The sequence below is a fragment of the Paraburkholderia sp. J7 genome (assembly GCF_905220155.1).
Taxonomy (GTDB): Bacteria; Pseudomonadota; Gammaproteobacteria; order Burkholderiales; family Burkholderiaceae; genus Paraburkholderia.
Map to the genome: position 1 here is coordinate 229,848 of NZ_CAJMYZ010000009.1, position 57,302 is coordinate 287,149.

General features: G+C 64.0%; 49 protein-coding genes (2 of these 49 cut by a window edge). 31 read left to right on the top strand and 18 right to left on the bottom strand.

Going from position 1 to position 57,302, the window contains the following annotated elements; translation table 11 throughout:
- Positions 1 to 623 carry the 5' end (the start) of a TonB-dependent receptor gene (locus tag U5A58_RS17045; RefSeq protein ID WP_321962314.1) on the bottom strand. It extends 1,705 nt beyond the left edge of the window, so the window shows 623 of its 2,328 coding nt (coding positions 1-623); the start codon lies at positions 621 to 623; the stop codon falls past the left edge of the window.
- Positions 624 to 1,061: 438 nt separating this feature from the next.
- Between U5A58_RS17045 and U5A58_RS17050 the strand changes: the two genes are divergently transcribed.
- From U5A58_RS17050 to U5A58_RS17060, 3 genes are all read left to right on the top strand, one after another.
- Positions 1,062 to 2,789, top strand: a complete 1,728-nt coding sequence (locus tag U5A58_RS17050; protein ID WP_321962315.1) for a methanol/ethanol family PQQ-dependent dehydrogenase — start codon at positions 1,062 to 1,064, stop codon at positions 2,787 to 2,789.
- An 89-nt stretch (positions 2,790 to 2,878) separates the two neighbouring features.
- Entirely contained in the window at positions 2,879 to 4,099 is a 1,221-nt protein-coding gene (locus tag U5A58_RS17055; RefSeq protein WP_321962316.1) for a c-type cytochrome, read from the top strand.
- Between the two features lie 19 nt (positions 4,100 to 4,118).
- Positions 4,119 to 4,433 (top strand): high-potential iron-sulfur protein, encoded by a 315-nt coding sequence (locus U5A58_RS17060; RefSeq protein ID WP_321962317.1) that lies wholly within the window; start codon positions 4,119 to 4,121, stop codon positions 4,431 to 4,433.
- A 29-nt stretch (positions 4,434 to 4,462) separates the two neighbouring features.
- Here U5A58_RS17060 and U5A58_RS40860 read toward each other — a convergent pair whose 3' ends face one another.
- Entirely contained in the window at positions 4,463 to 4,552 is a 90-nt protein-coding gene (locus U5A58_RS40860; RefSeq protein WP_415774241.1) for a hypothetical protein, read from the bottom strand.
- 178 nt (positions 4,553 to 4,730) lie between these two features.
- On the opposite strand from U5A58_RS40860, the gene U5A58_RS17065 reads away from it, so the two are divergent.
- Positions 4,731 to 5,465, top strand: a complete 735-nt coding sequence (locus U5A58_RS17065) for a metallophosphoesterase family protein (RefSeq protein WP_321962318.1) — start codon at positions 4,731 to 4,733, stop codon at positions 5,463 to 5,465.
- A 33-nt stretch (positions 5,466 to 5,498) separates the two neighbouring features.
- On the opposite strand, the gene U5A58_RS17070 is transcribed toward U5A58_RS17065, so the two are convergent.
- Complete coding sequence (locus U5A58_RS17070) at positions 5,499 to 6,488, bottom strand: zinc-dependent alcohol dehydrogenase family protein (RefSeq protein ID WP_321962319.1); 990 nt, start codon at positions 6,486 to 6,488, stop codon at positions 5,499 to 5,501.
- A 220-nt stretch (positions 6,489 to 6,708) separates the two neighbouring features.
- Positions 6,709 to 7,590, bottom strand: coding sequence for a LysR family transcriptional regulator (locus tag U5A58_RS17075; RefSeq protein ID WP_321962320.1), 882 nt, complete (start codon positions 7,588 to 7,590; stop codon positions 6,709 to 6,711).
- Between the two features lie 205 nt (positions 7,591 to 7,795).
- Here U5A58_RS17075 and U5A58_RS17080 point away from each other — a divergent pair, with 205 nt between their 5' ends.
- The 4 genes from U5A58_RS17080 (at position 7,796) to U5A58_RS17095 (ending at position 11,083) form a co-directional block, all read left to right on the top strand.
- Entirely contained in the window at positions 7,796 to 8,542 is a 747-nt protein-coding gene (locus U5A58_RS17080) for an SDR family NAD(P)-dependent oxidoreductase (protein WP_321962321.1), read from the top strand.
- Positions 8,543 to 8,596: 54 nt separating this feature from the next.
- Positions 8,597 to 9,715, top strand: a complete 1,119-nt coding sequence (locus tag U5A58_RS17085) for an alkene reductase (RefSeq protein WP_321962322.1) — start codon at positions 8,597 to 8,599, stop codon at positions 9,713 to 9,715.
- A gap of 59 nt (positions 9,716 to 9,774) precedes the next feature.
- Entirely contained in the window at positions 9,775 to 10,524 is a 750-nt protein-coding gene (locus tag U5A58_RS17090) for a glucose 1-dehydrogenase (protein WP_321962323.1), read from the top strand.
- Between the two features lie 64 nt (positions 10,525 to 10,588).
- Positions 10,589 to 11,083 carry a DUF3237 domain-containing protein gene (locus U5A58_RS17095; protein WP_321962324.1) on the top strand — a complete coding sequence of 165 codons (495 nt, stop codon included), beginning with the start codon at positions 10,589 to 10,591 and terminating at the stop codon, positions 11,081 to 11,083.
- Between the two features lie 26 nt (positions 11,084 to 11,109).
- Here U5A58_RS17095 and U5A58_RS17100 read toward each other — a convergent pair whose 3' ends face one another.
- Positions 11,110 to 12,834 carry a dihydroxyacetone kinase family protein gene (locus U5A58_RS17100; protein ID WP_321962325.1) on the bottom strand — a complete coding sequence of 575 codons (1,725 nt, stop codon included), beginning with the start codon at positions 12,832 to 12,834 and terminating at the stop codon, positions 11,110 to 11,112.
- A 366-nt stretch (positions 12,835 to 13,200) separates the two neighbouring features.
- On the opposite strand from U5A58_RS17100, the gene U5A58_RS17105 reads away from it, so the two are divergent.
- Together U5A58_RS17105 and U5A58_RS17110 are read left to right on the top strand one after the other, a co-directional pair.
- Positions 13,201 to 15,951 (top strand): putative bifunctional diguanylate cyclase/phosphodiesterase, encoded by a 2,751-nt coding sequence (locus U5A58_RS17105; RefSeq protein ID WP_321962327.1) that lies wholly within the window; start codon positions 13,201 to 13,203, stop codon positions 15,949 to 15,951.
- Complete coding sequence (locus U5A58_RS17110; RefSeq protein ID WP_321962328.1) at positions 15,926 to 17,425, top strand: diguanylate cyclase; 1,500 nt, start codon at positions 15,926 to 15,928, stop codon at positions 17,423 to 17,425. Before U5A58_RS17105 ends, U5A58_RS17110 begins: the two co-directional genes overlap by 26 nt.
- 31 nt (positions 17,426 to 17,456) lie before the next feature.
- Here U5A58_RS17110 and U5A58_RS17115 read toward each other — a convergent pair whose 3' ends face one another.
- The 3 genes from U5A58_RS17115 to U5A58_RS17125 are packed head-to-tail and all read right to left on the bottom strand — an operon-like array spanning position 17,457 to position 23,283.
- Positions 17,457 to 18,929 carry an efflux transporter outer membrane subunit gene (locus U5A58_RS17115; protein WP_321962329.1) on the bottom strand — a complete coding sequence of 491 codons (1,473 nt, stop codon included), beginning with the start codon at positions 18,927 to 18,929 and terminating at the stop codon, positions 17,457 to 17,459.
- Positions 18,922 to 22,110 (bottom strand): multidrug efflux RND transporter permease subunit, encoded by a 3,189-nt coding sequence (locus tag U5A58_RS17120; RefSeq protein ID WP_321962330.1) that lies wholly within the window; start codon positions 22,108 to 22,110, stop codon positions 18,922 to 18,924. The genes U5A58_RS17115 and U5A58_RS17120 overlap by 8 nt, the downstream gene beginning before the upstream one ends.
- Before the next feature lie 12 nt (positions 22,111 to 22,122).
- Positions 22,123 to 23,283 carry an efflux RND transporter periplasmic adaptor subunit gene (locus tag U5A58_RS17125; RefSeq protein ID WP_321962331.1) on the bottom strand — a complete coding sequence of 387 codons (1,161 nt, stop codon included), beginning with the start codon at positions 23,281 to 23,283 and terminating at the stop codon, positions 22,123 to 22,125.
- Positions 23,284 to 23,735: 452 nt separating this feature from the next.
- On the opposite strand from U5A58_RS17125, the gene U5A58_RS17130 reads away from it, so the two are divergent.
- The gene (locus U5A58_RS17130; protein ID WP_321911974.1) at positions 23,736 to 24,059 is read left to right on the top strand and encodes an RcnB family protein; all 324 of its coding nucleotides are present in this window, start codon (positions 23,736 to 23,738) and stop codon (positions 24,057 to 24,059) included.
- An 88-nt stretch (positions 24,060 to 24,147) separates the two neighbouring features.
- Here U5A58_RS17130 and U5A58_RS17135 read toward each other — a convergent pair whose 3' ends face one another.
- Positions 24,148 to 24,528, bottom strand: coding sequence for a PLDc N-terminal domain-containing protein (locus U5A58_RS17135; RefSeq protein WP_158762316.1), 381 nt, complete (start codon positions 24,526 to 24,528; stop codon positions 24,148 to 24,150).
- A 129-nt stretch (positions 24,529 to 24,657) separates the two neighbouring features.
- Positions 24,658 to 25,218 carry a DUF308 domain-containing protein gene (locus U5A58_RS17140; RefSeq protein ID WP_321945605.1) on the bottom strand — a complete coding sequence of 187 codons (561 nt, stop codon included), beginning with the start codon at positions 25,216 to 25,218 and terminating at the stop codon, positions 24,658 to 24,660.
- A 113-nt stretch (positions 25,219 to 25,331) separates the two neighbouring features.
- Between U5A58_RS17140 and U5A58_RS17145 the strand changes: the two genes are divergently transcribed.
- The gene (locus tag U5A58_RS17145) at positions 25,332 to 27,161 is read left to right on the top strand and encodes a beta-galactosidase (protein ID WP_321962332.1); all 1,830 of its coding nucleotides are present in this window, start codon (positions 25,332 to 25,334) and stop codon (positions 27,159 to 27,161) included.
- Here U5A58_RS17145 and U5A58_RS17150 read toward each other — a convergent pair.
- A complete protein-coding gene (locus U5A58_RS17150; RefSeq protein WP_321962333.1) occupies positions 27,158 to 29,080 on the bottom strand; it encodes an enterotoxin in 1,923 nt (640 codons plus the stop codon). The two genes, U5A58_RS17145 and U5A58_RS17150, sit on opposite strands and share 4 nt — an antisense overlap.
- 322 nt (positions 29,081 to 29,402) lie before the next feature.
- Between U5A58_RS17150 and U5A58_RS17155 the strand changes: the two genes are divergently transcribed.
- From U5A58_RS17155 to U5A58_RS17170, 4 genes are all read left to right on the top strand, one after another.
- Complete coding sequence (locus U5A58_RS17155; RefSeq protein ID WP_321911983.1) at positions 29,403 to 29,702, top strand: hypothetical protein; 300 nt, start codon at positions 29,403 to 29,405, stop codon at positions 29,700 to 29,702.
- 342 nt (positions 29,703 to 30,044) lie between these two features.
- Positions 30,045 to 30,821, top strand: a complete 777-nt coding sequence (locus U5A58_RS17160; protein ID WP_321911985.1) for an ABC transporter substrate-binding protein — start codon at positions 30,045 to 30,047, stop codon at positions 30,819 to 30,821.
- A 94-nt stretch (positions 30,822 to 30,915) separates the two neighbouring features.
- On the top strand, positions 30,916 to 32,031 hold the full coding sequence (locus U5A58_RS17165; protein ID WP_321962334.1) for a succinylglutamate desuccinylase/aspartoacylase family protein: 1,116 nt from the start codon (positions 30,916 to 30,918) through the stop codon (positions 32,029 to 32,031).
- Between the two features lie 286 nt (positions 32,032 to 32,317).
- Entirely contained in the window at positions 32,318 to 33,013 is a 696-nt protein-coding gene (locus U5A58_RS17170) for a phosphatase PAP2 family protein (protein WP_321911990.1), read from the top strand.
- A gap of 43 nt (positions 33,014 to 33,056) precedes the next feature.
- Here U5A58_RS17170 and U5A58_RS17175 read toward each other — a convergent pair whose 3' ends face one another.
- The 3 genes from U5A58_RS17175 to U5A58_RS17185 are packed head-to-tail and all read right to left on the bottom strand — an operon-like array spanning position 33,057 to position 37,512.
- Complete coding sequence (locus tag U5A58_RS17175; protein WP_321945600.1) at positions 33,057 to 34,499, bottom strand: aldehyde dehydrogenase family protein; 1,443 nt, start codon at positions 34,497 to 34,499, stop codon at positions 33,057 to 33,059.
- Positions 34,500 to 34,522: 23 nt separating this feature from the next.
- On the bottom strand, positions 34,523 to 35,701 hold the full coding sequence (locus tag U5A58_RS17180; protein ID WP_321962335.1) for a fumarylacetoacetate hydrolase family protein: 1,179 nt from the start codon (positions 35,699 to 35,701) through the stop codon (positions 34,523 to 34,525).
- A 26-nt stretch (positions 35,702 to 35,727) separates the two neighbouring features.
- Complete coding sequence (locus U5A58_RS17185; RefSeq protein WP_321962336.1) at positions 35,728 to 37,512, bottom strand: IlvD/Edd family dehydratase; 1,785 nt, start codon at positions 37,510 to 37,512, stop codon at positions 35,728 to 35,730.
- Positions 37,513 to 37,866: 354 nt separating this feature from the next.
- Here U5A58_RS17185 and U5A58_RS17190 point away from each other — a divergent pair, with 354 nt between their 5' ends.
- The 3 genes from U5A58_RS17190 (at position 37,867) to U5A58_RS17200 (ending at position 43,058) form a co-directional block, all read left to right on the top strand.
- The gene (locus tag U5A58_RS17190; protein WP_321911999.1) at positions 37,867 to 39,219 is read left to right on the top strand and encodes an MFS transporter; all 1,353 of its coding nucleotides are present in this window, start codon (positions 37,867 to 37,869) and stop codon (positions 39,217 to 39,219) included.
- Between the two features lie 297 nt (positions 39,220 to 39,516).
- Positions 39,517 to 40,299 (top strand): substrate-binding periplasmic protein, encoded by a 783-nt coding sequence (locus U5A58_RS17195; RefSeq protein ID WP_321912001.1) that lies wholly within the window; start codon positions 39,517 to 39,519, stop codon positions 40,297 to 40,299.
- Between the two features lie 8 nt (positions 40,300 to 40,307).
- Entirely contained in the window at positions 40,308 to 43,058 is a 2,751-nt protein-coding gene (locus U5A58_RS17200) for an EAL domain-containing protein (RefSeq protein ID WP_321962337.1), read from the top strand.
- A gap of 22 nt (positions 43,059 to 43,080) precedes the next feature.
- Here the strand turns inward: U5A58_RS17200 and U5A58_RS17205 are convergent, their stop codons facing one another.
- Positions 43,081 to 43,986, bottom strand: a complete 906-nt coding sequence (locus U5A58_RS17205) for an SDR family oxidoreductase (protein WP_321912005.1) — start codon at positions 43,984 to 43,986, stop codon at positions 43,081 to 43,083.
- Positions 43,987 to 44,026: 40 nt separating this feature from the next.
- A complete protein-coding gene (locus U5A58_RS17210; RefSeq protein ID WP_321912007.1) occupies positions 44,027 to 44,779 on the bottom strand; it encodes an SDR family oxidoreductase in 753 nt (250 codons plus the stop codon).
- 126 nt (positions 44,780 to 44,905) lie between these two features.
- On the opposite strand from U5A58_RS17210, the gene U5A58_RS17215 reads away from it, so the two are divergent.
- Positions 44,906 to 45,820, top strand: a complete 915-nt coding sequence (locus tag U5A58_RS17215) for a LysR family transcriptional regulator (RefSeq protein WP_321912009.1) — start codon at positions 44,906 to 44,908, stop codon at positions 45,818 to 45,820.
- A gap of 13 nt (positions 45,821 to 45,833) precedes the next feature.
- Here U5A58_RS17215 and U5A58_RS17220 read toward each other — a convergent pair whose 3' ends face one another.
- The gene (locus U5A58_RS17220; protein WP_321962338.1) at positions 45,834 to 46,757 is read right to left on the bottom strand and encodes a LysR substrate-binding domain-containing protein; all 924 of its coding nucleotides are present in this window, start codon (positions 46,755 to 46,757) and stop codon (positions 45,834 to 45,836) included.
- Positions 46,758 to 46,867: 110 nt separating this feature from the next.
- On the opposite strand from U5A58_RS17220, the gene U5A58_RS17225 reads away from it, so the two are divergent.
- From U5A58_RS17225 to U5A58_RS17240, 4 genes are read left to right on the top strand one after another with little or no spacing between them, the layout of a single operon-like run.
- On the top strand, positions 46,868 to 48,091 hold the full coding sequence (locus tag U5A58_RS17225; protein ID WP_321962339.1) for an MFS transporter: 1,224 nt from the start codon (positions 46,868 to 46,870) through the stop codon (positions 48,089 to 48,091).
- A 52-nt stretch (positions 48,092 to 48,143) separates the two neighbouring features.
- Complete coding sequence (gene dkgB, locus U5A58_RS17230) at positions 48,144 to 48,950, top strand: 2,5-didehydrogluconate reductase DkgB (protein ID WP_321962340.1); 807 nt, start codon at positions 48,144 to 48,146, stop codon at positions 48,948 to 48,950.
- Between the two features lie 43 nt (positions 48,951 to 48,993).
- Complete coding sequence (locus tag U5A58_RS17235; protein ID WP_321962341.1) at positions 48,994 to 49,992, top strand: aldo/keto reductase; 999 nt, start codon at positions 48,994 to 48,996, stop codon at positions 49,990 to 49,992.
- An 18-nt stretch (positions 49,993 to 50,010) separates the two neighbouring features.
- Positions 50,011 to 50,433, top strand: a complete 423-nt coding sequence (locus tag U5A58_RS17240) for an SRPBCC family protein (protein WP_321962342.1) — start codon at positions 50,011 to 50,013, stop codon at positions 50,431 to 50,433.
- A 22-nt stretch (positions 50,434 to 50,455) separates the two neighbouring features.
- Here U5A58_RS17240 and U5A58_RS17245 read toward each other — a convergent pair whose 3' ends face one another.
- Positions 50,456 to 51,595, bottom strand: a complete 1,140-nt coding sequence (locus U5A58_RS17245; RefSeq protein WP_321962343.1) for an iron-containing alcohol dehydrogenase — start codon at positions 51,593 to 51,595, stop codon at positions 50,456 to 50,458.
- A 174-nt stretch (positions 51,596 to 51,769) separates the two neighbouring features.
- Here U5A58_RS17245 and U5A58_RS17250 point away from each other — a divergent pair, with 174 nt between their 5' ends.
- The 7 genes from U5A58_RS17250 to gspG form a co-directional block, all read left to right on the top strand.
- Complete coding sequence (locus tag U5A58_RS17250) at positions 51,770 to 52,705, top strand: LysR family transcriptional regulator (protein WP_321962344.1); 936 nt, start codon at positions 51,770 to 51,772, stop codon at positions 52,703 to 52,705.
- Between the two features lie 127 nt (positions 52,706 to 52,832).
- Positions 52,833 to 53,354 (top strand): 2,4'-dihydroxyacetophenone dioxygenase family protein, encoded by a 522-nt coding sequence (locus U5A58_RS17255; protein ID WP_133181145.1) that lies wholly within the window; start codon positions 52,833 to 52,835, stop codon positions 53,352 to 53,354.
- Positions 53,351 to 54,088 (top strand): SDR family NAD(P)-dependent oxidoreductase, encoded by a 738-nt coding sequence (locus tag U5A58_RS17260; protein ID WP_321962345.1) that lies wholly within the window; start codon positions 53,351 to 53,353, stop codon positions 54,086 to 54,088. Before U5A58_RS17255 ends, U5A58_RS17260 begins: the two co-directional genes overlap by 4 nt.
- A 53-nt stretch (positions 54,089 to 54,141) precedes the next feature.
- The gene (locus U5A58_RS17265; protein ID WP_321912025.1) at positions 54,142 to 55,443 is read left to right on the top strand and encodes an MFS transporter; all 1,302 of its coding nucleotides are present in this window, start codon (positions 54,142 to 54,144) and stop codon (positions 55,441 to 55,443) included.
- A 27-nt stretch (positions 55,444 to 55,470) separates the two neighbouring features.
- Positions 55,471 to 56,199 carry an SDR family NAD(P)-dependent oxidoreductase gene (locus U5A58_RS17270; protein WP_321962346.1) on the top strand — a complete coding sequence of 243 codons (729 nt, stop codon included), beginning with the start codon at positions 55,471 to 55,473 and terminating at the stop codon, positions 56,197 to 56,199.
- A 54-nt stretch (positions 56,200 to 56,253) separates the two neighbouring features.
- A complete protein-coding gene (locus U5A58_RS17275) occupies positions 56,254 to 57,069 on the top strand; it encodes an IclR family transcriptional regulator (protein WP_321962347.1) in 816 nt (271 codons plus the stop codon).
- Between the two features lie 209 nt (positions 57,070 to 57,278).
- On the top strand, positions 57,279 to 57,302 hold the beginning of the coding sequence (gene gspG, locus U5A58_RS17280; RefSeq protein WP_321962348.1) for a type II secretion system major pseudopilin GspG. Its footprint extends 441 nt past the window's final position; 24 of the gene's 465 nt are visible here — the first part of the coding sequence; its start codon is at positions 57,279 to 57,281; its stop codon lies beyond the right edge, outside the window.

Consider the following 57,302-nt stretch of genomic DNA (forward strand, 5'->3'; position numbering starts at 1 on the left):
AAGTCGATGTCGCCGCCGGGACTCGTGCGCCCGTTCTTCGTCGTAATCGCTATCGCTCCACCCAGCGTGTTGAGACCGTAGACAGGATTCGAGCCTGGAATGAGCTGGATCTTGTCGATCGCGCCGGTCGGTATCAGGTCCCAGTTCACGACGTCGCCAAACGGCTCGTTCACCCGCACGCCGTCGACGAACACCGACAATCCCTGAGGGGTGCCGAGCACCGGCGAAGCCGTGAAGCCGCGATAGGTCAGGTTCATCTGGAAGGGATTGCCCTGGGCATCGGTCACGCTCACACCCGGCAGATTCGCGGCAAGAAAGTCGGTCAGCGTTTCGCGGTGCTGTACCGCGATGTCCTGCGCGCTCACGGTCTGCACATTGGCCGGCACCTTTGCGAGCGGCGTGCCGATGCCGAGCAGCGGCGTTGTGCCGACCACCACGACAGCGGGCAGCAGGGTCGGGCTCGACGTTACGCTCGCCGCGTTTTCACCCGTGCTTATATTCCCTGCGTTCTGCGCTTGCGCGCCGGCAAGCCCAGGCGTACCGAGTGCGACGCTCAACCCAAGCGCCGCATACGTGCGCCTCGCGCTGCCTCGGCTCACGCCCGCCACCTTCTCTGGGATCAACTTTCGTCTCCATCTGTTTTCTGCGCTCAGACCCGCTCAACGCCGAAGCGCCGGGTACAGACCGATGCGCACACAACCGTATCCTCTTTGCCGGGATCTAGCCAGGAACGTGCCAGCCGGGTTGCAGGCAGCCTTCTCCGTGCTGCGCTTGTGCCTCGGCACGCGCGATACCGTGCAGCGCCCGCTGCCGCGAATGCCCCACTGTCACGTTCGCCAACACTTTTCGCCTCGGCCTGTACCGGAATGCAACACATCGGCCCCATGCGGGGCACCTCGCCGGCGCGCCGGTCAACGGGCTGGAGCGCCTTGTGCGCAACGCTTCGCGGCGAATGGCATACGACTTGCAAGAACGGCTGCGCACCCGGACCGGCCTCATCCCTCGCTCATCCAGCCTGACCGCTTCCCGGCCGTGCATCGACAAATATTCAGGAGACGAAGATGAAGAGACGCTCGGCTGCGGCAAGCCGGCTTGCGACCTGCGCAATGGCCATCGCGGCGGCGATGTCCCTGAACGCGGGCCCAGTGGACGCCGCCTCGGACTATCCGCCCGTGACCTATGACCGCCTGACCCGCGCGCAAAGCGATCCAGGCTGGCTCACGTATTACCGCAGCTACAACGGCCAGTCGCATTCGCCGCTCAAGCAAATCGACGCGTCGAACGTCGGCGAGTTGAAACAGGCGTGGAGCTACCAGTTTCCCGCCGAGTTGAAGCAGGGCTTCGAGGCGACGCCGATCATCAATGGCGACTATCTCTTCGTCAGCACGCCGAAAGATAACGTCTACGCATTCGACGCGAAGACGGGCACACAGCTCTGGAAATACGAGCCGAAGCTGGGCGCCGAATCGTTCAAGACGGCGTGCTGCGACGTGGTGAACCGCGGCGTAGCGCTCTACGGGAAGAATGTCTATATCGCCATGCTAAGCGGCGAAATCGCCGCCCTCGACGCGAAGACCGGCAATGTGGTCTGGAAAAAGCAGATGTTCGAGCCGGGCCTTGGCTACGCGTTCTCGCTCGCGCCGCTCGCACTCGACGGCTCGATTGTCGTAGGCACCTCGGGCGGCGAGTACGGCATACGCGGCTACATCGCCGCGTTGAACCCCGACGACGGCGCGATCGTGTGGAAGCGCTACACCATTCCGGACTCCGGCGAAAAAGGCTCGGAGACCTGGCCCGACGGCATGCAGGCGCACGGCGGCGGCGCCGCGTGGCTCACCGGCACCTACGACGCCGCGAGCCGCACGCTCTACTGGGGCGTGGGCAACCCGGGCCCGTGGCTCGCCGCGCTGCGCCCCGGCGATAATCTGTACTCCGATTCGCTTCTCGCGCTCGACCCGAAGAACGGCAAGCTCAAATGGCATTACCAGTACACGAGCAACGACACGTGGGACTATGACGGCGTCAATACGCCGATCCTCGCGAACATCCAGTACAAGGGCAAGGATTACGACGCCATCATTCACGCGGACCGCAACGGCTTCTTCCACGCGATCGACCGGCAAACGGGCAAGCTGATCTACGCGGAGCCGTTCGTCAAGGCGACCTCGGTAACAGGCTACACGGACGAAGGCAGGCCGGTACAGGACCCGTCGAAGTATCCGAAAGCCGGCACGACCATCGACACTTGCCCGAGCTTTCTGGGCGGCAAGAACTGGTGGTCGGTGTCCTACGATCCGGATCGGCACATTGCCGTGGTGCCCGCGCTGCACGCGTGCATGAGCCTCTCGGGCAAATCCGTGAGCTACATGGAAGGCTTGCCCTATCTCGGCGAAGGCTTCGAAATCAAGCCCGAACCGGGCAGTGAGGGTTATGGCGAGTTGCAGGCCATCGACGTGAACACCGGCAAGAAGCTCTGGGGCCACTGGAGCAAGATGCCCTGGAACGGCGGCGTGGCGACGACGGCGAGCGGTCTCGCGTTCAGCGGCTCGCTCGACGGCCATCTCTACGCGTTCGACGTCGCCACCGGCAAGGTGCTCTGGGAAAGCCCGCAACTTGCGAGCGGCATCATTGCGCAGCCTTCCGTGTTCGAAGTCGACGGCAAGGAATACGTTGCCGTGCTGGCCGGCTACGGCGGCGCCAATCCGATCTGGGGCGGCCCGATGGCCGATGTGGCGAAAGATGTCCCGCGCGGCGGCACGCTCTACGTGTTCGCACTCGAGCGCGGCTGACCCGACGCGGAACTACGCTCCCGCTTTTCGCCGCACGCGCAAGCCACCCGCGCGTGCGTGCGGCCCCGACTTCACTGGAACGCACGATCATGAACATCCGGATCACCTATCTCGCCGTGGCCGCCGCGCTCGCGGCAGGCGGCGCGCACACCGGCGCGCATGCGGCGGCGAACGCTGTACGTGTTTGCACGCTGCCGGGCAGCCCCACCGCTGCGCTCGACCAGGCCGTCGCGCGCGCCGTGCTGAAAACCGCTGGCGTGACCGCAACGTTCGTCACGCGCGGCATCGACGACGACGGTGGCGACGACGGCATCTCGGCACATGAGCTAGCCAGCGCGCTGGGCCGCGACTGCGACCTTGTTGCCGGTTTCCCGCGCTCGAGCGTCGCCGACGCATCGGGCTCGCAGATGATCTTTTCGCAAGGCTATCTGCGCTCGGGCTATGTGAGCGTCACGTTACGCCACCCGCCCGCCGCAGCGGCGGCTGCCGACAGCAAGGAGACGGTCGCCGCGACCTGGTCCAGCCCGTCGCAGCTCATCGCCGTGCAGCAGAAGAACGCGCGCTTCGACCTGGAAAATACCTCCGAACTGACGGTCGATGCGGTCGCAAAAGGACGCGCACAGCGCGCAATCGTCTGGTATCCGGCAGTCGTGGCTTACGAGCGTGCGCATCCGCAGCAGCAATTCGCGGTTGCGGCGACGGCCTCGCCGTACGCCGACTGGCATCTCGTGTTCGCGTCGGGCTCCGGCATGCGAGCGCTGCAAACACGCATAGACGATGCGCTCGCGCGCATGAACGGCGACGGCCGCCTCGCCGCACTCACGCGCGGCTGGACACTGCCGGAAGGCGCTGCTAGCGAGGCGCATTCGAATGCGGCCTCGCTCGACGGCACGAAGGCGTCGTATCGGCGTGCCGCCATGCACACGGCTGGCGCTTTCATCAAGGTCTCGGCAACCACTGGCAGCAACGCGCCCGAATTCGACCACGAGCAGGTCGAGCACGGCCAACATATTTATTCGGAATCCTGTGCAAAGTGTCACGGCGCGCAACTCGAAGGCATTACCGCGCCCGCGCTGAGCGGCCCGGCCTTCGCCCCGACGGCGAATTCGCATCTGACGATAGGCGGCATTTACCAATACATGTCGACCAACATGCCAGCCGACCGCCCGGGCAAGATGACCGATCAGGAATACGCAGATTTGATGGCCTACCTGCTCTACACGAACGGCTACGACGCAGGCAACACGAAGCTCACCTCCGAAACCGCGCAATCGTCGACCACCCCGCTCAACGCCGGCCCGCGCCACTAACCCCACTCAGGAAACTAGCATGATTACCCGTAATCGCAGACTCTTCATCCTTCACGCCGCCGGTCTTTTCGCAGCGCTCGCGACGGCCGGGCGCGCACTCGCCGCACCGGTACTCGTCGACGAGAACGACACCACCGCGAAGTCGCTAGGCTATCGCGCGAAGGCCAGCAGCGTCGACGCCGGCAAGTTCCCGAAGTACGCTGCGGGCCAGCGCTGCGCGAGTTGCCGCTTCTACTCGGGCGCGGCGGGCGATGCCGCAGGCGCGTGCCCGATGTTCCCCGGCAAGGCGGTGGCCGCCGATGGCTGGTGCAACGTCTACGCCCAGCGCGCCTGAGTGCGCTTGAGTGTGCCCACTACGCGCCCTCACAGCGCCATGCCGCCATCGATCGTGAAGGTCGATCCCGTCATGTAGCCGGGCTCCTTGCGCGCAAGCCACGCAACGAGTCCGGCGATCTCGTCCGGGTCCGCCGCGCGCTTGAGCGCAAGGCTTGATTGCCTCGATGTGCCCGGCGGTCATGTCCGTGACCGTGGGGCCCGGCTGAATGTAAAGACAATCGGCCGTGGACACCGGCCAACGAATCGTCCAGAATCGCCCAATTCACGACTTTCGCGGCCAGCCTCCGTTCGCACCATGAAAATCGCGGCGCTTTCCGACATTCACGGCAATCTGCCCGCTCTCGAAGCGGTGCTCGACGATATCGAGCGGCAAGGGGCAGATGTCATCGTCAATCTTGGCGATATTCTTTCTGGCCCGCTTTATCCATCGCAAACGGCGGACCGGTTGATGCAGCTTGGCTTGCCCACGATTCGCGGCAACCATGAAAGACAGCTGCTCGACCCGGATTGCACGCGCATGGGACCTTCGGACCGCTTCGCGCGCGAGGCGCTCAGTGAAGCACATCTGGTGTGGGTCGGCGCATTGCCTGCCACGCTATGGCTCGATAGCGACGTGCTGCTCGTGCACGGCACACCGCAGGACGACCTCTCCTATTTCCTCGAAACCGTCACGGCAGACGGATGCCGAACCGCAACGCATGGCGAAGTCAGACGCCGCGCAGCCGAAGTCGAGGCAACGTTGATTCTGTGCGGCCATACGCACCTCGCCCGCTCGATGCAACTCGCGGACGGCCGCTTCATCGTGAACCCGGGCAGCGTGGGCCTACCCGCGTACGAGGACAGACACCCCTTCCCGCATCGCATGGAAACCGGTACGCCACATGCCCGCTACGCGAGCATCACGAGAAGCCCGCGCGGCTGGGAGGTGGAGTTTCGCGCCGTGGAATACGACTGGCACGCGGCCGCCGAACTCGCTGCCGCCAATGGACGACCCGACTGGGAAACGGCGCTGCGCACCGGCTATTGCTGATAGCGCCCGTGCGCAGCGCCGCGTATCGGCGTGCTACACCGTCACCACGATCTTGCCGAACTGCCCGTTGGTTTCGAGGTAGCGGTGCGCATCCACCATGTCTTCGAACGTAAAGGTACGGTCAATCACGGGCTTGAGCGCGCCGCTCTCGAGCCCCTTGAGCACGTATTCCACCGCGGCTTTCCGGCGCGCGGCGTCGCCGCTCGTGAGCCAGATGTTGTGGGCCTTCACGCTAATGACCTTCGCGATCATCTCCAGCACGGGTAACGTCGTGGCGCGTTCATCGAGCGCGCCGTAGAGATACGCGATCCCCTGAAATGACAGCACCGAGATCAGCTTTGCGAAGTTCGGGCCACCAACAGGATCGAACGCGACGCGCGCCCCTTTTCCGCCGGTGATGCGCATGATCTCGTCAACGAGGTCCGTTTCGTCGGTCACGACCACGTGCGCCGCGCCCGCATCGAGCAATTGCTGTTTCTTGCCAGCGCTGCGTGTGAGCGCAATCGAAGTCGCGCCCGCGTAGTTGGCCATCTGGATCGCCGCGAGTCCGACACTGCTCGACGCGGCTGGCACGACAACATAGTCGCCCGCGCCCACCTTCGCGTCTTCGATCAGCGCGCCGTAGGCGGTGACGTACATCATCCATACCGACGCGGCCTGCGCGAACGAAAGTGATTCAGGATGCCTGACGACCGCATAGTCCGGCACGACGATGCTTTCTCCGTACGTGTGGTACTGATTCATCGAGAACGACGGGATCACATTGACCTTGTCTCCCGATGCGAAGCCTGCTACGCCTTCGCCCACGGCGTCGACAATGCCGGCCGCTTCGTACCCGAGCCCTGCCGGAAAGCGCACCGGTTCGATGTACTGATCGTTTCGCCACATCGATTCCGCGCGATTCAGACCAATCGCTTTCACCGTGATGCGAACCTCGCCGGGGCCGGGGGCGCGCACCGATTCGTCCACGAATTGCAGCACTTCCGGGCCGCCTGCTTCTGCAAACCTGATAGTCCGTGACATGATCAACTCCTGCTTCGATAGATGATGGAGCAATGAACGTCTCACAAGGCCGCTGCGGCCTGCGAGTTCGACTGATGAACGGGGCTCTTTTCGTCGCCGTGTGATCGACAATTTAGCGAGCCGCGACGCAAAGTAAAAAGACCTTCTGGGAAGGGGGGCATGCCTTGCGGGCATGGCAGGGAAGCTCGCGCGTGCCGTGGCGCCTTGCGCGGCCTGTGGATCAAGGAAGGATGAGTTCGTCGAGCCGTGAAAGAAATAGCCGCAACGTGGGCGTTGCGTTGGCGCGACTGTACCCCACCACGAGGTCGATCGTCGGCGCTTCGCCCTCCAGCGGACGGCTCACAACAGACCATGGCAGCAGGTTGTTTGCATACTCCGGCATGAGCGCCAGGCCGCGCGTGGAAGCCACGAGCGACATGGCCATGGCGAGGTTGTCCACGCGGTGCTCGGTGGCCACCTCCACGCCCTGCGCCTGCAGATAGCCCACGATCACCTCGTGCAGCACACGCGCCTTGTTGGACGCCATGACGAACGGCTCACCGGCAATGTCCTGTGCACAGATGGCGGATTTCGCCGTGAGCGGGTGATCGCTCGGCATCAGCACGACGAGCCGCTCGCGGTTCACCACGCGGTATTCGAGGTCGTAGCCGGGCTCCGCGCGCAGAAAGCCAAGATCGAGCTTGCCGCGCGCGAGCGCGTCGGCGACGTCCGGCGAGTAGTAACTCGAGACGGTCACGTCGATATTGGGCAGCTCGTCGCGCAGCACGCTCATCGCGCGCGGCAGCCAGGTCATTTCCTGGCCTGTGAGGAAGCCCAGCGCGAACACCTTGCGTTCGGGCAGCGCCGCGCGGCGCGCAGCCTCGGCAGCAGCGTCCACCTGCGCCAGCGCGAGCCGTGCATGGTCGAGAAAGGCCTTGCCAGCGGCGGTCAGCTCCACGCCCCGCGCGCTGCGGATGAACAGCGCCACGCCGACCTGCTCCTCCAGATCGCGGATCTGCCGGCTCAGCGACGGCTGCGACGTGAATAACCGCTGCTCCGCGGCCACGGTCAGGCTGCCGGTTTCGGCCACGGCCACGAAGTACCGCAGATGCCGCAGTTCCATCGCTCTCTCCAGTCTGGCCCATGCCTCGCAGGTATGCCGGCAAGCCTACAAAGTCTTTTTCCGCCGCGCAAGCACCTCCTAGAGTTGCGCACATGGCAGCACGCACGGCGGGCATCGAGCAACACCCGCCGCGCGCTCACAGTCTCGCCCGCCCGAAAGCCATCGCTCGCGGGTATGGCTCTAACCGTCGATCAGGAGATTCGCCATGTCCCAGCTTACCGGCAAGACCGCGCTCGTTACGGGCGCCTCGCGCGGCATCGGCCGTGCCATCGCACTCTCGCTCGCCAGCGCCGGCGCGCAGGTGCTCGTGCACTACGGCCACGCCGAAGATGCCGCCGACGCAGTCGTCGCCGAAATTCGCGCAGCGGGCGGCAAGGCCCAGAAGGTGGGCGCGAACCTGCGCGACGCCGACGGTCCGCATCAACTGGCCAAGCGCGTGCGGGCAATCGTCGGCGACCGGCTCGATATTCTCGTCGCCAACGCTGGCATCTCGAAGTCGGCGCCGCTCGAAGGCACGACTGTCGAAGACTTCGACGACCTGTTCGCCGTGAACGTGCGCGCGCCGTACTTTCTGGTTCAGCAACTCCTGCCCACCATGTGCAAGGGCAGCAGCATCGTGCTGCTTTCCTCGCTCGCCGCGCGCGCGGCCGTTGGCGCGATTTCCGCCTATGCGGCGAGCAAGGGCGCGGTGGATACGCTCGTCGCCCACTTCGCCTCGGCGCTCGGGCCGCGCGGCATCCGCGTGAACGCCGTCGCGCCGGGCGTGGTGGCCACCGACATGTCGACCTTCACGAAAACCGAAACGGGCCGCGCAACGGCGCTGGGTATGCAGGCGTTCAAGCGCATCGCGCAGCCGGAGGACATTGCCGAAGCCGTCACGTTCCTCACCTCCGACGCGGCCCGCTGGATCACCGGCGACACGCTGCGCGTGGACGGCGGATCGAAGCTTTGAGACGTCGCTCGAACTTGAGCGCACCCAACAACACGAAACAATAAGGCATCCAAAATGAATGCGAACAACCTCAAACTGTTCTCACCCGCGAAAGTGGGCCCGGTGGAACTCGATCACCGCGTCGTACTGGCGCCGATGACGCGCCTACGCGCCGACCCCGACCACAGCCCGAGCGCGATGATGGTGGACTACTACCGCCAGCGCGCCTCGGCGGGCGGCTTGCTGATCACGGAAAGCGCGCATCCGTCCTACGACAGCCGCGGCTATATCGGCGCGCCTGGCATCTATACCGATACGCACGTCGAAGCCTGGCGGAAGATCACGCGAGCCGTGCATGCCGAAGGCGGCAGCATCTTCATGCAGATCGCCCACGACGGCCGCCAGTCGCACGTGGACCTCAGTTGGGGCAACGCGCCGGTCGCGCCTTCCGTGGTCCCGTACGAAACCACGGTGCTCACCCAAAACGGCTGGGTGCCGAACTCGCCGCACCGCGCGCTTGCACTCGCCGAAATTCCCGCGCTGGTGGAGTCGTTCCGCCGCGCCGCCGTGCGCGCGAAAGAAGCCGGGTTCGACGGCGTCGAACTGCACAACGCGAACGGCTATCTCGCCGACACCTTCCTCCAGGACGGCACCAACAAGCGCAGCGACGCCTACGGCGGCACCGTCGAAAAGCGCGCCCGCTTCTCGCTGGAGGTGGTCGATGCGCTCGCCTCCGTGTGGGGCGCTGACCGCGTAGGCGTGCGTGTGTCGCCGAGCGGCCGCTGGGGCGCGATAACGGACAGCGATCCGCAAGCCACGTTCGGCTACTTTGCCGACCGTCTCGACGCTTATGGGCTAGCCTATCTGCACGTGATCGAGCCGCGCGTCATGGGTACCGAAACGCTGGTGGAAGGAGAAGCGCCCGTGGCTTCGGCGTTCCTGCGCCAGCACTTTTCCGGCCCGATCATCGCCGCGGGCGGCTTCGACCGGGCAGGCGCCGAACAGATCCTGCAACGCGGCGACGCCGACCTCGTGGCTTTCGGCCGCTGGTTTTCCTCGAATCCCGACCTGCCTGAACGCCTTCGCCACGGCCACCCGCTCACGCCGTACCGCCGTGATGCGTTCTGGGGCGGCACCGAACGCGACTACAGCGACTTCGGGACGTACGAAGAAGCGCAGACCGCCGCTGACTGAATTCGCAGAGCACTCGCAGAACCCCCGCCTTGCCCGCATACATTCACTGGAGCCCTACCATGAGCACCCAACCTGTCGTTTTGATTACCGGCGCATTGAGCGGTATCGGCCGCGCCACCGCTCTCGCTTACGCGCGCGACAAGGCGAGCGTGGTCGTTGCAGGCCGCCGCGACGAGCCTGGCCGCGCACTGGCGGAGGAACTTCGCGAACTCGGTGCGCAAGCCGAATACGTCCACGCCGACGTCAGCAAGGAAGATGACGTGCGCGCGCTGGTCGAGCGCACGATCGAACGTTTCGGGCGCATCGATATTGCGGTCAACTCAGCGGGCGTGGAAGGCGAGGCGGGTCCCGTCACCGAGCAAACGCCCGAGCGCTACGCGGCCGTGTTCGATGCGAACGTCCTCGGCACGCTGCTCGCAATGAAACACGAACTGCGCGCCATGACGGCGCAGGGCGGCGGCAGCATCGTCAACGTTTCGTCGACCATGGGCTCGCGTGGCGCGCCCAATGCGGCGCTGTACGTGGCGAGCAAACATGCGGTGGAGGGTCTCACGAAGTCGGCTGCACTCGAAGCGGCGCCGTTCGGCGTGCGCGTGAACGCCGTGGCGCCCGGCCCCGTGCAGACCGCCATGCTCGACCGCTTCATGCCCGACCCGGCGCGCAAAGCGGCCGCGCTCGCGGGCGTGCCGCTCAAGCGCGCGGGCAACCCCGAGGAGATTGCCAACGCGATCCGCTTTGTCGGCTCCGACGAGGCCAGCTTCATGACGGGCGAAATCCTGCGCGTGAACGGCGGCCGGACGGCTGCGTGATTTTCATTGCGCCGCCGCGCTCAACCTCCCCGCTATCAACGTGAACGCCCCTAAGGTGACCGCCATGTCCACGCCTCGTTTCGATGAACTTCCGCCCGCACTCAGAACCGTGCAAACCCGCCCGCTCTTCGTGATGCGGCTCGACGTCAAGCCGATAGAGATCATCGGCCAGACCGGGGGCGCGCTGCGCCGTGTCGGCATCGTGCCGTCCGGTACGTTTGCGGGCGAACGCCTTTCGGGCGTCGTGCTAGATGGCGGCAGCGACTGGCAGACCGTGCGCGGTGACGGCAGCACGACGCTCGATGTGCGGCTGCTACTGCGCACCGACGACGGTACGAAGCTGCTGATGTCGTATCGCGGCGTGCGTCATGGCGAGCCGGAAGTCTTGCAGCGGTTGGATCGGGGGGAAGCCGTCGACCCGGCCAGCTATTACTTTCGGACCAATCCTGTTTTCGAAGCGCCCGCAGGTAAGTACGAGTGGCTCAATCGCGTCATTGCTGTTGGCACGGGGCACCGTTTTCCAGGGGGGCCGGTTTATAGCGTTTTCGAGGTGCTTTGAGTTTTGTGCTTCGCCGGGACCCCGCCTTACGGAACCGCGCCGATATGCGGCTGCAGCGCCTTGAGCCAGCACGCCACCACCACCGCCCCGCCATCGGGTGTGCCGATCGCGCGCGCGCCCAGATAGCTCGCCCGGCCCGCGCGCGGTGTCATTCGCTCGGTGCCTTTCGCCCCCGTCTCCGCGGCGCTCACCGCCTGCGCCCACGCTTCGCCCACCGGGCACGCCGAATTCAGGGCGTTTTCCAGCGCATCGGCAGCGGGCACGAGTGCATCGAGCATCGTGCGGTCGCCCGGCTTCGCGCCGCCCAGTTCGCTGATCGCCTCGGCCGCGCCGCGCATGGCGGCGGCCCAATCCAGCGCACCGGGCTGTACTGTCTCGCCAAGCGTGCGCGAAGCGCGCAGTAGCGCTGTTGCATAGAACGGCCCGGAACTGCCCGCTATTGCGCGGCGCAATGCCGTGCTGAGCGCGGCGAGCGCGCTGCCCGGCGAACCAAGCGCGCCTTGCGGCACAGCGAGCACGGCCTGCGCGGCACGATGCATGCTCGCGCCCAGATCGCCGTCGCCGGCGCGGGAATCGAGGTCCGTGAACAGCGCTTCGTTCTCGATCAATGCGTGCGCAACGGCATCGAGCGCCGGTTTGAGACGCTGCGCCCATGCTTCGCTGGCGGCATCGGCGGGCGTTGCGCCCGACTCTGCGCGCGCTTGCGCTGCTGAAAACGCAGGCTCGATACGGATCAGCCGATTCACTGCGCCGACGCCGGGCCACGCGTGTGCTTCGGTGTCGGCGTCGAGCAATGCGAGTCTGGCGTCGTCGAGTCGCAGCACGGATATCGAACAGCCCGGCATATTGAGCGCCGAGAGAAACGTGCCGGTCCATGCGCGTTCGACCACCACATCACGTCGATTCAGGCTATCGAATGCATCGCGCATGATGATCGCCAGTTCCATCTCCGGGGTCGCGCCCAGCCCGTTCACGAGCAGCGCCACGCGCTCGCCGCTTTTCAACGCCAGGTCTTCGACGATGTTGGCGAGCAGCGTCTCCGTCAATTCGCCCGCTGTCATCGGCGTCGTGCGTTCCACGCCCTTCTCGCCGTGAATGCCCATGCCGAGTTCGATCTCGTCGTCGCCCAGCAGAAAGCCAGCTTTCTCGGCGCCAGGCAGCGTGCAGCCATCGAGCGCCACGCCCATCGTGCCGAGATTGGCGGCCGCGCTGCGGGCGATCGCGGCCACGAGTTCCAGCGCGTCGCCGCGCGCGGCCGCTGCGCCCGCGATCTTGTGCACTAGCACAGTCCCCGCAATGCCGCGCCGCTGATTGCGCTCCGTATGCCCGCGCAACGACACGTCGTCCGCCACGATGACGATTTCGACCGGAATGCCCTCGGCGCGCGCCAGTTCCGCCGCCAGACCGAAATTGAGCCGGTCGCCCGTGTAGTTCTTCACGATGAGCAGCGCGCCGTTCGGGCCAGCGCTCGCGCGGATCGCGGCGAGCACGGCGTCGGTCGAGGGCGATGTGAAGACTTCGCCGCAGACCGCGGCGCTCAGCATGCCTTGCCCCACGTAGCCGCCATGCGCGGGCTCGTGGCCGCTACCGCCGCCCGAGATCACCGCAACCTGGCGCGCAAGCGGGCCCGGCAGCGGATTGCGAACGAGGACGTTTTCGTCGCCAAGCACGGCGACATGCGGCGCAGTGCGCGCAATGCCTTCGAGCATCTCGCGCACCACAAACGACGGGTCGTTGACGAGCTTCTTCATGTGAGTCCCTCGAAAGAGTAACAGGGCAGAAACAGCGCACCGCGCGATCCCTTCATGCCATGGGCGTATTGAAGCACGGGCGTCAAAACGCGCTCCGGATGCGTGCCCCGCCCGTCGTAAAAAATCCCGGCATGGCCCGGGCCACCTAGGTAAAAACACCAATCAAAGCGGCACGTCGAACACCCGTTATTCAGGCAGTAGCGTCCGATCACGGACTTGCCCGTGCCGTCGCCGTCTGCATGCCTGGAACGCCATGGCCCCTCTGCCCGCCTCCCGCGCTGACGCCGGTGCCTTCACCCGTAACCTGCCCTTTCCCGCCGAGCAACGCGGCGCAAGGGGCGATGTGCCGAATCGCGTTGCATAGCGATGAACGTAGCTGAACTATCCGCATCCGTACCACAGGCCCCCTCCCGTGCGCCCCGCAAAGGCGTCGCCGCTGCGCTGGCCGTTGCGCTGATCGTATGCGTGGCAATTGGCGCGACGCTGAGCGCGAACCTTTCGCGCGGAACGGCCGACTCGCGGCTGCGTCAGGAACTGAACATCACGTCGGAACTCGAAGCCCTCCTCACGCTGCATATCGCGGCGAATACCGACTTCCTCAAAGGCGTGGGCACGGCGGGCTACACGTCGCGCGCATGGCCGATCAGGCGGGCCGCCGTGGTGGCCGGCATTTACGACCGGCTCGAGCACGACTTTGCCGGCGCGCCGCGCAATGCGCGTACGATCCGCCAGTTGCGCCAGTTGAGCGCCGTCTGGCCCGAGCAGCTCGACGCGGCCGCGCGCAATATCGCGCTCGCCGACGCGGGCGCAAAGCTCGAGCCCGCCCTGATGCAGCGCGCGAACGAAACGCTCAGCTCGATCATGTCGCTCCTCACCGAGCTGCGCTCCGAGCAACGCGAGCAAATCAGGGTGGTGCAGTTCGGCGCGCAGGCGCAGCTCGCGCGGCAAAAAATCTCGCTGATCGGCACCGCGACAGCCGGCGCGCTGCTGCTGCTCTTCACGCTATTCACGAGCCACCGCGCTGCGCTTTCCCGCAGCGCAGCGAAAATCGTGGCGTTCGAATCCGAGCGGCGGTTTCGTGAGTACTTCGAACAGCATCCGGTCGCGATGCTCATTTTCGACGTCCGCTCCTATACGATCCTCACCGCGAACGCCGCGGCCCAGCGTCAATACGGCGCGAGCCTGCAGCAGCTCAAGGGCATGTCGATCGAGCAGCTTCGTCCGCCGGCCGAAACCGAAGCGTTCCGCCGCGACCTGCACGGCTATGTCAATTCCGGCGCCCAAGGCGGCGCAGGCGGCGTGCGCCGGCACGTGCGCGTTGGCGGAGAAGTGATCCACGTCGATATCGCATGGCACATGCTGGACTATGCGGGCCACGACGCGTGTTTCATCACGGCGCACGACGTCACGGCGCACGAGCAGGCGCGAGAGCATTTGCGCATTCGCAGCCGGGCGCTGGAGGCTTCGAGAAACGCCGTCATCATTTCGCAGAAGGTCGACGGCGAGAGTATCGTCACCTACGCCAATGCTGCATTCGAGCGCATTACCGGCCGCGCAGTGGAGGAGGCGAAACGCGCCGAGCATTGGAGCATGCTCGATTGCGACGTATCGTCCCCCGATGCCGATACCATTCGGAGTGCCATGCAATCCGAGCGTGAAGCCGAAGGCCTGCTCAAGTGCTACAGGCCCGATGGTTCACCCTACTGGATCGAGCTGCATGTCGCGCCCGTGCTCGACGAGCGCAACCGCCCCACCCATTGCGTGAGCGTGTTCAACGACGTTTCCGAGCGCATCCGCTATCAGGAGCAGTTGCGCCTGCAAGCCAACGAAGACTCGCTCACGCATCTGCCGAACCGGCTCGGCCTCAAGGCGCGTTTGCATGAGCTGGTCAGGACAGCGCTGCACGAGCAGCAGAAGTTTGCGCTGGTGTTCATCGACCTCGACAATTTCAAGGAGGTCAACGACTCCCTCGGCCATACCGCGGGCGACGAAGTGCTGTGCGAAGTGGCGCGCCGCCTGTCCGCCAATATTACGCACGGCGAGATCGTCTCGCGATACGCAGGCGACGAGTTCGTCGCCGTGCTGTATGGGCGAGGCAACGCCGAGAACTTCGTCGCCGCCGCGTCGAGCATGCAGGAATCCTTGACACATGGCCTGCTCATCGGCAACAAGGTCATCGTGCCGCTGGCCTGTGTCGGCCTCGCCGTGTTCCCCGATCATTCAAGCGACCCGGACTCCCTGCTCAAGTACGCCGACTCCGCCATGTATCGCGCCAAGTCGATGGGTCCCGGCAGCATGCAGGTGTTCGACATGGCCATCGCCAGGCAGAACCTGGAGCGCGCAAGCCTCGCGCAGGCGTTGCGCCTCGCCGTGGCGTCGCGCGCGTTTGCCGTTGCATGGCAGGCGAGAGTCAACCCGACGTCGGGCGAAACGATGGGCTTCGAGGCGCTCGTTCGCTGGCACGATCCGGAGCGTGGCCAGGTCAGCCCCGCGTTGTTCATCCCGCTTGCCGAAGAGAATGGCCTGATCGTGCAGATCGGCGAGTTCGTTTTCGAGGAGGCATGCCGGCAGGCCCGCGAGTGGGCGCGCCAATACCCCGACATCGTTGTTTCGGTGAACGTATCGCCGGTCCAGTTCATACGAGCGGACTTGCCCGCCGTGATGGCGGAAACGCTCACGCGCACGGGCGTGAGCCCGCGCAATATCGAACTGGAAATTACGGAGGGCGTGCTCATGGCGCCCCGCTCGCTCGCCACGCTGCGCGCGCTTCGCGAGATGGGGCTCTCGGTCGCAATCGACGACTTCGGCTCGGGCTATTCGAGTCTTGGGTACATTCGCAGCTTCATGCCCGATCGCCTCAAGCTCGACATGTCGTTCGTGAGAGGCATTGGCCACTCGCGCGCGGACGAGGTCATTGTGAAAGCGGTGCTCACCCTCGGCCATACGCTCGGCATGCGCGTAGTAGCCGAAGGCGTGGAGACGCCGCGGCAACTAGAATTCCTGATCGAAAACGGCTGCAACGAGGCGCAGGGCTACTTGTTTTCACGCCCGGTCGATGCCGCGAGCGCGCAGGCCTACCTGGAAGCGAGCCATGCGGCCAGCGTTCACACGCGCTAACCTGCTCAGGTGGCTCACGGGGCCGCGCGCCATTTTCCATGGCAGCCTCGCGGTCGCCTTCATCATGGCGTCGCTGTGCGCGACGGTACTCTACGAGAGCCGCCACGATGCCCTCGAGCGCGCCCGGGAGAACTCGCGCAACGTCGCGCTCGTCGCCGAACGCGATATCGAGCGCAATTTCGAGCTTTACGCGCTTTCGCTGCAGGCCGTGGTCGACGGCATCGGCCGGCCCGACGTCATGGCGTTGCCCGTGCACCTGCGCAGCCAGCTGCTGTTCGATCACGCCATTACCGCGGAATATCTGGGCTCGATACTGGTGCTCGACGAAGCGGGCAACGTCGTCATGAATTCGGCCACCGACTCGCCGCCGAAGGCCAATTTCGCCGACCGCGACTACTTCACGGTTCAGCGCGAGAATCCCTATGCTGGCCTGTACGTGAGCGCGCCATACCGTTCGCGCCTGCGCAACGGCGCGCCGAGCATTGCGTTGAGCCGAAGACTGTCGCATCCCGACGGATCGTTCGCCGGCATCGTCATGATCGCAATAAACCTCGAGTATTTTCACCAGCTGTTCGCCGGGCTCTCGCTCGGCCCGCACGGGGCGATTTCGCTGATCGCGCAAGACGGCACCATGATCATGCGGCAGCCCTACGACCCGGCCGTGGTGGGGCGCAACATCCGCAACGCCAGTACGTTTCGCCACTTTGTGAGCGCGAAAGAAGGGAGTTTCTCGGACACGTCGTCGATCGACGGCACACGCCGCCTGTATTTTTTCCGCAATTTCCCGCGCCAGCCGCTCATCATCATGGTGGCGGAAGCCGAGCCCGATATCTACGCCGCGTGGCGGCGGCGTGCGCTGACCATCGGCACGCTCATGGGCACTTTCGCCATTGGCTTCGTCGCGCTTTCATTCGTGCTCGCCACGCAATTGCGGCGCAGAATGCTCGCCGAGTCCGAACTGCAGTTGCTCGCGCGCACGGACAGCCTCACGGGCCTGAACAATCGCCGCACGCTCGGTGAAATCCTCGAACAGGAGTGGCGGCGCGCAAAACGCGCGCGCAGCGTGTTCTCGCTGCTCTTCGTCGATATCGACCGGTTCAAGGACTATAACGACCAGTACGGTCACCAGGCCGGCGACGACGCACTCGCCGCCGTGGCACGCTGCATTGGCGAAAACATCCGCCGGCCCGCGGACACCGCCGCCCGTTACGGCGGCGAAGAGTTCATCGTCGTGTTGCCCGATACGCTGCTGGAAGGCGCCTGTGCGATCGCCGAGAAAATCCGCCATGCGATCAGCGAACTGGCCATCGAGCATGCGGGCAGCGAGTACGGTCGCGTCACGGCCAGCATTGGCTCGGCAAGCTGGTCGCCCGACCACGATGTCGATGTCACGCAGATCATCAAGGCGGCCGATCAGGCGTTGTACGACGCCAAGGCGCGCGGCCGCAATCGCGTTGCCATGTGTGGTGCATGAGTGCCGCGTGCGCCGTGCTCAAGCCGCGCGGCTAGGGGCTGGCAACCCCGCTGGCCGCGTCCGCATGCGCCGGGCGCGGCGCATCTTGCCCTCCCCCAAGCGCGACATAAAGCGAAGCGCCGTTTTGCAGCGCCGCCGCGCGTAGCTGGATCAATTGCTGTTGGGCTGCGAACAGGCTGCGCTTCGCATCGACCACTTCCAGGTAGATGGAAATGCCGTTCTGGTAGCGCAGTTCGGCGGCTTCTGCCAGGCGCGCCTCCGAGTCCACCGCGCGCGCTTGTGCCGCGATCTGCTCCTGCAAGCGCTGGCGCGCGATCAGCGCGTCGGAGACTTCCCGGAACGCTACCTGAACGGCCTTCTGGTAGTTCGCCACGAGTTCCGTTTGACGCGCTTCGGACAGCCGCACCTGGGCGCTGCGGCGGCCCGCGTCGAAGATCGGCAGCGAGACGAATCCGGATATGAGCCACGCCTGCTTGCCGGGCACGAACAAATCGCTCAACTCCGGAGACACATAGCCGAAATTGCCCGTGAGCGAAATACGCGGAAAGTAGTCGGCGCGAGCGGCGCCGATGTCGGCATCGGCGGCCCGCAACGACTGCTCGGCGGCGCGGATGTCGGGGCGCAACGCGAGCAGCGCGGAAGGCAGGCCCGCATCGAGCGTGCCGAACTGGTCGGCGTCGGCCAGCGCATGGCGCTGCATCATGTCCACGGTGTCGGGCAGCGGGCCACCGATCAGGACCGCCAACTGATCGCGCTGCTGGCCCGTCGTTCTTTGCAGCTCGGCAAGCTGCGTCTGCGCCTGCGTGACGAGAATGCGCGCCTGCTGGTAATCCACGAGCGATGTCGCGCCCGCTTCGAGGCGCAGCCGCGCGACTTCGAGCGCATATTGACGCGTTTCGAGCGTGTGCTGCGCCAGGTCGATGCCCTCGTTGCCCGAGAGGATGGCGTAGTACGTCGCCGCCACGTTGCTGATGAGCGAAAGACGAAACGCTTCGTTGGCCTCCACCGTCGCCAGATAATTGCGGCGTGCAGACTCGCTCAGGTTCGCCACGCGCCCCCAGAAGTCGAGTTCGAACGACGTGACGGCCACCTGCACGCTGTACTGATTGAAGTGAATGGAGGTGTTGTTGTTGGGAAGCTCGGGCTCGATGGAGTTGAGCGGCGTTTTGGTGCGCGTGGCGTCGGCGCCCACGGCCACTTGCGGAAACTGCGCGGAGCGCTGCACGCGGTAGAGCGCCTGCGCCTGCTCGATGCGCGCCACCGACGCCGCCAGATCGCGGTTATGCGCAAGCGCCGTGGCAATGAGCTGTTTGAGCGCCGGGTCGCGGAAAAACGTCTCCCAGTTCAATTCCGAAGCGAGACGCTCGCCGCCGGGCGCAGCGATATCCGCACTCTCGTAGGTGCTGGCCACCGGCGATTCAGGCTGCTGGTAGTGCGGGGCGAAATTGCACGAAGCGAGCACGAGGCACGCGGCGATCGCCATCCACCTGGCAGTCTTAAACATCGCTCGCTCCTGCGGGCCGCGCGTCTTCTTCGTCATCGTCTGGCGCGCGCTTGCGGCTCAGCCATCTGCGCGCCACCACATAGAACACGGGCGTAAAGAAGATGCCGAACAGCGTGGCCGTAAGCATGCTGCCCATGATGCCGGTGCCCACCGCCTGCCGGCCCGCTGCGCCCGCGCCCGTGGCGACCACGAGCGGCAGCATGCCGAGCACGAAGGTCACGCTCGTCATCAGAATCGGGCGCAGGCGCTGGCGCGCGCCGTTCACGGCGGCGCTCACGGTATCGCTGCCCGCGGCCTCTTCCTTGATGGCGAATTCCACGATCAGAATGGCGTTCTTGGCCGCGAGACCGATGATCGTCACGAGGCCGATGTTGAAGTAGACATCGGCGGAGAAACCGCGCGCCATGGTAAGGAGAACCGCGCCCAGCACGCCCAGCGGAATGATGAGCAGCACGGCAACCGGAATCGCCCAGCTCTCGTAGAGCGCGGCGAGCAGCAAGAACACCACGACGAGGGAAAGCAACAGCAGCGCGCCGATCTGCCCGGCCGCCTGCTGTTCCTCGAAGGCCGTGCCGGTCCATTCGTAGCTCAGGCTGCCGGAAAGCACGTGGTCCGCAATACGCTCCATCTCCGCGAGCGCCGCGCCGCTGGAGCGGCCAGGCGCCGCCTGCCCCGAGATCGTGGCCGAGGGAAAGCCGTTATAGCGTTCGACCTGCTGTGGCCCAGCGGTCCAGTGCACGCTCGTGAACGCCGAAAACGGCACCATCTCCCCCACGTTGTTGCGCAGGCGCAGCGCGCCGATGTCCTCGGGCCGCATGCGCTGGTCCGCATCAGCCTGCATGAGCACGCGCAGCACGTTCCCCTCATAGACAAAATCGTTCACGTAGTTCGCGCCGAATGCGAGCGCGAGCGCGCTGTTCACCTGCCCGATCTGCAGCCCCAGCGCGCGCGCCTTCACGCGGTCGATATCGACATAGAGCTGCGGTGCGGGCGGCAAGCCGTCGGGCCGCACGCCCACCAGCAAGGGGCTGCGCGCGGCCTCGGCCAGCATGCGCGCGCTCGCCTGCTGCAACGCCGCGCCGCCTACGCCGCTGCGGTCCAGGATCTTCATCGTGAAGCCGCTCGCGTTGCCAAGCGAGGGAATGGCGGGCGGGTCGAGTGCGAAGACGAGCGCTTGAGGGATATTGCGGAATGCCGCGTTCGCACGCCCAACGAGCGCTCCTGCCGAATTCGCCGCACCGGGCCGGTCCGACCACGGCTTAAGGTCGACGAACGACATGGCCGCCGACTGCCCCTGGCCGAAGAAGCTGAATCCCGTGACCGACGCGATATTGCGTACCTGAGGCTGCTGCCTGAGAAAGGCCTCGACTTGATCGACGACCTGTTGCGTGCGCTGCGCCGTCGCGCCGGGCGCGGCCGTATACGCGACGAAAATGTGCCCCTGGTCCTCGCCCGGAATGAAGCCGCGCGGCAACTGGGTAAAGAGGAACCCGGTCGCCCCGCAGACCACGACGAATACGAACAGCCAGCGCACCGGCTTGCGCAGCATGGCCTCCACAGCCAGCACGTAGCGCTCGGTGGCCGTTTCCATGCCGCGATTGAATGCGTCGAAAACGCGCTGCTGGAAGCGCGCAGGCCAATGCCTGGCAGCGGGTTTGCCTGTACCGTCATCGGTCTTCGCCTTGCTGCCGAGCAGCGTCGCCGACATGGCCACGCCCAGCGTCAGCGCGAGCAAGGTGGACAGGAAGATCGAGACAGTGAGCGTGACCGAGAACTGGCGATAGATCGCGCCAGTGGAGCCCGGAAAGAACGCCATCGGAACGAACACCGCGATGAGCACGAGCGTACTCGCGATGGCGGCGCCCGCAATTTGCCCGATGGCCTTCACAGTCGCACGCCGCGCGCTGAGCCCCTCGTCCTGCATCACGCGCTCGACGCTTTCCACCACCACGATCGCGTCGTCATTGAGCACGCCGATCGCCACGACCATGGCGAACAATGAAAGCAGATTAATGGAGAGTCCGAACAAATAAATGCCGACGCAAGTGCCGACGAGCGCGATCGGCACGACCAGCGTGGGAATGAGCGTCGCGCGCCACTTCTGCAGGAACAGGAACACGATGACTGTCACGAGCAGCAGCGCTTCGACCATCGTGCGCAACACGCCGCTCAACGAGGTCGTGATGAACGGTGTGGTATCGAACGGCACGACCCATGTCACGCCCTTCGGGAAAGTCGGCTGCAGCTGCGTGAGACGCTGCCGCACGGCGTTCGCCACGGCCAGCGCGTTCGCACCGCTCGCGAGCTGGATGGCGATCCCGGCCGACTCCTTGCCGTTCACGCGAAAGCGAAAACCATAGCTGTCGTTGCCCAGCTCCACGCGCGCCACGTCGCCCACGCGCACGGTCGACCCATCCGGGTTCGAGCGCACGATGATCTCGCGAAACTGCTCGGGCGTCGAAAAGCGGCCTCGCGTAACGATCTGCGCATTGAGTTCGGCGCCCGGCGCAAGCGGTTGGTCGCCGAGGCTGCCGCCCGCGGTCTGGCTGTTCTGTTCCTGGATGGCCGTCATCACTTCGTTGGCCGAAAGACCGAAACTGCTCAGTTTTTCCGGATCGATCCATATCCGCATGGCATACGACGAACCGAACAGCTGTGCATCCCCCACGCCGGGAATGCGGCGCAATTCGTTGACGATGTTATTGGCGGCGAAGTTGCCCAGTTCCACCGCCGGTATCGACGCATCGGCGGATTGCAGCGCAATGAGCATCAGAAAGCCCGACGACGCTTTCGTGACGGTCACCCCCACCTGTCTCACTTCCAGCGGCAAGCGTGGCTCCACGCGGCTCAGGCGGTCCTGGACCTGCGAGAGCGCGACGTCGAGATTCGTGCCGGGCCTGAGCGTGACGGTGATCTGCGCCGTGCCGTTCGAGCGGCTTTGCGACGACATGTAAAGGAAGTTCTCGACGCCGTTCATTTCGTCTTCGATGATCGACGTGACCGTGCGGTCCAGCGTTTGCGCATCCGCGCCGCTGTATGCCGCCGATATCGTGAGCGAGGGGGGCGCGACGTCGGGGTACTGCTCGACGGGCAGCAGCATGAGCGCGAGGCCGCCAAAGAGCGCAATGAAGAGCGCAACCACCCACGCGAAGACCGGCCGGTAGACGAAGAATCGGTTCATGGCGCGTGCCGCTCAGGAGTGGCTCGGAGCGGCGAAGGGACGGGCGTCCACGCGCTGCCCCGGCTGCACCCTCTGCCAGCCGTCGACGATCACACGCTCGCCGGGCTCGAGCCCATCCTTCACGACCCATTGCCCCGCTTCCTGCGGGCCGAGAACGACATTGCGCCGCACGACGGTGCCATCGTCGGCCACGAGCGAGAGGCTCGCCCCGTTGTTGTCGAACTGCACGGCGCGCGCGGGCACAATCAGGCCGTTCGGTATCGTGCCGATCACGATGTGCCCGCGCACGAACTGCCCCGGCAACAAAATGCGCGACGCATTGTTGAAGCGCGCGCGCAGCACCTGCGTGCCGGTGGACGGATCGACGACGAGATCGGTAAAGTCGAGCACGCCCGGCTCGCTATAGTCGACGCCGTTCGCAAGCGTCAGCCGCACTTGCGCGCGGTCTGCGGCCGGCGCGGCGAGCGAGCCCGACGCGATCTGTTTGCGTACTTCCAGCAACGAGATATTCGACTGCGTGAACACGGCGTTCACGGGCGAGAGCTGATTGACCTGCGTGAGCAAGGTCGCGCCCGCCGCACTGACGAGCGCGCCTTCGGTCACGAGCGCGCGGCCGACACGGCCCGCAATGGGCGCGCGAACCGTGCATCGATCGAGGCGAAGCTGCGCGAGCGTCACGGCGGCGCGTGCGTCCGCAACATTCGCGTCGGCCTGCTGCAGTGCGGCCGTCGCGGCCTCGAATTCCTGGGCGCTCACCACCTGGCGCGCCACCAGCGGCTTGAAGCGCGCCACTTCCGAAGCCGCATTGCCCTGCACGGCCCGGGCCCGGTTCAGCGCCGCCTGGGCCTGCTGCAATGCAGCCTGGTAGTCGCGTGAATCGATGAGAAAGAGCGGCGCGCCAGCGCGCACGTCGGTGCCTTCCTCGAACAGACGCCGCTCGACTATGCCGTCTACGCGCGCCCGCACCTCCGCCGAGCGGATCGCTTCGATGCGCCCCGGCAATTCGATCACGCGAGGAATGGATTGCGCCGCAACCGTTTCGACCAGCACGCTCGGCGGCGGCGCAGCGCCGCCCTGGGCTTGGCGGTCGCGACATCCGAAGCCCGCCAGCAGCAACGTTGCCGCAACGACGATCAACAACGGCCGACAGCGTCTGGGTTCGCAGTTTGACACGCGAGGCTCCACCGAAAAATAGAGTCGGTACACGCGCGCCCGAACGGCTCGTTGCGCATGTTTTCGAACGGCTCACTGCGATGTTCTCTCAAACTGCGATTTGCGGCCCCCGATGTGTGCAGTCCGCAAGCGCGGGCGCGTGGGGAAAGCACACCACATTTCGATCGTTATCTAACAGATAACGCTTTCATGCATTCACAGGATTTACGCAAAACGGCCACAAAATCAACCATTCGCAAATTTCTTGAAGTCGGAATTCCGTTTACTACTATGGATAGACGCTTCACACCCTTATTCACACCGCTGGATTTCTCCGTATTCCAGCCATTGCCCATACGCTTTTAAGGGCACGTTCGTACAGTCGGACATCACGGCTTTCAGGTTGTTCTATAACCGAATAAGCCATACGTCATGGCGACGTCAATCATCTTCTTGCCTCAGGAGATCGAATCATGAAAAGCCAACTCGTCCTCTCAGTCATCGCTGCGCTCGTCGTCGGTGTCTCCTCGTCAGCAATTGCACAAGGCTCCGGCGGCGATCAAAGCCAGGGGACAGGCCGCCAGCAGGTCATGCCAACCATGCCACATCGCGACTGGCACGAGGGCGATCAGGTCCCCTCGAAATACCGGCATTACAACTATCAGATGAAGGACTGGAAATCGCATAACCTGGACGCACCGAAGCGCGGGCAGCAGTGGCTCGGTGTGAACGGCGACTACGTGCTGGTGTCGAGAAGCAACTGGAAGATCGCGAAGATCGTTCCGGGTACTGAATAAGTAGGATGACACGACGGGCTACGTGTGCGTAGCCCGCGCGATTGCTGCCTGATTCTTGCCTGGGCGGTTGCCGTGCCGGCCGCCCCGCTTAATCGACGAGCCGCGAGCGAAGGCGCTTGTACTCGTCGTCTGAAATCGACCCTGTCGTTCTGAGCTTGTCCAGCTTCTCGATTTCGTCTGCGACACTGTAGCCCACAATGTGACGCAGTTCTTCGCGCGCCTTCTGCGCCCGCTCCTGGTTGCGATGCGCCATGTCCCTGCCTTGCGTGAGCACATAGGCGAATATGCCGATATACGGCAAAACAATCAGAAATATCACCCAGACGATCTTCATGAATCCCGATATATCGGTTCGGCGAAACAGGTCGCTCGTGATCGTGATGAACAACCAGAACCACAGAATGAACATGAATATCGAAAACGCATCGATAATGAAGTTCGAAAACGTAAAGCCATTTGCGAAGATCATGAATCGCCTCCGTCGGTTTTGCGTGTGGAAAACGGTAACTGTGCGCTGACACGAACATCGAAGGCTACACTGAGCGCGCGAAACGTGATGCACGGACGTGACGCGGCAGCCAGCTTCGCTTTCATCAGGTCAGACCAGGCTGCGCCTGCGCTCCCGGCCGGCTAACGGCACCACACCCATGGAAATGAGATCCAGCCCGAGGAACAGTCCAAGCAAGGGCAACGGCACGCTCGGGAAATTGGCGGCCAGAAATATGGCGAGCAGGAAAGACAGCGCCGCGCTGACAATGCCGATATTGTTGAGTTTCACGTCCTGCCCGACCGACGCAATGATCTTGAAGAAGCCGTCGAGCACGAAGAAGATCATCAGCATCACGGTAAGACCGCGCGCCCGCGCGCTGTCGTTGACCAGAATGAGAATGCCGATGAGAACGGGCACAATGACTGGCGGAATGCGCCTGATGGCGAGCTTCCAGTCTTTCGTCGTGAAGAGATTCAAGGCATGCACGAAGCCGCAGAACAGCAGCATCCTTGCGATGAAAAGCGTTCCGATCATTGACCTTGTCGTGAGCGACAAGACGATGCAGATAATTCCCGCCGCAACGAGAAGGGTTGAACTGGCAATTGGAAAAATAGCACGCTTTGGCATATTCGAATGTAACTGCGTCAATACGGTTACATAGCTCGGCATTCTGACTTGCGCGTATTCTTGCCGAATTATAGGCTTAAGCGAAATTAAGCGTTCTACGATCAGCCGTGGAAGTATAGTGCTTGAGTCCGCAAATACAAGGGCGCGATTGCACTGTGAACCTCGAACGCAGCCACACCTTCTCGTTCAGCTCCGACGGCCAGCAGTTCCTGCTCGACGGCGGGCCCTTCCAGATTCGCAGCGGCGAGATGCATCCCGCGCGCATTCCACGCGAGTACTGGCTGCATCGTATCCGCATGGCCAAAGCGATGGGCATGAACTGCATCGCGTTGTACATCATGTGGAATTACCACGAGCCGCGCAAAGGCGTGTTCGACTTCGAGAGCGGCAACCGCGATATCGAAGCGTTCATCCGTCTGTGTCAGGAAGAAGCGCTCTGGGTGTTGTTGCGGCCAGGGCCATATGTTTGCGCCGAGTGGGATCTGGGAGGCCTGCCCTCTTATCTGCTGAGCGACCCGGACATTCAACTGCGCACCGACTCGGCCACCAACGCCCGTTACATGGCGGCGGTTGCGCGCTACATCGGCGAGCTGGTTCCGCGTATCAAGCCGTTGATGCTCGAAGCAGGCGGGCCGATCCTCATGATCCAGATCGAGAATGAGTTCGGATCGTACGCCAGCAATCCCGCTTATCTGGAAGAACTCAGGCAGCTTTGGCTACGAGGCGGCATAACAGGGCCGTTCTATACCGAAGACGGCCTTGCGCAACTCGAACGCAATCGCAGCACCGTGAAGGGCGGTGCGATTGCGTTGAGCAACGGCAACGCGCAGCAAATCGCAACGGTGCGCCGCGCCTTTCCCGCGGTGCCCGCGATGGCGGGCGAGGTCTACCCTGGCTGGCTCACGCATTGGGGCGAGCCGGCATTCGCTGGGCTCGATTACGACCTTTCCGCCGTCTTGACGGAATTCATGCGCTCGCAATTGTCGTTCAACCTCTATGTCATTCATGGCGGCACGAGCTTTGCCTTTTTTGCCGGCGCGAACGTGGACGAGTCAGGCAACTATCAACCCGACATCACGAGCTACGACTATGGCGCGCCGATCAATGAACAAGGAGCGGCCACGGCAAAATACGTGAAGTATCGCGACATCATTGCGAGCTACCTGAGCGAGCCCTTGCCGGACATTCCCGATGCCATCGCCACACTATCGGGCCGCGCGCTCGCGCCAACCCTCTACGCTTCGGTCTGGGACAATCTGCCGTCGCCCCTGCCACGCGAGTCAAGCGCCGATCCGCATTCCTTCGAACACTACGGCCTGATATCGGGCTTCATGCTGTATCGCAGAACGTTGCCCGCGCAACCCGCCAGCGCGCTGGATATCAGCGGCGTTCATGACTATGCGGCGGTTTTCGTCGGCGAGCTTTACGTGGGTGGCGTCTCGCGCGCACAGATTCCGACCGGCTATGCACAGGCGTTGCGCGTGACGCATCGCGCGCCGCTCGCGTTGCCCGCCGCCTCGACTGGTGCGCCGAGCGCGCTGGAAATCCTCGTAGAGGGCATGGGGCGCGTCAATTTCGGGCCTGCGATAGTCGACCGCAAAGGTCTGCTGGAACCCGTGAAGCTGCAATACGCCGACGGGTCCATCTCGTCGCTCAAGGACTGGGAAGCCTTTTTGCTGCCGATGGATGAAGCGTTCATCGCCGCATTGGAGGAGCGCTGCACGAATCCGCGGAAACCCGGGCTCTTTTTCAAGGCGCGTCTGGACTTGAATGAGGTCGGCGACACATGGCTCGATATGAGCCATTGGACCAAAGGCGTGGTGTGGGTCAACGGGCACAATCTCGGGCGCTACTGGAGTATCGGCCCGCAACAGCGCTTGTATTGTCCCGCGCCGTGGCTCGCGCAGGGCGAGAACGACGTGCTGATCTTCGACCTGCACCAGACCGAGGCGAAGCCGGTGCACCTGGTCAATTCGTTGTACTAGCAACCCTGTGCCGGCAGCAGTTCCAGCGTGAGCACTTCGAATGGGGCGAGCGATATTTCAAGCGGCACGTCGGCGTCCAGTACCGCCGGAATGCTGGCCACATTCGCACGCCAGACACTGCGCGCGTGAAACCGCCCCGCTGCCGCGGTCGGCAGTTCCAGTTGATGCCGCAGTGCCAGTACAAAGCGCTGCGCCTCGTCGTGCGGATTGCGCAGCGTCACGATTGCCTTGCGCGGCGCCCACGCCGCCCAGCCGTAGATGGCCGCTTCGTCGGGCGCCCCGCCAATCCAATGACTGTCGCGCAAAACGTCGCCGTTCGCTCGCGCCCATCGGGCAGCTTGCGCGAGTCCGTTCCAGTCGTCTTCGCTCAGCAGCGAAGGCGTGAGGTATAGCTCCTGCAATTGTGTTCCGCTTGCGAAGAACGACCAGACTTCGTGAGCGAATGCGCCCCCTTCCGGCGTATTCAGACGCGGATTGCACTGTGCAAGGACGATACCGTGCAGCATGAGCGAATTGAGTGGAAAGAACGGGCTGCGCTGCACGACGTTGTGATACGTCTGCGCATCGCGGTAGGTAATCCAGCGTTCGCGGTTCGTGCCGCTGCCCGCTTGACCGTCGTCGTTGCCGCCGCGCCAGATTGCGTCGACGTGGCGCAGCCAGAATGGCGATGCGTGCGTGCCGGTCGAGAGATTGATGAAGGTTTCGGGTTTGGCCGCGCGAATGTCGCCGATGAGCTGGATCGCCGCGTCCCAGTCGCTATCGAAAAGGCTGCCAGAAAACACACTGTCTGCGTTGCCCGTCCCGTCGAACTTGAACTGGTTCACGCCGTCTCTCGCGAGCAGGTTCATTACGACTTCGTGAAAACGCGCGTAATACCGCGGCCCCGATAACGCAAAGCCGTTGTCGATGACTTCATAACCGGCGGCACGGCCCCGCATGACCCGCTGCTCCTTTGGCGCGCAATATCCCCCCCAGGGAGACAGCCATACGCCCGGCGCGGCGCCAAATCGTGCTGCGGCGTCGCGCAGCGGCACGAAGCCCTGTGGAAATGCGCGGCTGAAATGCCAGCCGCCGCCAAGGTCGTCCCAGCCATCGTCGAAAAGAAACGAGTCGATCTGTACACCGCGTACGCCATGCAATTCGCGGCCAATCGTTTCGATACGCTCCAGCGCCTGCTCCTGCGTATAAGGTGTGAGGTACCCGATATCCCACCAGCTGTTGTAGTGCAGAAACGGGCGATAGGGGCGGGCGCGCTCCTGTTCGAGGTATGCGGCGAAATCACGACGCAATTGACCTTCGCGAACCACGCCGGCCACCGCGGAGTAAGTCAGCGTCCGGTTCCTTTCGAGTGGCAGCGCGCGTTGTAGCGTAAAGCTCACGCTTTCTCCGTCCACGTGGCTGGTTGCAAGCGGCAGCTCGAAGCCCAGATAGAAGCTGCCCGCCACGACCGGCGTGCCCATGCGTTCGGTGCAAGCCTGTGCGCCCGCGGCCCGAGTCTGCAGCAGCGAAACCACGGCGATGGCTTCGTCCAGGCGCCGTGCGCTCAGGTCCAGCGTCATACGCAGATATCGCGCGCCGTCACGCTGCTCCATGCTCCATTGCGCACGCAGGCGTCCTTGGGCGTCTTCCAGCGCAACGCTCACGCGGCGGCCCGCCAGGCGCTCGGCCAATCGCGAGGCTCGAGGGTTGGCGGCGAGCGCCTGTTCCCGTACCGGCGCGACGACGCGCATGTCGCTCGGGCCGAGTGTGGCGCCGTCCGCGAGGGTCAACGCAAATAGCGCGACGATCGGCAACGCGCGTTCCCCCGCGCAATCGACCAGTGAGAAGCGGGTGAGGTGTTCATCCGCGAGTGCCCAGTGCAATGCAATGACATCGTTCCCGAACGAACAGGCGTCGCCCTGCTTGCGGAATTCGGGCATGCTGGCTTGCGTAGAGGGTCGATCGTCGGCACGCATCGGGCAACCTGTCGTGGGCGCAAACAGTTCTCATAGGGTAATGGCAACCGGCACACGCATTCAACCCGCTCCGCGCACATGCGTGTAATGACCCTAAAGCGGCATACCCAAACGAACGCCGACTCTGCGCCTCAAAATATTCTTATGAGAACCTTAAGCCAGCGCGCTTTCCCGCTGCTTTACCACCGGTTACACGATTGACAATTCCGCGCATTCCTTCCGTAAGCTCAGCGACTAGAATCCGCTTCCATTGCAACCGCGTCCGTTCAATGGAATAGAGATCATCATGAATCGCCTGACGTTTTATCTACTCGCAGGGCTCGCAGGGACGTGTGTCAGCAGCGCGGCATCCGCCCATGCCGATATCGGTGTCTATCTCGGCGTTCCCGGTCCGGTTTATGCCGCGCCCGAGCCGGTGTACGAGGCGCCGCCGCCCGTCGTTTATGCAGCGCCCCCCGCAACGGTCTACGAAGCGGCCCCGGCTTACGGCTACTACCGCTACGACCACGACGAGGACGAGCGCCACTGGCATGACCATGGGCGCCATCGCGGCTGGGGACATCATCACGGCGACGACGACGATTGACCGGCAAGCGCTCCCCAGATAGTTGCGCGCGCAACCTGATGCGCGCGCCTGCGCCTGTGCTCGCGCCACCCGCGCGATAGCAGTTTTCTTTGGCTAGCGTCTTATAGTTGTCTAGCCAATAACAACTTACAACTCCCTCCACCCTGCCCCCAAAGCCATCCTCCGGCTTGCAACGCTTACATGTCAAAGCGTTTACACCTCCCGCCAGCAAAAACCCTAGTTGCCTCAATATGTGAGATTCCTTATCTTGTCTATACAACATGGCTGACGTGATGGCCCGCTGTTGACCAAGCCGCCATCCGTCAAGGCGGCGTTGAAAGACATATTGGAGACTCCACGTCAATGAAGAAGTTTGCCCTGTGCATGGCGATGCTCGCCGTCGCAACCTCCGTCTGCGCGAAGGACTGGACCACCGTCCGCTTCGGCGTGGATGCAAGCTATCCTCCGTTCGAATCGAAAAGCACGGACGGCAAGCTCGTCGGCTTCGACATCGACGTCGGCAATGAAATCTGCAAGCGCATCAACGCGAAGTGCGTTTGGGTGGAAAGCGAATTCGACGGCATGATTCCGGCGCTCAAGGCGAAGAAGTTCGACGCCGTGCTCTCTTCGATGTCGAAGACGCCGCAGCGTGAAGCGCAAATCGCGTTCTCGTCGAAGGTCTTCCACACGCCCAGCCGTCTCGTCGCGAAGAAAGGCTCGACCCTGCAGCCCACGGCCGATTCGTTGAAGGGCAAGACGGTTGGCGTCGAGCAGGGAACGACTCAGGAAACCTATGCCAAAGCGAATTGGGCGCCCAACGGCGTGAAGATCGTGCCTTACCAGGATCAGGACCAGGTCTACGCGGACCTGCTCTCCGGCCGCCTCGACGCCGCGCTGCAAGACGCGGTGCAGGCCGACCTGAGCTTCCTGAAGACCCCGCGCGGCGCAGGCTATGCGTTCACGAGCGGCGAGCTGAGCGATCCGGGCGGCATCCTTGGCAACGGCGCCGCTATCGGCCTGCGCAAGGACGACACCGACCTGAAAGTCAAGATCGACAAAGCGCTGGCAGATATGATCCAGGACGGCACGTACAAGAAGATCGAATCGCGATACTTCGCATTCGACGTATACGGTTCGTAAGCCCAGGCACGCTACACACGACGAAGGCGCGGGACATTCCCGCGCCTTTTGCCCTTTTTCAGCCGCTGGACGTTCACCTCGCGCTCACGCCATCATGCAAACGCAAACCCATCCGCTCATTTCGCCGGCGCTCGGCACCGCGCGGCACCTCACGAGCTTCCACTACGGTCCAACCGGCGCACAGAAGATCTACATCCAGTCTTCGCTGCATGCCGACGAACTGCCCGGCATGCTGGTCGCCTGGGCGCTGCGCAAACGCCTGGCCATGCTCGAAGCCGCGGGAAAGCTGCGCGGCGAGGTCGTCGTGGTGCCCGTGCCGAATCCGATTGGCCTCAATCAGCGCCTGCTCGGCCAACTGCTTGGCCGCTTCGAAAGCGGCACCGCCGCCAATTTCAACCGCCATTTCCACGATCTCGCCGAACTCGTGCTTCCGCGTGTCGGCCCTCGACTCACCGGCGACGCGCAGCAGAATCTGCTCACCGTGCGCGCGGCGATGCGAGAAGCGCTTGACGAACAGGCGCCGACCACCGAACTCAGCTCGCAGCGTCTCGCGCTCCAGCGCCTTTCATACGACGCCGATGTCGTGCTCGACCTGCATTGCGACTTCGAAGGCGCGATGCATCTCTATACGAATCCCGACCTGTGGGCCGATGTCGAACCGCTCGCGCGCTATCTCGACGCGAAAGCATCGCTCTTCGCGCTCAATTCGAACGGCAATCCCTTCGATGAGATTCACAGCTTCTGCTGGTCCGCGCTGCGCGAGCGCTATGGCGAGCGCTACCCCATTCCCAACGGCGCGGTTTCCGTGACGATCGAGCTGCGCGGCCAGGCGGATGTGAGCTACGACTTTGCCGAGCGCGATGCGAACGCCATCATCGACTACCTCACGCATCGCGGCGTGATCGAGGGCACACCTGCGCCACTGCCCCGGCTCGAATACGCGCCTACGCCGCTGGCGGGCGCCGAATCGCTCATCGCGCCGGCCTCCGGCGTGCTCGTGTTCCGCACGCCGGTTGGCGTCAAGGTCGAACCTGGCCAGCCGATAGCCGATGTGGTCGATCCGCTGACCGATCGCGTCAGCACGATCGCGAGTTCCGTGACCGGCATGCTGTACGCACGTCAACGCACACGCTTCGCCACGGCAGGGATGGAAGTGGCGTGGGTAGCAGGCGCCACCCCGCTGCGCAGCGGGTCGCTGCTGCCCGATTAACTTATGTGGGGTCACAGTTCGCCAGCAATGAATCTGTGACGAGGCGTAACAGCACGGGAACAACACGCCTGCAGGCATATCGCAAAGGACATTGCCTGCCTTTGCGGCGCAGTGAGCACGCACGCAAGCGCCATTTACACTTGCTTGCGATTCTTTACCTATGCGCGCCGGGTTGAAACTTACGATTGCCAACGCCTAACGCATTGGGCGCCAGGGCGGCCGGGGACTTCCGTTTCCGGCCGCCTTTCTCATTCGTAAATAAAGTCAGCAGAATGGCCCACAATAAATGAACAGTTTCGATACCGTCATTCTGGGAGCGCTCACCCGAATCGATCTGCCGCCCCTGCTCAATCACGCGATCCGGGTGATGGCCGGACTCTACACGTTCAAAGGTTATGTCCTCATCCCGCTCATCGCGTGGATCTGGTTCCAGCCGAACGAGCGTCGCGAGTGGCGGCGCGAGATGATGTTCGCCACGGTGGCCAGCGGCCTGATCGCGCTGGCAGTGGGACGCCTCCTCGCGCGCTTTCTACCGTTCCGGCAACGGCCAATTTTCAATCCCGATCTGCATCTGCATTTCGCCTCGTCGTCCTTGCGGGCGGCTGGGCTGACTGACTTCAGCTCGTTTCCAAGCGATCACGCCATGCTGTGGGTGGCGATTGCGGTGGGGATCTTTCTTGTGTGGCGGTTCGTCGGTGCGCTGGCGATTTTATATGTGCTACTGATTATCTGCTTGCCGCGTGCCTATCTCGGCTATCACTATCCCACCGATCTGATCGCGGGCGGCGTAATCGGTGTGGCGATCACCTGGCTGATGACGCGCGACGCCATCAGGAAGCGAACCGCCGGGCCCGCGCTGCGCTTGATGACGCGCTTTCCCGGCCCGGCCGCCGCAATGGCATTTCTCGTGTGTTTCGAACTGGTCACGCAGTTCGACGATCTGCTGCGACTCACCCACTCCGTGTTGCACGCAATGAGCTGAAATCTGGCGCGGGCGGCGCTTTTGGCGCGCCGCCCGCGCGGCATCACACTGCGCCCGGATTGACGTACGCCGTCTTGACGGTGGTGTAGAACTCGCGTGCGTAGCTGCCTTGCTCGCGCGGGCCGTAGCTCGAACCCTTGCGGCCGCCAAACGGAACGTGATAGTCCACGCCCGCCGTCGCGGTGTTCACCATGACCATGCCGGCCTGCACGTGGCGGCGGAAATGGTTGGCATGATTGAGCGACGTCGTGCAGATACCCGCCGACAAACCAAACTCCGTGTCGTTCGCCACGGCCAGCGCCTCGTGATAGTCCTTGACCTTGATGACCGAGGCAACCGGGCCAAACACCTCTTCGCGGTTGATGCGCATTGCCGAAGTCGTGCCGGTGACGAGCGCGGGGGCAAGGAAATAGCCGCGCGTGGCGCCTTCAACACGCTCGCCGCCGTACACCTCGCCACCCTCTTCGCGCGCAATCGCGATGTAGCGCTCGTCCTGCTGAAGCTGCTTGTCGTCGACAACCGGCCCGATATGCGTGCCGTCCGCGAGCGCGTCGCCGGTCTTCAGCGTCTTCATGCGCGCCTTCATCGCTTCGACGAAACGGTCGTGAATGCCTTCGGTCACGATGAGCCGGCTCGACGCCGTGCAACGCTGCCCCGTGGAGAAGAATGCGCCGTTGATGCAGGCTTCGACGGCCACGTCGAGATTGGCGTCGTCGAGCACGACCATCGGGTTCTTGCCGCCCATCTCCAGCTGGAACTTCTTGCCCGTTGCAAAACACTTCGCACCAATCGCGCGGCCCGTCGCGACCGAGCCGGTGAAGCTCACGGCGTCGACGTCAGGAGAGCTGACGATTGCCTCACCCACCACCGAGCCGCGCCCCATCACGAGGTTGATGACACCGGCCGGCGCACCCGCTTCCGCGATGATCTTCACGAGTTCCCACGTGCTCGCCGGCACGAGATCGGCAGGCTTGATGACGACCGTGTTGCCGTAGGCCAGCGCGGGCGCGATCTTCCAGGCGGGAATGGCGATCGGGAAGTTCCAGGGCGTAATGAGCCCGATCACGCCGATCGGCTCGCGCGTGACCTCGACGGTCATGCCCGGCCGCACCGAGGGCACGATCTCGCCGCCAAGGCGCAGCGCTTCGCCGGCGAAAAACTTGAAGATTTGCGCGGCGCGGCCCACTTCGCCGATGGCCTCCGGCAGCGTCTTGCCCTCTTCACGCGCGAGCAGGCGGCCCAACTCGGCCTTGCGCGCGAGAATGACGCTGCCCACCTGGTCGAGCAGGTCGAAGCGTTGTTGCGGCGTCGAAAGCGACCACTGCGCGAAGGCTTTACGCGCGGCGGCAATGGCGTCGCGCGTCTGCGCGTCGTCTGCCTGCGCGAATTCGCCGATCGCGTCATCGAGATTGGACGGATTGACGTTGGTGGAGGCCGTGGCGCCGCGCACCCATTGGCCGCCAATGTAATTGTCGAACTGGTTCATGTTGCGTTTCCTGATTCAGTGGCTCACAGCAATCCGCGCGAAGCCAGATTGCGATAAAGCGCGCGCACGCCGAAGGTCCACGGCGCGAGTGCCGTGCTCAGTTGCACGGTGTTGACCAGCGCGCCGAGTTCGGGCGCGGAGATGGTGACCTTGTCGCCGAGATGGTGCGTAAAGCCGCCGCCCGCCGTATCGCGGTCCTTGATCGGCGAGAACATGGTGCCGAGAAAGAGCATGAAGCCGTCGGGATACTGGTGATGCGGGCCCCACGTTTGCGACACGAGGTCGGCCGGGTCGCGGCTGATCTCGCTCATGTGGCTGATGCCCTCCAGAACGAAGTCATCGTCCGTGCCTTCGACGCGCAATGCGACGCTCGTCTTGCGCACGGTGTCGAGCGTGAACGACGCGTCGAACAGGCGCACGAACGGGCCAATCGCGCACGAGGCATTGTTGTCCTTGCACTTGCCGAGCAACAGCGCAGAGCGTCCTTCGATATCGCGCAGATTCACGTCGTTGCCGAGCGTCGCGCCGACGATCTCGCCGCGGCTGTTCACGGCCAGCACGATTTCCGGCTCGGGGTTGTTCCAGACCGAGGCCGCCAGCAAGCCGACATCGTCGCCAAAGCCCACTGCCGACATGGGCTGCGACTTCGAAAAAACTTCCGCGTCGGGCCCGATGCCCACTTCCATGTACTGGGACCACGCGCCACGGCGCTCGAGTTCCGCCTTGAGCTTCATCGCTTCTGCCGAGCCCGGCTTGATCTTCGAGAGATCCGTGCCGATCGTGGCCGCGATGGTTTCGCGAACTTCCTGCGCCTTCGCGGGGTCGCCGCCGGCCTGCTCCTCGATCACGCGCTCGATCAGGCTCACAGCGAACGTCACGCCGCATGCCTTGATGGCCTGAACGTCGTTCGGCGCGAGCAGACGCAGCGCCGGGGCCACGCTGCCGGGCAGATTCGCTTCGATCAGCTTCTCCACCGGGCCGAGCGATTCGCCGCTCACCGTGCGTGCAAATTGCGCGACGTCTTCACGGTCGAAAAGGTCCGCGGTGGTCGGCGCGCTTGCCGTGATATCGATGACTTCGCCGTTGCGAACGAGCACGACGCAGGGGCCTTCGTGCTCGCCTGCACGACGCCACACGCGGCCAACGAGCAATGCCTGCCCGACGTCGCCAGGAAGCCAGTTTGATGAGGTGTTCGAGGTCATGCTGCCTCCAGTTTAATGTCCGTTATTTAGTGTGAATGGCGCGGGTTGCCGCGCTCGGCAATGACTTTCAGATAAAGCGTGGCGGGTTCGAGGCAGCCGCCCGTGGACAGTTGCCCCACCGTCTTGCGATACAGCTCTTGCCAGGGCGTTTGTGCAGGCGGAACCTCGAAGTGCGCGGTTTCGCGGCGGCGCGCAAGCTCCGCCTCGTCGACCAGCACGTTCACGCTGCGCGCGTTCAGGTCGACGCGAATGCGGTCGCCCGTTTGCAGCAGCGCGAGGCCGCCGCCCACCGCCGCCTCGGGCGACATGTTCAAGATGGACGGGCTTGCCGACGTGCCGCTCTGGCGGCCGTCGCCCAGCGTTGGGAGCGACGTGATGCCCTGGCGCACCAGTTCCGCCGGCGGCGCCATGTTCACCACTTCGGCGCTGCCCGGATAGCCCACCGTGCCCGTGCCGCGAATCACGAGAATGCAGTGCTGGTCGATTTCGAGCGACGGGTCGTTGATGCGCGCGTGGTAGTCCTCGGGACCGTCGAACACGATCGCGCGCGCCTCGAACGTATTCTCCGCGCCCGGCTCGCTCAAATAGGTTTGCCGGAAGGCGTCGCCAACCACGGACATCTTCATGATCGCGCTGTCGAAGAAGTTGCCCGAGAGCACCATGAAGCCGGCGCCATGCTTGAGCGGATCTTCAGTTGTCTTGATGACTTCGCGATCGGGCTCGGGCGTGCTGTCGGCAATCGCGCCAATGGTGCGGCCCGATACCGTGAGGCAGTCGCGGTGCACGAGGCCCGCACGGTCGAGTTCGCGCAGCACGCCGGGCACGCCGCCCGCGCGGTGAAAGCTTTCGCCGAGATATTCGCCCGCCGGCATGCAGTTCACGATGAGCGGCACCTGCTCGCCCACGCGCTGCCAGTCTTCAAGGCTCAGTTCGATGCCCATGTGCCGCGCGATGGCGATGAGGTGCGGCGGACAATTGGTCGAGGCACCCAGCGCGGAGGCCACGACGATGGCGTTCTCGAACGCCTCTTTCGTCATGATGCGCGAGGGGCGCATGTCGTAGCGCACGAGGTCGACAATGCGCTTGCCCGTTGCGTACGCCATCTGGCCGCGCTCGCGGTACGCCGCCGGAATGCTCGCGCAACCGGGCAGCGACATGCCCAGCGCTTCGGCGAGGCTGTTCATCGACAACGCCGTGCCCATGGTGTTGCAGTGGCCGATGGAGGGCGACGAAGCCGTCGTCAGTTCCATGAAGCCCTCATAGTCGATTTCACCGGCCGCCAGCAGGTTGCGCGCATGCCAGATCACGGTGCCCGAGCCGACGCGCTGGCCGTTGTGCCAGCCGTCGAGCATCGGACCGCCCGACAGCACGATGGCGGGCATATCGACGGTTGCTGCGGCCATCAGGCACGCGGGCGTGGTCTTGTCGCAGCCCGTGGTCAGCACGACGCCGTCGAGCGGGAAACCGTGAAGGATTTCGACGAGGCCCAGATACGCCAGATTGCGGTCGAGCGCCGCCGTGGGCCGGCGGCTCTGCTCGGCGAGCGGATGCACGGGAAATTCCATCGGGATGCCGCCCGCGTCGCGAATGCCCGCCTTCGTGCGGGCAGCAAGCTCGATATGGTGGCGATTGCAGGGGGCGAGATCGCTCCCCGTTTGTGCGATGCCGATGATGGGACGGCCCGATTGCAGTTCTTCGCGGGTCAGACCGTAGTTCATGAAACGCTCGACATAAAGCGCGGTCATGTCCGCATGGGCCGGATCGTCGAACCATTCCTGGCTGCGCAGGCGCCGTGCGTTGGGCTGGGTCATATCACTCACTCCGTTATACCTTGTCTCGACGATGTCGCGGGCGCATAGATGCGTTCGCGCCGATTTGTTATCGGTAACATTTCTGGATCTTAGCACTTTGTGGCCGCGCTGTGCACCAGGACAGACCACGCGTTTTCCCGGTTGCGGCAACGCGCCGGAGGCCCACAGCGCACTCGCCCGACTTGCCCTGGCACCCGCAGCCGTGCTAATTTAGCGCCCGCAGTGTTACCGATAACAAATAGCGTGCTGTTCACTGCCAGCGCAGAGATCCAGCAAACACACCACGAACCACGTGGAAATAGCCTCCCCTGCTGCGGGACCGTTCAAAGGCATATGTGAAAGGAGACACATCCCATGCCAACCCTGACCCAGATTGCGGACTCGCCGTCCGCCGTCAATGAAGCCGAAGACCTCTTGTACCGCAAGGTATTGAAGCGCATCTTGCCGCTTTTGCTTCTGTGCTACGTCGTCGCCTACCTGGACCGCGTGAACGTCGGCTTCGCCAAGCTGCAGATGCTGGATTCGCTGGGCCTGAGCGACAGCGTGTACGCCGTGGGCGCGAGCATTTTCTTCTGGGGATACTTCCTCTTCGAAATGCCGAGCAACCTGCTGCTTCACCGCTATGGCGCGCGTTTCTGGATCGCGCGCATCATGGTGACATGGGGCATCGTTTCTTCGTCGCTCGCCTTTATCGCGCCGCTCGCGAGCGTCTTTCACGTGCAAACCTCGACGATGTTCTACATCCTGCGGTTTCTGCTCGGCGTGTGCGAAGCGGGCTTTTTCCCCGGCATCATTCTGTACCTGAACTACTGGTTCCCGGCGCGCCGCCAGAGCGTCGCGATGTCGGGGTTCCTGATCGCCATTCCGGTGAGCCTCACGCTTGGCGGGATCGTCTCGGGGTGGCTCATGGAAAACACGCATGGCCTGTTCGGCCTGGGCGGCTGGCAATGGATGCTGTTGCTCGAAGGCATTCCTTCGATCCTCGTCGCCTTCGTGGTGCTGGCGCGCATGGGCGACGGCATTCAGTCGGCGAAATGGCTGAGCGCCGCCGAAAAAGCGGTGCTGCAAAAGAATCTCGAACAGGAGAGCGGGAAGAAAACGCATAGCGCCATGGCGGCACTGAAAAGCCCGCGCGTCTGGCTGTTGACGTTCATTCTTCTCACCTTCAATACCGGCTTCTATGGCCTGGCATTCTGGCTGCCTTCGATCATCAAGGCTTCCGGCGTGAAGAGCACGTTCAATATTGGCTTGCTGACCGCCATTCCCTATCTCAGCGCAGTGGTCGCCATGATCTGGAATGCGTCGCACTCCCGCAAGACGGGCGAGCGCCGGCTGCATGCGGCCATTCCGGCTTGTATTGGCGGCGTCGGCCTGATTCTGAGCGCACTGTTCGCGCACAACGTGGCGCTTTCGATCGTATTCCTGACGATTGCCACCTGTGCGATCCTTGGGCTCATGCCGATTTACTGGACGTTCCCGGGGCAGATTCTCTCGGGCACCGCAGCGGCGGCCGGTATTGCGCTCATCAACTCGGTCGGCAATCTGTCGGGTTTCACGGGCTCCATGATCACCAGTGTGGCGAAGGACCTGACCGGCGACATCAATAACGGCACCTATGCGCTGGGCGCCTGCTTGCTCGTGAGCTGCGTGCTCATTCTGTCGATTCCGAAGAGCATGCTGAACCGCGATCCGGTGGAAGAGAACTGAGCCTTATGCAATTCAGCTAAATCGTCCGTTGCGAAGGCCACCATCTGGCTGCGCCTTCCTTACACGATCCCTTTTTTGCAAATTGCGCCGGCCTTGTGCCGGCGCTTTTTTTGGGGCTTCCGAAGTCCGGCCATTACGCGCAATTGGCCCCCTGACCATCCCAGCGCTTGCACAAAAAACGTCCAAAATAAACAATGCGAGGTGCCTAAAGAATTTCAGCACGCTGCCGTTAAGCCGTGAAGACTGCTTTCCGCCCGATACACCACGATCGGGCCACCATCAAGCCATGGAGACGCTGTGATTCGACACTGCCTTGGAGGCCTGCTGCTGGCGCTCGGTTGTCTTGGCACCGCGGTTGCCGCGGGCCCCGACTGCTCGCGCTCATTTACGCTCGCCTTACACGATCACGGGCTGCTCTACTCGGTCGACACGGACACGGGCATCGACAAGGACTTCGCCGACGCATTGGCGCGGCGCAGCGGCTGCCAGATCCGCGTGAGCCTGATGTCACGCGCGCGCATCTGGAAACTCATCGAATCGGGCGCGCTCGATTTCAGTCTTTCGGGTATTGCGAACGAAGAGCGCAATCAATACGCCGATTTTGCCTGGTACTTCAGCAACAAGTACTATCTGCTGGTTCGCAAGGATTCGGGCATCCACCAACTGGCCGATTTCGAGCACAACGATAAGTTCCAGCTCGGTGTGATTCGCAGTTTCCGCTACAGCGCGTCGGCCAATCGCCTCGTCGACTCGCTCTCCGCCGAAAACCGCGTGAGCCAGGCCGGGGGCCTCGAGCCGCTTTACCAGGCGCTGATTCTCGGGCGCATTCAGGGAATGATCATCGAGCCGTTCGATTATCCGGCTATCGATGAAGCGAAGATCCGGAGCGTGACCAATATCGTGGAGTTCGACGATCCACCCATTCCGCATGGACTCATCATGTCGAAGAAGGCACTCTCGCCCGAAGAGCGGGACAAGTGGCGCGCCCTCGTCAACGAAATGATCGCCGACGGCACGGTGCGCCGCATCTTCACGAAGTACTTCAAGCCCGACCTCGCCGACTCGATGGTCCCCTTCTAGACACCACCATGACCCGGACGCGCCTCGTTCTGCTCCCGCTACTGGTTCTCTGCGCCGCCCTCGGCGTGACATGGGCGCTCTGGAACCACGAGCGTGAAGCGGCCCGCCACGAACTGCTTACGCAGTTCGACTTTTCGCTCGGCGACGTCGTGAGCCGCATCGAACAGCGCATGGGCACGTACGAGCTTTTGCTGCGCGGCGTGCAGAGCCTCTTTGCCGCGAGCGGCGAAGTCGACCGCGACGCATTCCGGGCTTACGTCAACACGCTGAATCTCGACGCCAACTTTTCCGGCATCCAGGCGATCGGCATCATCGCGTGGGTGCCGCAAACGCAAAAGGCGGCGCATATCGCGGCCATGCAACAGCGCGGCCTGCCGGGCTACGCGATCGAGCCCGATGGCGCGCGCGAAAACTACGCGCCCATCATTCAGCGCGAGCCGTACATCGGCGCCAATCGCGCGGCGCCCGGTTTCGACGCCTGGGCCGACCCGGTGCGCCGCCGCGCCATGGAGCAGGCGCGCGACACCGGCATGGCAACCATTTCCGGCAAGGTGCGCCTTTCGGTGGACACCGATCCTGGCGCCGACCCCGGCTTCGTGATGTACATGCCGGTCTATGCACGCGGCCAGCAGGCGCCGGAAAACGCCACCGACCGCCAGGCGCAGCTCGTTGGCTGGGTGTATGCGTCCTTTCGCATGCACGACGTCATTGCCAGTCTTTACGGCGAGGAGCCGCCCGGCCTCTCGGTTTCGATTTACGACGGCGTGGAATCGTCGCCGGACGCGCTGCTCTACAAAACGTCCGGCGCCACCCCTCATCACGTGCCCGGCGAGCTCTCGGCGACCGAATATCTCGTCGTTTGCGGACACGACTGGATGCTCAAGCTGATGGCGCGCGACGGTTTCAAGGCGCGCTTCGGCCGCGACGCGGCCACGCTCATCGCCATCACCGGCGCGGGCCTAAGCCTGCTGCTCGCGCTGCTCACGCGCCTCATGATGACGGGCCGCAGCCGCGCGCTGCGGCTGGCCTCGTCGATGACGAAGGAACTGCGCGAAAGCGAGGAAAAATTCCGCGCCATTGCCGATTGCACCGTCAACTGGGAAATCTGGTGGTCGCCGGAAGGCAAGCCGCGCTGGATCAACTCGGCGGTGGAGCAGTACATCGGCTATACCGTCGAAGAATGCATGGCCATGAGCGATTTTGCCTGCACGGTGATCTATCCGGACGACGCCTCCTACGTCGCCCCCGAGTTCCGCGGCGCGCAACTGGGCTCGCGCGGCGACAACCTGGAGTTTCGTTGCGTGCGCAAGGATGGCTCGCTCATGTGGCTATCCGCTTCGTGGGTGCCGATCACCGACTCCAAGGGCGATTTCATCGGTTTCCGCACGAGCGGGCGCGACATCACCGAGCGCAAGATCGCCGACCAGCGCATCAAGGAACTGGCCTTTTACGACGCGCTTACCGGCCTGCCCAATCGCACGCTGCTGCTCGACAACCTGAAGGACGCCATTACCGAGAGCGCGAGGAACGGCACGAGCGGCGCCCTGCTGTTCATCGATCTGGACCACTTCAAGACGCTCAACGACACGCTGGGCCACGACAAGGGCGACCTGCTGCTGCAGGAGGTGGCCAAACGCCTCGCGGCGAGCATCCCGGCAGGCGACACCGTGGCGCGCGTGGGCGGCGACGAGTTCGTCGTCGTGGTGGGCAATCTGAATCCCGTTCCCTGTGAAGCGGCCCGCCAGACCGAGGCCCTGGGAGCACGAATTCTCTCAGTGCTCGGCAATCCTTATCGACTCGACGATATCGACTACCGCAGCACGGCCAGTATTGGTGCGACGGTATTCAAGGGCTTCCAGGCATCGACGGACGACCTCATGAAGCAGGCCGATCTTGCCATGTACAAGTCCAAGGAACGCGGACGCAACGCGGTGCGCCTCTTCGACCCCGACATGCAAACCGTCGTGGTGGAGCGTGCCGCGCTCGAGGCGGCGCTGCGCGAAGCGATCGAAAACGAACAGTTCGTGCTGCACTACCAGATGCAGATCGACCGCGACCGCGTAACCGGCGTCGAGGCGCTGGTGCGCTGGCGTCATCCCGTGCGCGGGCTCGTGTACCCAGCCGATTTCATTCCGGTGGCCGAAGAAACCGGGCTCATTGCCGAGTTGGGCAGTTGGGTTCTGCGCGCAGCCTGCACCCAACTGGCGCGCTGGGCCGCGCAGCCCGACACCGAGCATCTCACGATCGCGGTCAACGTCAGCGTGCAGCAGCTTCACCAACCCGACTTCGTGGAAAGCGTGCGGGCCACGCTCGAACAAACCGGCGCGCGAGCGGACCGGCTCAAGCTCGAGTTGACGGAAAGCGTGCTGGTCGACAACGTGCAGGAGATCATCGAGAAAATGGAAGCGCTGAAGACGGACGGCATCGTCTTTGCGCTCGACGACTTCGGCACCGGCTATTCGTCGCTCGCGTATTTGAAGCGCCTGCCGCTCGACCAGCTGAAAATCGACCGCTCATTCGTGCGCGATGTTCTCATCGACCCGAACGACGCCGTGATCGCGCGAACCATCGTAGCGCTCGCGCACAGCCTGGGCCTCGGCGTGATCGCCGAAGGCGTGGAAACCGAGGAGCAACGCGCCTTCCTCGCCTCGGCCGGATGTTACGCGTATCAGGGCTATCTCTTCTGCCGCCCGGTTCCTGTCGAAGCGTTCGAAACGGCGTTGCGCGGACTCGAAGCGCCGCAGTGCGTCACGGAGTAGGCGCGCCACGCCGCTTTTCGTCTTAGGTTGTGCCACGCTGGCGCGGCACGAGCAGGTCGGACATGCCCACGCGGTGCAACATCTCCGCTCTCACGCGGTCCAGTACCGCGAAGCCGACGTCCGCACCGTCCTGGGTCGGATCGACATGCACGCGGAACGGCCGCTTCCCAAAGGGGGCATCGACCGCTTCGACAATCGCCTCGGCCACGAGGCCCACGTCGGCTTCCGGCGGCACGATGGCGGCGAACGCTTTCTGGATCTGCTCGCCGAACCCGGCATAAGGGCCCGCTTCATACGCCGCGACCACGCCCTTGTCTTCCGGACTGCCCGCATGCGAAAAGTGATTCGTGCCCGAGGTAAAGGCGCCCGGCACGATGATCGACGTTTCAATGCCCCAGCGCGAAAGCTCGCGTGCGTACTGAACGGCAATCGCGTCCATGGCGGCCTTCGCTGCAAAATACGGCGCGAGGTAAGGCGGCGTGCCGCCTGCGGAACTGCTGCTCGACACCCACACCACGAGACCCTCGCGCCGCTCGCGCATGTGCGGCAGCACCGCGCGGTTCACCCGCTGCGTGCCTAGCACGTTGATATCGTACAAGTGCGCATACTGCTCCGGACTGAACGCTTCGGCCGGCCCGAAGGCCATGTGACCCGCGTTGTGGACGATGACGTCGATATGCCCGCTTTCGGCGATCACGCGGGCGATGCCCTCGTCCACGGACGGCTGCGACTGCACGTCGAGTTCGACGGTGCGCAGATCCACGCCGTTGTGCCGCGAGAATACCGCCATCTGCTCGGCGACCGGGGCGTTGCGCCCGGTCGTCGCGCGCATGGACGCGTAGACGGTATGGCCCGCGTGGGCGAGTGCTTCGGCGGCAAGGCGGCCAAACCCGCTGGATGCGCCGGTAACGACAATGACTTTCTTCATGATGGGCTCCTTGTTCATCGTGAAAATTATGATCAGGACATCAAACAATGCCGCCGTTCACGCGTATCGTTTGACCGTCGATCCAGCTTGCGCCGCTGCCAACGAGAAACGAGACCACCTCCGCGATGTCGTCCGCCTGGCCGAGCCGCTCGAGCGGCGGCATCTTCGCAAGGCGCTCGATCTGCTCGGGCGTCTTGTCCTTCAGGAACAATTCGGTCGCGGTCGGTCCGGGGGCCACCGCGTTCACGGTGATATTGCGGCCGCGCAGTTCCTTGGCGAAGATGTTCGTCATCGTCTCCACGGCGGCCTTGGTGGCGGCGTAGACCGAGTAGCCCGGCAGCGCGAGCGCCTGGATGCTGCTCGAAAAGTTGACGACGCGGCCGCCCTGGCGCAGCTTCTTCGCGGCAATGCGCAGCGTATTGAAGGTGCCCTTGAGGTTGATCGCGACGAGCCGGTCGAAGAGCGCGTCGTCGGTATCGGCCAGATTGACGAGGCCCGGCTGCATGACGCCCGCGTTGTTCACGAGGATATCCACGCCGCCAAAGAGCGTAATGGCCTGATCGAACATCGCGGCCACCTGGGCCGGCACGGCCACGTCTGCCTGAATCGCCGCGGCGCGGCCGCCGGCTGCCTTGATTTCCTCCACGACCGCGTTGGCGTCCGCCGCGCGGCCGGCGTAGTTGACGACGACTGCGATGCCCTCGCTCGCGAGACGTTTGGCGATGGATGCGCCGATACCGCGGGAAGCGCCGGTAACGATTGCGACTTTGGGGGTGTTGGCTTGCGTGCTCATGGTGATGCTCCGTTTCGGTTGGGTGGGGATGTAACGCGGTGCAACGTGATGCGATGGGTGCATCTTCCCGCCAGGCAGCATTCCACGGTAGCCGCATAGCCAGAATATCGGTTATGCTTCCAGCGTATGACCATCTTCAACGACCTGAGTCTGCTGCAGGCGTTCGTTTCCATCGTGGAAAGCGGCAGCATCTCCGCAGCGGCGCGCAAGCTGAACCTGAGCCAGCCCACGCTGAGCCGCCAGTTGCGTTCGCTCGAAGATCAGTGCGGCGCGGCGCTGCTGCGGCGCGACACACACCGCATGAGCCTCACGGAAACGGGCCACCAGTTCCTCGCCGACGCGCAGGCGCTGCTCGCGCTAGCCGAGGAGTCGGAGCAGCGCATGCGGCGCGACCAGAGCGCGCTGAGCGGCAATATCCGCGTGTTCTCCACGATCGACTTCGGCCAGTCCGTGGTGAGCCGGATGATCAGCAGTTTTATCCAGGCGCACCCGGCGGTGAGAATGGAGTTGGCGTACTCGAACCGACCGCTGCACATGATCGAAGAGGGCTGCGACGCCGGTATCGTCGCGGGCGCGCTCACGGACGATCGCGTTGTTGCGCGCACGCTCGGCGAGATCCGGCGCTATCCGGTTGCCTCGCCTGCCTTCCTGAAGGATCACAAGCTCGCCAGCAAGCCGGAAAGTCTCCAGGCCTTACCGTGGATCGCACTTTCGAGCCGGCAATTCGGCGGTTCGAGAGATGTCACGCTGTATTCGGGGGCCGCCACGCATACGCTGCAGATCGAGCCCGTGATGATTTCGGAAGGGGTGACGAGCATGCGCGAAGCCGCACGCATGGGGCTGGGCCTCGCCGTGTTGCCGGAATGGCTGATCGAGGAGGATCTGATCTCGGGCCGCCTCGTGCGGGTATTGCCGAAATGGCAGGCGAAACCGCTCGCCGCGCAAATCGTCTATCCGCTGCAAAGACGGCTGCCGTTGCGCGTGCAAGCGTTGATCGAATTCGCGACGGAATATATGACGACGGTTCTGAAACCGCGCTAACGCCTGATTTCCTTCACGCGCCCCGGCGCGGCGCCGGGCCGCCGAACTCCGTAGCGCGCACGGCCTCGACCAGATAATCGACGAACGACACAATGCGCGCCGAGATCGCCGTGTTGCGGTAATACACGGCGTGAATAGGCTGCCGCACGTCCTGAGTCTGGCGCGCGAGCACCTGCACGAGGCTGCCGTTCGCGCGGTCCTGCGCCGTCATGAAGTCCGAAAGACACACGATACCCACGCCCGCGAGCGCGAGTTGCCGCAAGGTCTCGCCGCTCGACGACCACACATCGGGCTCGATGCGCAGCGGTTCGCCATCGGCGCCCGTGAGCGGCCAGACGTTGAGCGCTTCGGGTTGAGTGAAGCCGAGCAGCGTGTGCCGGCTCAAGTCCTCCACGCGCGCGGGCCGCCCGTGTGCCGCCAGATACTGCGGGCTCGCGAGCACCCGTATGCGGCTATTGCCGACCAGGCGGCTATGCAGCGTGGAGTCCTTGAGCCGCCCAATGCGGATCGCCACATCGGTGCGCCGCTCCAGCAAATCGATAATGCCCTCATTGCTGTTCAACTCCAGTTCCACCTGCGCATAGCGCTCGCGATAGCCCTGCACGAGCGGCACGATCACATGGAGCATGAAAGGCGACGCCGCATCCACGCGCAATCGCCCCGCCGGCATCTCGCGCCGCGCGAGCATCTGCTCCTCTGCGCCCTCCACCTGCTCGATGATGGCTCGCGCGTTGTGCAGAAAGGCCCTGCCCTCTTCCGTTAGCTCGAGCCGCCGCGTGGTTCTGCGCAACAAGGTTGTCTTGAGCTTTTCTTCGAGCCGCGCGAGCGTCCTGCTCGTGGCGGACACCGTGAGATCCAGTTGTTGTGCCGCCGCCGTGATGGAGCCGCTGTCCACCACCGTGGCAAAGGCCTGCAGTTCATCCAGAGTGATCTTCATTCTTGACTTGAAATCAAAACACTTTGGTTTATAGACCAGTTTTTCGTCAAAAGTAAAACCCGCACAATGCAGCGGTCCCAACTTGCCAATGCCCATCAAGGCACGACGTCATGCTCGACCGCGACCTCAGTCTACCCGCCACGGCCCGCCCTCAGCGCGCCGCCAACCCGCCTGCGCGCAGCGGCGCAGCGCTGCCGCTTCTGGCCCTCGCCGTTGGCGCGTTCGGCATCGGCACGACCGAATTCTCGCCGATGGGCCTGTTGCCCGTGATCGCCGAAGGCGTGCATGTGTCGATCCCCAGCGCGGGCATGCTGATCAGCGCCTATGCGATCGGCGTGATGGTGGGCGCGCCGCTCATGACGCTCGCGCTCGCCCGCTGGCCGCGACGCACCGCGCTCATGGCGCTGATGGGCATCTTCACGCTCGGTAACCTGCTTTCCGCCGTTGCCCCCGACTACACCACGCTGCTGCTCGCGCGGCTCGTCACGAGCCTGAATCACGGCGCGTTCTTTGGCATTGGCTCGGTGGTGGCCGCGAGTTTCGTGCCGCGCGAGCGCCAGGCAAGCGCCGTCGCAACGATGTTCATGGGCCTCACCATCGCGAACATCGGCGGCGTGCCGGCGGCCACGTGGCTTGGCGAGACCATCGGCTGGCGCATGTCGTTCGCCGCGACCGCCGGGCTCGGCGCGCTCGCCATTGCAGGCTTGTGGGCCGCGCTACCCAAAGGCGAAGCGGGCGACATGCCCAACCTGCGCGCCGAACTCGCCGTGCTCACGCGCCCGGTGGTGCTCGGCGCGCTCGCGACCACGGTGCTCGGCGCAGGCGCGATGTTCACGCTCTACACCTATGTCACGCCCACGCTCACGCATCTCACGGGCGCGACGCCCGGCTTCGTGACCGCCATGCTCGTGCTGATCGGCGTGGGCTTTTCCATCGGCAACGCGGCGGGCGGGCGTCTCGCCGACCGCTCGCTCGACGGCACGCTGCTCGGTTTTCTCGCGCTGTTGATCGTCGTGATGCTGGCGTTTCCGGCGCTCGCCGCTACGCATGTGGGCGCGGCTGCGGCACTGCTCGTCTGGGGTGTCGCGACCTTCGCGGTCGTGCCGCCGCTGCAAATGCGCGTGATGCGCGCCGCTCACGATGCGCCGGGGCTCGCCTCCTCCGTCAATGTCGGCGCGTTCAATCTCGGCAACGCGCTGGGCGCCGCCGCGGGCGGTGCTGCGCTGTCCGCTGGTTTCGGCTACGGCGCGGTGCCGATCGTGGGGGCGCTCATCGCGCTGGGCGGCGTTGCGCTCGTCGTCGTGCAGATCGTCGTGAAACGGCGCGCACGTTAAATCATCGTTAGTGCTCAGGTAACCCAATTAGTCATTTTTTAAGGAAAGCATCATGAGCCAGATTCCCGCATTCGGTCTTGGCACGTTCCGCCTGCAAGGGCAAGTTGTCATCGACTCCGTGCGCAACGGCCTCGAAGTCGGCTACCGCGCCATCGACACCGCGCAGATCTATGGCAACGAAGCCGAAGTGGGCGAAGCGATCGCCGCTTCCGGCATCGCGCGCAACGATCTCTTTCTCACGACCAAGATCTGGGTCGACAATTACTCGCGCGACAAGCTGGTACCGAGCCTGAAGGAAAGCCTGAAGAAGTTGCGCACCAACGAAGTCGATCTCACGCTGATTCACTGGCCCGCGCCCAACAACGGCGTGTCGCTGGAAGAATTCATGAGCGCGCTGGCCGAAGCGAAATCGCAAGGGTTGACGAAACAGATCGGCATTTCCAACTTCAATATCGAACTCACGAAGCAGGCCATTGCCCTGGCCGGCAAGGAAAACATCGCGACCAACCAGATCGAGTTGAGCCCGTATCTGCAGAATCGCAAGCTCGTTGGCTTCCTCCAGCAAGAAGGCATTCACGTGACCTCCTATATGACCCTCGCCTACGGCAAGGTGCTCGGCGCCCCCGTGATCCGCGCGATTGCCGACCGGCGCCACGCCACGCCCGCGCAAGTGGCGCTCGCCTGGGCGCTGCGCCTTGGCTACTCGGTCATTCCCTCTTCGACGAAGCGCGAAAACCTCGCCAGCAACCTGCTCGCGCAAACGCTGGAAATCTCTGACGACGACATGGCGCAGATCGCCGCGCTCGAACGCAATGGCCGGGAAGTGAGCCCCGAAGGCCTCGCTGTACAGTGGGACTGACGCGGGATTGAAACAGCACGTTTTGCAATACGAAGGAACACCCATGCGTATCACCATTCCCTCGCGGATCGGCTTTGGCACGGCTCCGCTCGGCAACATGTACCGCGAGATTCCCGAAGAGGAAGCGCTCGCCACCGTTGAAGCCGCCTGGCAAAACGGCATTCGCTATTTCGACGCGGCCCCGCTCTATGGCGCAGGGCTCGCAGAACTGCGCCTCGGTGAGGCACTCGCGCGCCACCCGCGCAATGAGTATGTGCTGGGCACCAAGGTAGGCCGTCTCATTCTGGACGAAGTGGAGTCCACCACGGCGCGCGACCTCGGCGAAAAAGGCGGGCTGTTCGAGCACGGCCTGCCGAACCGCATCGTCTACGACTACACCGAAGCCGGCACGCTGCGCTCGATCGAAGACAGCCTCAAGCGTTTGCGCACCGACCATCTCGACTACGTCTGGATTCACGATCCGGCAGTCGATTTCCACGGCGAAGCGTGGCGCGACGTATTCGACGTCGCGATGTCGGGCGCGGCGAAGGCGCTCACGCGCCTTCGCGAAGAAGGCGTGATCAAGGCGTGGGGACTCGGTGTGAACCGCGTCGAGCCCTGCGAACTGGCGATCGAGCGCGCCGATCCCGACGGCTTCTTGCTCGCCGGTCGTTACACGCTGCTCGATCATGCCAGCGCGCTCGAAAAGCTGATGCCCGCGGCTCAGGCGCGCGGACTCGGCATTATCGTCGGTGGTCCTTATAATTCCGGGTTGCTCGCAGGCGGCACGCATTACGAATATCAGAAGGCGCCGCAAGCGATGATCGATCGCGTCGAGCAGATCAAGGCAATGTGTTCGCGTTACGGCGTGGATATTCGCGCGGTTGCGCTGGCGTTCTCGCTTGCTCACCCTGCGGTGGCAGGCGTGATTCCCGGCGCGAGCCGCCCCGAGCGTATTGCGGAAAATCGCGCGCTCGCAAATTGCGCGATTCCCGCCGCGCTTTGGGACGAACTCAAATCGGCAGGCGTGATCAGCGCGAACGCGCCGACCCCGCAGAACTAACGCATGGAGCTGCCAACCATGGCTAACGTTAGCATATCCGTCGAAATCGCCGCGCCCGTCGAATCGGTCTGGGCGATGCTCGGCGATTTCAACGGTCTCCCCGCGTGGCTCGAGTTCGTGCGTTCGTCGCGGCTTTCGGACGGCGGCCGCATTCGCCACCTCGAAGCCATGGGCGGCGCGATCATCGTCGAAGCCCTGCTCGAGCACAGCGCAACGGAAATGTTCTATCGCTACGCGATCGTCGAAGGCCCCGATCCGGTTTCGGATTACGTGGCGACGCTTAGCGCGCGGCGGATCGATGCGGACACAACGGCCGTCACCTGGGCGAGCCGGTTCGAGCCGCGCGATGCGCGCCAGGCCGCGTCGCTCGTCGGGCACTACGAGGTGCTGTACCGTGCTGGACTCGATCGCCTCAAGACGCTAGCCGAGGCGCGCGCCTGAGCGCGACCAAAGCCGCGCCGCGTTACATCGACGATTCGAGCATGGCGCGGTAATCGGCTTCCGAGGCCTCGCGCGGATTGGTCTTGTGGCTGTGATCCTTGAGCGCGCCCTTGATGATCTCGGGGAACATTTCAGCATTCACGCCAAGCTGCGCGAGGCCGGTCGGCAAACCGAGCCGTTCGGTCATCGTGCGTACCGCGTTCGCCACTTCGGCGCCGCTGCCCAACCCCATCGCCGTCGCCAGACGGTCGAGCTTGCCTTCGTCACGCACCGAAGGGGATGGCTCGTTGAACCGCAGCACCGCCGGCAGAAAGATGGCGTTCAGCGTGCCATGATGCAAGCGCGGATTGATGCCGCCGAGCGAGTGACTCAGACTGTGCACGCACCCCAGGCCCTTCTGGAACGCCAGCGCGCCCTGCATCGAGGCGCTCATCATGTTCAGGCGCGCGACGCGGTCGCCGCCATCGCGCGTTGCGCGCTCGATATGGCGCCACGCGCGCCACAATCCGTCTAGCGCAATGCCATCCGCGGGCGGATTGAAGGCGGGCGCGAGAAAGGTCTCCATGCAATGGGCAATGGCGTCCATGCCCGTCGCCGCCGTCAAGACCGGCGGCAAACCCAGCGTGAGTTCGGGATCGCAAATCGCCACACGCGGCACGACATAAGGCGAAATCACGCCGACCTTGCGGCCATCGTCGAGAATCAGGATCGCGCCGCGCCCCACTTCGCTGCCGGTGCCCGCCGTCGTCGGCACCGCGATAACCGGGGCGGTCTTCGACGTGATATTCGCCGCTCCGCCTTCGATCACCGCGAAGCGCTGCAATGGCCCTTCGTGCGTTGCGCAAACGGCCACGCCTTTTGCGAGGTCGATTGCCGAACCACCGCCAACGGCGACAATGCCGTCGCACTCTCCGGCGCGATAGGCCGCCACGGCCTCGCGCACCGCCGCCTCATTCGGATTGGGCGGCGTGCCGTCATAGATCGTTGCGCTCGCAACGCTTGCCAGTGCGCCAAGCACGCTATCGATGATCCCCGCTGCGCGCACGCCCTTGTCCGTGACGATCAACGGCCGGCTGATGCCCACGCGTGCGCATTCGTCCTTGAGCAGACGGATGGCGCCAAATTCGAACTGGATCTGCGTGACGTAGTTGATGAGGGACATAGGATTGAGCTTCAGTTATAGTGAATTCAGCCATTGCGACGGCAATCTCTCGAGACTGCAATTCGATTACCGCATTTCGGCCGCATAGTGCTATTGTTTCGGGCCAGTATAGGGAGACGCCCATTACGCGGTAATTGAGAAGATTTGATATAGCTATAACTTTTCCTCAACCCCATGACCCCGTCGCTCAATTCGATCATCTCCCGCCTTCATGTGAAGCAGCTCCGTCTCCTGATCGCGTTGGGCGATCACGGCTCGCTGCTGAAAGCCGCGCAACAGGTTGCCCTCACCCAGCCAGGTGCGAGCAAAGCGCTGCAGGAGATCGAAACCACGTTTGGCACGCCGCTTTTCAACCGCACCAATCGTGGGCTCGAGCCCACCGAAGCGGGACACTGCGCGATCCGCTATGCGCGCCTGATCCATACCGATCTCACGCATTTGCGCGAGGAGCTGGTCGGACTTTCGCGCGGGCGTGGCGGGCGTGTGGCGGTTGGCGTGATCATGGGCGCGGTGCCGCTGCTCACCGAGGCGATTTCCACGCTGATTGCGGCGCATCCGGAAATGTCGGTTGAAATTGTCGAAGACACGAGCGCGGCGCTCCTCGGCCAGATCGACGCAGGCAGGCTCGACCTCGCGATCTGCCGCACCACGGTCAGCCAAACGCCGCAGCACTACGAGAGCGTCAAGCTTCAGGATGAAACGCTCGCGGTGATCGCCAACGTGCGGCATCCGTTGCGCCGCGCGAAGAAGCTCGCGCTCAAGGACATGGAGAAGTACCGCTGGGTGGTCTACCGCGCGAACATGCCAATGCGGCTATTGCTCGAACGCGAGTTTCGCGAGGCCGAAATCCGCTTTCCGACGCACCTGCTCGAAACGACGTCCGCGTTCGCCACGCTCGCGTTGCTACAGGGCAATCCGTCGTTCGTCGCGCTGGTGTCCATCGACGTCGCGCAGTTCTTCGCCAGCCAGGAGATGGCCTGCATCCTCCCGCTGCGCCTCGCTTCGCGCAGCGAACCCTATGAACTCGTCACGCGCAAAGGCGCGCCGCTCGCGCCCGCGCCACGGCTGCTCATCGAAACGCTGTGCGACAAGCAGGGCATCGAATGCTGAGCGCGCTTCTGAGTGCGCGACGGCCGAACCCGGGGAAACCCTGGCATTGACCTAAATCAAATCCCTCCCGCACAATGAACCATATCGTGGACTTAACGTCCATATTATGGACAAACGAGAGTAACTGATGACGGACAAAACCTATTCCCCCATGACGCCGTATCAGCTTCCGTTCCCCAAGGAAGCGCAGCAGGAAATCGTCATTCCCCACGCCATTCCCACCGACGAGCGCGTGTGGGTGCCCCAGGCCGAGAACGTATGGTTCCGCCCGTTGTGCCTGAACACGGCACAGGGCTACTGGATGAACTTGCTGCGCGTGCGTAAGTCAGGTGTCCTGAGCAGGCACCGGCATCCGCAGGCCGTTCACGGCATGGTGCTCAAGGGGCGCTGGCGCTATCTGGAGCACGACTGGGAAGCGACCGAAGGCAGCTACGTGTTCGAGCCGCCCGGCGAAACGCACACGCTCTACGTGCCGGAAGACGTCGAGGAAATGATCACCTACTTCCAGGTGAACGGCGTGATGTTCTATTGCGATCCGTGGGGCAACTACACGGGTTACGAAGACGTGTTCACGAAGATCGACATGTGCCGCAAGCATTACGCGGCTGTGGGTCTTGGCGAGGACTACGTGGACCAGTTCATTCGATGAGCCGCGCCCAGTATGATTTCACGGGGCGCGTGGCCGTCGTGACCGGCGCGGCGGGCGGCATAGGCCGCGCGATCTGCAATGCGTTCGCGCGCGGCGGCGCGCGCACGGTCAACTGGGACCGCGTGCCCGGCTCGCTCGATGCGCAAGATGCGCCGCGTCATATCGAAGCCGACGTCACGCGCCCGGAGACGATCGAAGCGGCAGTGGCCGCGACGCTCGCCGAATTCGGGCGCATCGACTATCTCGTGAACAACGCGGGCTTCGCCGGCTCGACCGTGCCCCTCGACGCCTACGATCCCGCCGAATGGCAACGCATTGTCGACGTCAATCTGGTGGGCACCTACCACGTTTGCCGATACGTCGTTCCCGCCATGCGCCGTGCGGGGTCGGGGCGCGTCGTCAATGTCGCCTCGCTTGCGGGCAAGGAAGGCACGCCGAACGCGTCCGCCTACAGCGCGGCGAAGGCCGGCGTGATCGCACTCACCAAATCGCTTGGCAAGGAACTCGCGCAAGCGGGCATTCTTGTGAACGGCATTGCGCCCGCTGCCGTAGAAACGCCGTTGCTCGCGCAGATGTCGCCCGCCCACGTGCAGACGATGATAGACAAAAGCCCGCTCGGGCGCCTCGGCAGCGTTGATGAGGTTGCCGATCTCGCGTTATGGCTTTGTTCGGATTCCTGCACGTTCAGCACCGGTGCGATATTCGATCTTTCCGGCGGCCGCGCGACGTACTAGCCCACGAACCGCCCGCCCCCACACACACGATAACAGCCAAAAGGAGACACGCCGTGATCAAAAAATCGCAACGGCTTAAACGCACGCAGACGATAGCCATCGCTTTTCTGACAATAGCGGGCATCGTGAACTATCTGGACCGCAGCACGCTTTCCATCGCCAATCATTCGGTGGCGGAGGAACTGCATCTGAACGCTTCGCAAATGGGCTTGCTGCTTTCGGCATTCTCGCTCGCCTATGCGTTCGCGCAATTGCCGGTGGGCGCGATGCTCGACCGTTTCGGCTCGCGCGTGATGCTCGGGCTCGGCATGCTGGTGTGGTCGCTGGCGCAGGTCACGGGCGGGTTCATCCAGACGATCAATCACTTTCTCGCGGCGCGCGTAGTGCTGGGCATTGCCGAAGCGCCGCTCTTTCCGGCGGGCGCCAAGGTCATACACGAATGGTTCGCCGTGCGCGAACGCGGCGCGCCAACCGGTACGTTCGTTTCCTCCTCCACCATCGCGCCGATGATCGCGCCGCCACTCCTTACCGTGCTGATGCTCACGTTCGGCTGGCGTCCGATGTTCATCATCATGGGCGTGCTGGGCGTGCTCGTCGCGATCGGCTGGTATGTGGTCTATCGCAACCGCGACCAGGTCACGCTCACAGCCGAAGAAACCGCCTGGCTCGAAGACGGCGCCACCGAAGCGCCGAAAAAGAGTGCGCTGAGTTTCGCCGAGTGGGGCATGCTGCTCAAGCAGCGCAATACGTGGGGCATGATCTTCGGCTTCATGGGCGTGATCTACATGGTGTGGCTCTATCTCACCTGGCTGCCGGGTTATCTGGAGAAGGAACGTCATATTTCCATCGCGCATACGGGCTGGCTCGTCGCCATTCCCTATGTGTTCGGCACGATCGGCATGGCGAGCAGCGGTTTTATTTCCGACTACCTGCTCAAGCGCGGCATGGCGCCCATCCGCAGCCGCAAGTGGCCGCTGTGTGTCGGCCTGATCGGCGCGGCGGCCTTCACCGTCCCCGCCGCCTACACGCCGAGCACCGCGCTCGCCATTACCTATGTTTCCGTTGCGATGTTCTTCGTGAACATGTCGAGCGGCGCGGCCTGGGCGCTCGTGAGCGTGGCGGCCCCCCGCCATCTCGTGGCGTCGCTTGGCAGCATGCAGAACTTCGGCGGCTATTTCGGCGGCTCGTTTGCGCCGGTCATCACCGGCATCGTGGTGGACCAGACGCACTCGTTCGTGAACGCCCTGCTCATTAGCGCAGCTGTCGCGTTCGCCGCCGCGTTCGTCTATCTCTTCGTCGTCAGGGAAGTCGCCCCCGAAGGCGAGCGCCAGGCGGCCGCTACCCAACTCACCTGATTCACTCATTCATTCGCACTACGCATCATGACATTCAAGGACAACTTTCTCGCGGGCAAAGTCGCGCTCGTGACCGGCGGCCACTCCGGCATCGGCGCGGCCATTGCCAACCGGCTCGCCCAACTCGGCGCGTGCACGACGGCCGCGGGCCTGCCGCCTCCCGCCGGCACGCCCGACGCGCTCGATGCCGGCGTGCAGCGCGCCGCGCTCGACGTGCGTTCGACGGAAGACGTCACGCGGCTGATTGGCGGTTTCGAGCGGCTCGATATCGTCGTGAATTGCGCGGGCGTGATCAGCCGCGGCGAAGAGCACCAGATCGAGGCGTTCGAGCGCGTGCTCGACATCAATCTCAACGGCACCATGCGCGTGTGCGCGAGCGCGCGCGAGTTGCTCAAGGCGTCGTCTGGTTGCATCGTCAATACGGCCTCCATGCTGAGCTTTTTCGGTGGCGGCCTCGTACCGGCCTATAGCGCCAGCAAGGGCGGCGTGGCGCAACTCACGCGCTCGCTCGCCATCGCCTATGCGCCCGACAACATCCGCGTGAACGCGGTTGCGCCCGGCTGGATCGCCACGCCGCTCACCCAGGCGCTGCAAGACGACGGCGGCCGCTCACAGGGCATACTCGAGCGCACGCCGATGAAGCGCTGGGGCCAGCCCGAGGAAGTCGCGAACGTCGCCGCGTTTCTGTGCTCGCCCGCTGCTTCGTTCATGACGGGCGCGATCGTGCCCGTGGACGGCGGCTATCTGTGCGCCTGATCGCCTGAAATTGCGGGCATAATGGCGCCACACATGGTGCCCGCAAGCTTTCCGATGTCAACCACAGATTCTCCCGCCTCCTCCCAACCCGGCGACGCCAAGGGCGTTGCCGGCACGGCTGCCTTTTCGAAATTCATCGCCGTGCTTCAGCTCATTGCCGACGCCAGCACGCCGCCGAACATCGCGAAGCTCGTGGCCGCGAGCGGCTATCCGCGCCCGACCGTGCATCGCATCGTCGCCGCGCTGCAGGCCGAAGGGCTCGTCGCGGCCGTGGGCGGCGGCAATACCTTCGCGCTCGGGCCGCGTCTCGTGAATCTCGCGAGCCGCAGCTGGGAGCGCTCCGACCTGCGCATCGCCGCCGTCGACGCCCTCATGGAGCTGCGCAACACCACCTCGGAAACGGTGCATCTCGCCGTGCCCAGCGACGGCGCGATGGTGTACATCGAAAAGCTCGAAAGTCCGCACGCCGTGCGCATGGCCTCGCGTATCGGCACGCGCGTGGCGATCACGTCGAGTTCGGTTGGCAAAGCGTGGCTCGCCACGCTCACGCCTGCCGAGCGCGAGCCGCTGCTTGCGCAGGCGCCGCGCGTGCGTTTCACCGAACATACGATGACGGACCTCGACGCGATTCGCGACGAGATCGAACTCACGGCGCAACGCGGCTATGCCGAAGACCGCGAAGAAAACGAGCAATCGATCTGGTGTTACGGCGCGGCGATTCTCGGCGCCGACGGCCAGGCCGTGGGATGCGTGAGCGTCAGCATGCCGATGTTTCGCCGCCAGGAAGACGCGCAACGCAGCTACATCGAGCCGCTGCTCGCCGCGTGCCGCACCATTGCCGCGCGGCTGGGCCCCGTTGCCACGCGTTAGTGCAATAGTCACCGGGCTCGCCTGCTTCGCCTCTTCCACACGCCGCTCGTCGGCATTACCCGGATAATTCGCCTGCCCGAAGCGTGTTGGCCGGGTACGTGTTTCCGCGGTCGTCGGCTATACCATTACAATGAGCGTCTGGGGTGACCAGAGCTGTCTGCACACTCATATCGCGCCCGAACAATCCTCTTGAACAGGCTTAGCAAGATATGCAAGCAGGAAACGAAAGACGC

Bases quoted from the DNA above. Each gene is read 5' to 3' on its own strand.
- U5A58_RS17050 (WP_321962315.1), top strand. From the start codon at position 1,062: ATGAAGAGACGCTCGGCTGCGGCAAGCCGGCTTGCGACCTGCGCAATG.
- U5A58_RS17055 (WP_321962316.1), top strand. From the start codon at position 2,879: ATGAACATCCGGATCACCTATCTCGCCGTGGCCGCCGCGCTCGCGGCA.
- U5A58_RS17060 (WP_321962317.1), top strand. From the start codon at position 4,119: ATGATTACCCGTAATCGCAGACTCTTCATCCTTCACGCCGCCGGTCTT.
- U5A58_RS17065 (WP_321962318.1), top strand. From the start codon at position 4,731: ATGAAAATCGCGGCGCTTTCCGACATTCACGGCAATCTGCCCGCTCTC.
- U5A58_RS17070 (WP_321962319.1), bottom strand. From the start codon at position 6,488: ATGTCACGGACTATCAGGTTTGCAGAAGCAGGCGGCCCGGAAGTGCTG.
- U5A58_RS17075 (WP_321962320.1), bottom strand. From the start codon at position 7,590: ATGGAACTGCGGCATCTGCGGTACTTCGTGGCCGTGGCCGAAACCGGC.
- U5A58_RS17080 (WP_321962321.1), top strand. From the start codon at position 7,796: ATGTCCCAGCTTACCGGCAAGACCGCGCTCGTTACGGGCGCCTCGCGC.
- U5A58_RS17085 (WP_321962322.1), top strand. From the start codon at position 8,597: ATGAATGCGAACAACCTCAAACTGTTCTCACCCGCGAAAGTGGGCCCG.
- U5A58_RS17090 (WP_321962323.1), top strand. From the start codon at position 9,775: ATGAGCACCCAACCTGTCGTTTTGATTACCGGCGCATTGAGCGGTATC.
- U5A58_RS17095 (WP_321962324.1), top strand. From the start codon at position 10,589: ATGTCCACGCCTCGTTTCGATGAACTTCCGCCCGCACTCAGAACCGTG.
- U5A58_RS17100 (WP_321962325.1), bottom strand. From the start codon at position 12,834: ATGAAGAAGCTCGTCAACGACCCGTCGTTTGTGGTGCGCGAGATGCTC.
- U5A58_RS17105 (WP_321962327.1), top strand. From the start codon at position 13,201: ATGAACGTAGCTGAACTATCCGCATCCGTACCACAGGCCCCCTCCCGT.
- U5A58_RS17110 (WP_321962328.1), top strand. From the start codon at position 15,926: ATGCGGCCAGCGTTCACACGCGCTAACCTGCTCAGGTGGCTCACGGGG.
- U5A58_RS17115 (WP_321962329.1), bottom strand. From the start codon at position 18,929: ATGTTTAAGACTGCCAGGTGGATGGCGATCGCCGCGTGCCTCGTGCTC.
- U5A58_RS17120 (WP_321962330.1), bottom strand. From the start codon at position 22,110: ATGAACCGATTCTTCGTCTACCGGCCGGTCTTCGCGTGGGTGGTTGCG.
- U5A58_RS17130 (WP_321911974.1), top strand. From the start codon at position 23,736: ATGAAAAGCCAACTCGTCCTCTCAGTCATCGCTGCGCTCGTCGTCGGT.
- U5A58_RS17135 (WP_158762316.1), bottom strand. From the start codon at position 24,528: ATGATCTTCGCAAATGGCTTTACGTTTTCGAACTTCATTATCGATGCG.
- U5A58_RS17140 (WP_321945605.1), bottom strand. From the start codon at position 25,218: ATGCCGAGCTATGTAACCGTATTGACGCAGTTACATTCGAATATGCCA.
- U5A58_RS17150 (WP_321962333.1), bottom strand. From the start codon at position 29,080: ATGCCCGAATTCCGCAAGCAGGGCGACGCCTGTTCGTTCGGGAACGAT.
- U5A58_RS17155 (WP_321911983.1), top strand. From the start codon at position 29,403: ATGAATCGCCTGACGTTTTATCTACTCGCAGGGCTCGCAGGGACGTGT.
- U5A58_RS17160 (WP_321911985.1), top strand. From the start codon at position 30,045: ATGAAGAAGTTTGCCCTGTGCATGGCGATGCTCGCCGTCGCAACCTCC.
- U5A58_RS17165 (WP_321962334.1), top strand. From the start codon at position 30,916: ATGCAAACGCAAACCCATCCGCTCATTTCGCCGGCGCTCGGCACCGCG.
- U5A58_RS17170 (WP_321911990.1), top strand. From the start codon at position 32,318: ATGAACAGTTTCGATACCGTCATTCTGGGAGCGCTCACCCGAATCGAT.
- U5A58_RS17175 (WP_321945600.1), bottom strand. From the start codon at position 34,499: ATGAACCAGTTCGACAATTACATTGGCGGCCAATGGGTGCGCGGCGCC.
- U5A58_RS17180 (WP_321962335.1), bottom strand. From the start codon at position 35,701: ATGACCTCGAACACCTCATCAAACTGGCTTCCTGGCGACGTCGGGCAG.
- U5A58_RS17185 (WP_321962336.1), bottom strand. From the start codon at position 37,512: ATGACCCAGCCCAACGCACGGCGCCTGCGCAGCCAGGAATGGTTCGAC.
- U5A58_RS17190 (WP_321911999.1), top strand. From the start codon at position 37,867: ATGCCAACCCTGACCCAGATTGCGGACTCGCCGTCCGCCGTCAATGAA.
- U5A58_RS17200 (WP_321962337.1), top strand. From the start codon at position 40,308: ATGACCCGGACGCGCCTCGTTCTGCTCCCGCTACTGGTTCTCTGCGCC.
- U5A58_RS17205 (WP_321912005.1), bottom strand. From the start codon at position 43,986: ATGAAGAAAGTCATTGTCGTTACCGGCGCATCCAGCGGGTTTGGCCGC.
- U5A58_RS17210 (WP_321912007.1), bottom strand. From the start codon at position 44,779: ATGAGCACGCAAGCCAACACCCCCAAAGTCGCAATCGTTACCGGCGCT.
- U5A58_RS17215 (WP_321912009.1), top strand. From the start codon at position 44,906: ATGACCATCTTCAACGACCTGAGTCTGCTGCAGGCGTTCGTTTCCATC.
- U5A58_RS17220 (WP_321962338.1), bottom strand. From the start codon at position 46,757: ATGAAGATCACTCTGGATGAACTGCAGGCCTTTGCCACGGTGGTGGAC.
- U5A58_RS17225 (WP_321962339.1), top strand. From the start codon at position 46,868: ATGCTCGACCGCGACCTCAGTCTACCCGCCACGGCCCGCCCTCAGCGC.
- dkgB (WP_321962340.1), top strand. From the start codon at position 48,144: ATGAGCCAGATTCCCGCATTCGGTCTTGGCACGTTCCGCCTGCAAGGG.
- U5A58_RS17235 (WP_321962341.1), top strand. From the start codon at position 48,994: ATGCGTATCACCATTCCCTCGCGGATCGGCTTTGGCACGGCTCCGCTC.
- U5A58_RS17240 (WP_321962342.1), top strand. From the start codon at position 50,011: ATGGCTAACGTTAGCATATCCGTCGAAATCGCCGCGCCCGTCGAATCG.
- U5A58_RS17245 (WP_321962343.1), bottom strand. From the start codon at position 51,595: ATGTCCCTCATCAACTACGTCACGCAGATCCAGTTCGAATTTGGCGCC.
- U5A58_RS17250 (WP_321962344.1), top strand. From the start codon at position 51,770: ATGACCCCGTCGCTCAATTCGATCATCTCCCGCCTTCATGTGAAGCAG.
- U5A58_RS17255 (WP_133181145.1), top strand. From the start codon at position 52,833: ATGACGGACAAAACCTATTCCCCCATGACGCCGTATCAGCTTCCGTTC.
- U5A58_RS17260 (WP_321962345.1), top strand. From the start codon at position 53,351: ATGAGCCGCGCCCAGTATGATTTCACGGGGCGCGTGGCCGTCGTGACC.
- U5A58_RS17270 (WP_321962346.1), top strand. From the start codon at position 55,471: ATGACATTCAAGGACAACTTTCTCGCGGGCAAAGTCGCGCTCGTGACC.
- U5A58_RS17275 (WP_321962347.1), top strand. From the start codon at position 56,254: ATGTCAACCACAGATTCTCCCGCCTCCTCCCAACCCGGCGACGCCAAG.